The organism is Hwangdonia sp., from assembly GCF_048381975.1.
GTDB lineage: Bacteria > Bacteroidota > Bacteroidia > Flavobacteriales > Flavobacteriaceae > Hwangdonia > Hwangdonia seohaensis.
Genome location: NZ_JBLWYT010000001.1, coordinates 288358 through 346028, shown reverse-complemented (window position 1 = coordinate 346028; position 57671 = coordinate 288358). Strand labels below are relative to the sequence as shown.

Sequence of the window (57671 nt, the reverse complement as noted above, 5' to 3'; positions counted from 1 at the left end):
GGGATGCGTTTTAATATATTTTTAAAGTTGAAAGCTCGAAGTGCGCCTGTTTTAAAATCTTTAACCATACCAATTGTTCCGCCGGTATATATTAGCAATATGTTTGGTTTAGTGGTGCCCATAATTCTAAATTTTAAAAATAGCTTTTGAGTTTTCGGTGGTGATTTTAGCAATGTCTGCTTCACTCCTATTATATATATAGGACAACTTTTCCAACACCTTTAATATATATACACTTTCGTTTCGTTTGCCACGGTACGGTGTAGGGGCCAAATATGGCGCATCGGTTTCCAGCACAATATGCTTTAAATCGATTTGATTTAAGAATTGGTCAATCTTTCCGTTTTTAAAGGTTGCCACCCCGCCAATGCCCAATTTCATATTATAGGATAAGGCTTGATGCGCCTGCTCCAAAGTTCCTGTAAAACAATGAAAAATGCCGAACAAATCGTCGCTCTTTTCTGTTTCCAAAACTTCAAATATCTCGTTAAAAGCGTCGCGACAATGAATAACTATAGGTAACTTGTAGCGTTTTGCAAGTTGTATTTGATGTTTAAAGGCTTTTTTTTGGATGTCTAAAGTCGATTTGTCCCAATACAAATCTATTCCTGTTTCGCCAATGGCATAAAAATGACGCTTTTCGAGCAAGGCTTCAACATGTTTCAACTCGTCTTTATAGTTGTCTTTTACGTGCGTTGGGTGCAAACCCGTCATTAAAAACACATGGTTTGGATAATCTTTCTCAAGTTGCAACATGGATGCCGTATAGGTTGAATCTATGGCTGGAATAAAAAATCGGGTAACCCCTTGCTCAATGGCACGATTAATCATCTCGTTTCTGTCATCATTAAAAGCTTCGCTGTATAAATGGGTGTGGGTATCTGTAATTATCAAGTTTTAATATTTTAAATGGTATCCTTAACACTTTTTTGTAAAAATAATTGTTTTATAGGATTATCTTTGTTTAAAACTAAATTAGATGCAAACACTGCAACAATTCCTACTTAAAAAAGAGTATACCAAAGTAAAATTGAAGCTTACCAAAACCAATCATTTTGAAGTAAAAGCCACTATTAATGGTGTAAAAGGGCTTTTTATTTTAGATACCGGAGCTTCAAGTTCGTGTGTTGGTTTTGAAGCGGTTGAAAACTTTAACCTATTAGCCGAAGATTCCTTAATTAAAGCCGCTGGTGCCGGTGCCATAGATATGGACACGCAAATGTCGAAAAAAAACAAGGTGAAGATTGGTAAATGGAAACACGATAAAGTGATTTTGGTTTTATTTAACCTCACGCATGTTAACACCGCCCTTATCAATCATAACGCGCAACCGGTTGATGGTATAATTGGTGCGGATATTTTAAAAAAGGCAAAAGCAGTAATTGATTACGAAAAAAAATATTTATACCTAAAGTTATAACATGACACAATTATAATCCTTACTTTTAATATTTAATAGCAACAATAATCCCTCACGAATTAATTAATGAACCACAGTATAGTAATTGCGGACGACCATCCGCTTATGTTAAGAGGTTTATCAGATTTTTTAACCTCAAAAGGCTTTAACATTGTTGGCAGCGCCCAAGATGGTAATGCGGCTTACAATCTTATTGTAAAGTTAAAACCGGATATTGCAATTTTAGATATTAGAATGCCCCATAAAACAGGGTTGGAAATTGCCGAAGCATGCCAAAAAAACAACCTTAACACTAAAGTTATTTTAATAACCTTTGATAAAGAAGAAGAAGTTTACGACCAAGCTATTGAGTTTGGCGTTTATGGCTACATTTTAAAAGAATTTGCTATTGAAGAAATTGAAACCTGTATTGCTCATGTTGTAAATAACAAATCTTATTTTAGCGAAGAAATCGCTGATTATTTAAACGTTAGTAGCGCACAGCAAAAACCTAAAGCTTTGGCCTCGTTAAGTAAATCTGAACTTAAAATAGTTAAACTTGTTGCCGAAAATAAAACAAGCCATGATATTGCCGAAGAGCTAAGTATTTCTATTAGAACCGTAGAAAAGCACCGGAGCAATATTTTAGCAAAACTGGGACTGGACAATAAACCCTCCTCACTCTCTATTTGGGCAGGCGTAAATAAAGACTTCCTTTAGTCCTGTTTTTATCAAATAAAAATAAAATCAAGAATTTTTAAAAATACGTAGAACTACGTATTGCTTTTATCGACTGATTGTCATATATTTACAGTGCTATTAATTAGTTCTTAGGGAGAATTATTGAAAGCTCTAAATTGTAATGATTTGGAGCTTTCTTTATTTATAGAAACCATCTTCTTGCAAAAAATACGTAGAACTACGTATTTTTTATATCATCGATATGCTATACTTTTACAGTGCTATTAATTAATTCTTAATTAGGGAGAATTTTTATGAGGGCTCTGCGTATTTAACGCAGAGTCTTCTTTAAAAAAAGAATTAATAAAAACCTCAAAACTACCTTTTATATAAACGCCATGGAAACAAATAACAGTCTCGACAAATACTTTGCAGTAGGCCTAATAGTTTTAGTTCTCATTATAATTTCAATTAATATACTTGTCACTTTTTTTTAGTTTTAGTTAGTCTTTTTTAAAGGTATTAGTTGAAAAAAAAAGCGAGTTACCCATAAAGTAACTCGCTTTTTTATTTATTGAAATTTGTCTTTTAAAGCTCCAATGCTCTTTTAACATCGTTATCCATCAACAATTCAATTGGGTTTTCCAAAGCTTCTTTAACAGCTACTAAAAATCCAACAGATTCTTTACCATCTATAATTCTATGGTCGTAGGATAGTGCCACAAACATAATTGGGCGAATTTCAACCTTGCCATCAACAGCAACAGGTCGTTCAACAATATTATGCATACCTAAAATAGCACTCTGTGGCGGATTGATAATTGGTGTAGACAACATGCTTCCAAACACACCCCCGTTTGAAATGGTAAATGTGCCTCCGGTCATCTCATCAACAGTAATCTGTCCGTCGCGAGCACGAATAGCCAATCGTTTTACTTCGGCTTCAACACCTCTAAAACTTAAGTTTTCAGCATTTCGTATTACAGGTACCATAAGCCCTTTTGGTCCCGAAACCGCAATACTAATATCGCAAAAATCAAAAGAAATCATCTCTTTATCATCAATCATAGAATTAACGTCCGGATACATTTTTAAGGCTCTAACAATTGCTAAAGTGAAAAAACTCATAAATCCTAAACCAACACCATGCTTGGTTTTAAAGGCCTCTTTGTAATCTGAACGCAATGCGAAAATTGGCGACATATCAACCTCATTAAACGTGGTTAACATGGCCGTTGTATTTTTGGCTTCAACCAAACGCTCTGCTACTTTACGTCGCAACATAGACATTCTACTGCGCGATGTCCCTCTGTTACCGCCCGTTGGCGTACCCATACTTGGCACGGCGTTTACAGCGTCTTCTTTAGTAACACGACCATCTTTTCCTGTACCGGAAATTGAAGCAGCATCCATACCTTTTTCAGCTAAAATCTTTTTAGCTGCAGGACTTGCTGTTCCTGTGGCGTATGTTTTAGCCTCGGTTACTTTAGCCTTTGGGGCTTCCGTTTTAGGTGCCTCTTCCTTTTTTTCTTCCTTTTTTTCTTCCTTTACAGCATCAGCACCATCTGGCTTTTCTGCGCTGGTATCAATTAAACACACCACGGCCCCAACAGCTACGGCATCGCCTTCTTCCGCTTTAAGCGTAATGGTTCCGCTAGCTTCTGCTGGTAATTCAAGGGTGGCTTTATCACTATCAACCTCGGCAATAGCTTGGTCTTTTTCTACATAATCGCCATCTTCAACTAACCATGTTGCTATTTCTACTTCGGTAATAGATTCCCCTGGTGATGGTACTTTCATTTCTAAAATCATGCTCTATAATTTTAATTGTATATGAGTTTTTAATTATCGTTTTTTAATTTTCAACATTGAAAACAGCGTTTATTACACGTTGTTGTCGTCGTTTATCGCGGGTACTTGACCCCGGTGCCGGCACCGAATTGTATGGTCTTGATATAACTTCTAATTTAACCAAATCTAGGCGTTGCATCATATGGCTCCAAGCGCCCATATTCATGGGTTCTTCTTGCGCCCAAACATAATTTTCAACGTTTGGATAACGGTTAATGATTTGCTGAATTTTGTCTAAATGTAATGGGAATAATTGCTCTATACGCACTAATGCCACATCCTCGTTATTTAATTCTTCTCTTTCAGCCAATAAATCGTAATAGAATTTACCCGTACAGAATACTAGTTTTTTTATGTTTTTCGGATTTACCGAATCATCGATAACTTCTTGAAAGGTATCGGTTGATAATTCTTTTATAGACGAAACCGCTTTGGGGTGACGCAATAAACTTTTTGGCGTAAAAACGATTAGTGGTTTTCTGAAATCGCGTTTCATTTGACGACGCAGTAAATGGAAGAAATTTGAAGGTGTTGTACAATTTGCTACAACCATATTATCATCGCCACATAATTGTAAATAACGCTCTATTCGTGCCGATGAATGTTCGGACCCTTGCCCTTCGTAACCATGTGGCAATAGCACGACAATTCCGTTTTGGGCTTTCCATTTGTCTTCGGCTGCAGATAAATACTGATCGAAAATAATTTGAGCGCCGTTGCTAAAATCCCCAAATTGTGCTTCCCAAATGGTTAATGTATTTGGGTTGGCCATGGCATATCCGTAGTCGAAACCTAACACAGCATATTCGGATAACAAGGAATTGTAAATATCCATTTTACCCTTGCTTTCAGGGTTTATATTTAAAAGATTGATACGTTCTTCAGAAATTTCATCCCTTAAAATAGCATGACGGTGACTAAATGTACCACGTTCAACATCCTGCCCGGAAATACGCACGTTAAAACCTTCTTCCATCAAACTACCATAAGCCAAGGTTTCTGCCATACCCCAATCGAGTGTATCGGTTTCAAAAACCATTTTTGCCCGACCATCTAAAATGCGTTCGGCTTTACGCAAAAACTTAACGCCTTCGGGAACAGTTGAAACGACTTTTGATATGTGTTCTAACTTTTCCTTTGGGTAACTTGTATTAACAGTTTTAAGCATTGCTTCCAACCCTTGACGCTTAAACGCCGTCCAGCGCTCTTGCATAAACTCACGAACTATTGAAGCATCTTCTTCTTTGGATTTCGTGTATTCCCTTTCCAAAGTATCCTTAAAATCAGATACGATTTTATCCAAATAGGCTTTGTCAATAGTGTTTTCAGCTATAAGTTTATCCGAATAAATTTTAAACGGATTTTGGTGCTTTGCTATATTTTTATAGAGTTTAGGCTGTGTAAAACGTGGCTCGTCACCTTCGTTATGACCATATTTACGATAGCCCAATAAATCGATATACACGTCTTTTTTATAACGCATTCTGTATTCCAAAGCCATTTCTACGGCATGTACCACCGCTTCGGCATCATCAGCATTTACGTGTAGAACGGGTGACAATGTTACTTTTGCAACATCGGTACAATACGTACTGGAACGTGCATCGAGATAATTGGTTGTAAAACCGATTTGATTGTTTACTACAATATGAACGGTACCACCGGTTTTATAGCCGTTTAGCTGGCTCATTTGTGCCACTTCGTAAACAATGCCCTGTCCTGCAATGGCGGCATCGCCATGTACAACTATTGGGATTATTTTAGAGTCGTCGCCATCATAATCCGTATCTATTTTTGCCCTGGTAATCCCTTCGGCAACCGATGCAACGGTTTCTAAGTGTGATGGATTTGGCACCAAGTTCATCTTAATGTTCTTACCGTTTTGGTAAGTTTTATCAAGCGTTAATCCCAAATGGTATTTTACATCGCCATCAATATTTTCGTCTTCAAAATCTTTTCCATCAAATTCGCTAAAAAGCTCCCTGAGTGGCTTTCTAAAGATATTTACCAGCGTGCTTAAACGCCCACGATGCGCCATACCCAAGACGCATTCTTTTACACCGTATCTTTCTACCGCATAAAAAAGCACGTTACTAAGTGCAGGTATTAAAGATTCGCCACCTTCTAAAGAAAAACGTTTTTGCCCCACATATTTGGTTTGCAAAAAGTTCTCGAAAGTAACGGCTTGATTTAATTTTGAAAGTATATATTTTTTCGTTTCAACTGAAAATTTCGGCTGATTTTCATTTTTATTCAATTGCTCTTGCCACCATTTTATCACCTCAGGATTGCGCAAATACATATATTCCACACCTATTGAGCTGCAATAAATGTTTTCTAAATGCGATATGATTTTGCGTAAAGGCTGAGCGCCAATTCCTAAGTTTTCGCCGGCGTTAAAAACCGTATCCAAATCACTTTCAGAGAGATTGAAATTCTCTAATGCTAAAGTTGGTGTGTAAGTTCGTCGCGCTCTTACGGGGTTTGTTTTGGTAAACAAATGCCCCCGCATTCGGTAGCCGTCAATAAGCCTAACCACTTGAAATTCTTTTTGAACATGCTCTGGAATTTGAGTGGAAACGCCTTCAACAATTTCGCCTTCCAATCCGTAATTCTCTGTGCCAAAATCGTAACCTTGAAAAAAGGCTCTCCAACTGGGTTCAACCGTATCAGGATTTTGTAAATACTGATCGTATAAATCAGCAAAATATGCTGTATGTGCTGCGTTTAAAAATGAAAATTTATCCATTATTATTTTTAATACCGTGTAGGTTCGTCAAAATATTTCTCAAAAATACAACTTTTACTAAAATTAGATGTTTCTTTTATTATATTTATAAGTAATTATTACCCATTTATAAATCAAGCTGTTGTTTAGTATTAAATTTTTGATGATTTCTAATTTTATTTCATTATGCATCCGTTTATAAACACAAAAACCTGCCTTCTATTTTTATACCTGTTTGTAGCTACAAATGTTATAATGGCACAGCAACAAAACCATGATTTTTGGCAACAAGTTAGGTTTGGAGGCGGTATTGGCTTAAGCTTTGGCGATGGCTATTTTAGCGGTACTATTGCCCCAAGTGCTGTTTACGAATTTGATAGGAATTTCGCTTTTGGTTTAGGGCTTAACGCAACATTTAACAATCAAAAAAATGTTTACAAATCCACCATTTTGGGCGGCAGCTTAATTGGATTGTTTAATGTTATAAACGAATTACAGATTTCGGGCGAACTTGAGCAACTTAACGTTAACCGAACCTACAATGTTAATTTGAATTTAGACAAAGATAATTATTGGGTTCCTGCTTTATTTATTGGTGCTGGTTACCGAAATGGCCAAGTCACTTTTGGTGTTCGATACGATGTATTGTACGATGCCGATAAAAGTATTTACGCCAATGCTTGGGCGCCTTTTGTTAGGTTTTATTTCTAAAATAAATCCTCGTAAAATCAATCTTTTTTATTTAAAAATTCTTTGTCTTTATTTTTATCTTCTTTTTTTGAAAATTTTATGTGAACAAAACTTCGTTTTCACACAAACCCTTGCTGAATAAAACCCTGTCTGTCATTAGGTTATCTGCATAAGCAAATTCAAGTCGTAAAACAAAAAAGACAAGTTTGTCCTAAATATGACAAATATCATATTTTACATCTTTGTTTGATTGTAATTTTGTGACTTAAATTAAGAAAATATGAAATCAACACTAAAATTAATGACCATTTTATTTGCTACGCTACTTTTTAGTTGTGGTGGCAAAGAAGAAAAAAAGAAGGAAGGATTCTCTTATCAAAAGAAAGCTCCAACAGAAAAAACTACTACAACAAAAAAGGCTGAAAAAGTTCCGGCATCCAAAACCGTCGATTTAACCAATAAAGGTGTTGGCCCTATTACGTCTATAACATTAGGTGCAGAAATAGACCAGAAAATGGCAGCTCATGGCGCTGATGTATTTAAAAATATGTGTACGGCTTGCCACAGACCCGACAAAAAGTTTATTGGTCCAGCTCCTAAAAATATTTTAGAACGCAGAACTCCAGAATGGGTTATGAACATGATTTTAGATCCAGAAGGCATGGTTAAAAACGATCCTTTAGCTAAAGACTTATTAATAGAGTTTAACGGTTCTCCAATGGCAAATCAAAACTTAACAGAAGAAGAAGCCCGAGCTGTATTGGAATATTTTAGAACCCTAAAGTAAGTAACACAACTAAAAACCATAACTAATGAAAACTATTAAACTACTGTTTTTGGTTTTTGCATCGGTAGCATTAATGTACTCTTGCAAAAACGAAACGAAACAAACCTCAACGAACTCTACGGCTACATCAACTGAAAGTGCATCTGAAGAACGTACAGGACAAGCTTTTATTGAAGATGATGGATCTACACCTAATGTCCTGCAAATAGCAATTGGCTCTGCAGACCACTCTACATTAGTGGCGGCCGTTCAAGCTGCGCAACTGGAAAATGCATTGGTAAATGCAGGTCCGTTAATGGTTTTTGCACCAACCAATGAAGCTTTTGCCGCTTTACCGGAAGGTACCGTTGAAAACCTGTTAAAACCAGAAAACAAAGATGCTTTGGCCAATATTTTAAAGTACCACGTAACTCCTGGAAATTACTCTAAAGACTTTTTGAAGAAATTTAAAAAGCTTGGACAAGCCAACAATGGCTATGTAAAAGTTGAAGTTGTAGATGGAGAACCCCTAATTGGAGGTGCAAAAATTATTGCCAGCGTACCAGCAGGAAACGGGATAGTACATGTAATTGACAAGGTATTATTACCTCCAACGGAAGAATAAAAAAACACTAATCAAATTCTATATAACAATGAAAAAATTATTTAAAATAAGCGTTGCAGCTTTATGTGTTCTCGTAGCATTTACAAGCTGTAATAACTCGGGTAAATCAGGTGGAAAATCTGGAGCCTTAGCAAGTAATATTGCTGAAAAAGTATATGTTGCTCCCGGTGAGCACGACTCGCATTACGCGTTTATATCTGGTGGATACAGTGGTAACCTTACAGTTTACGGTTTACCATCAGGACGATTGTTTAAGGAAATCCCTGTGTTTTCGCAATTCCCAACAAACGGTTACGGATATTCTGAAGAATCAAAACCTATGTTAGAAACCTCTTACGGTTTTATTCCTTGGGACGATTCGCATCACCCAGACATTTCCCAAACCAATGGCGTATTAGATGGCCGTTGGGTATTTATCAACGGAAACAACACACCTCGTATTGCCAGAGTTGGATTAAGATCGTTTGAAACGGAAGAAATTATTGAAATTCCAAACAGTGCAGGTAACCACAGTTCATCTTTTATCACAGAAAACACGGAATATGTGGTAGCAGGAACACGTTTCTCTGTTCCAGTGCCTCAAAGAGATATGCCTATTAAAGACTATAAAGGAAACTTTAAAGGGGCTTTAACTTTTATTTCTGTTGATCCAGAGCACGGACATATGGATATTAAATTCCAAGTGTTGATGCCAGGATTTAACTATGATTTATCACACCCTGGACGTGGAAAATCTCACGGATGGTTCTTCTTTACAACGTATAATACCGAAGAAGCAAGTACTTTATTAGAAGTTAACGCTTCTCAAAACGATAAGGATTTTATTGCAGCCATTAACTGGAAAAAAATTGAAGAATACGTGAACAATGGAGGTGGTACTATGATGCCAGCAAACTATGCACACAACATCCTTGATGAAAACACACACATTACCACGTCTACAATGAAAAAAGAAGTGCGTGTGATTAATCCTTCTGAAGTTCCTGGAGCTGTATATTTATTACCAACACCAAAATCACCTCATGGTTGTGATGTGGATCCTTCAGGAGAATACATTGTAGGTAACGGTAAATTATCTGCTAACTTAACAGTGCATTCATTTACAAAAATGCTAGATGCCATTGAAAATGAGAAATTCGCAGGTGATGCTTATGGCATTCCGGTATTAAATTTCGAAGATGTATTGGCCGGTTCGGTAGAGCAACCAGGATTAGGCCCATTACATACTGAATTTGATGGCAAAGGAAACGCTTATACAACCTTCTTTATCTCTTCTGAAGTTGTAAAATGGAAATTAGGCACTTGGGAAGTTATCGACAGAAAACCAACGTATTACTCTGTTGGTCACTTAACCATTCCAGGTGGAAACTCTAGAGAACCTTTTGGAAAATACATGTTCGCGATGAACAAAATTACAAAAGACCGTTATTTACCAGTTGGCCCAGAAATGGAGCACTCTGCACAATTGTATGATATTTCTGCTGAAAAAATGGAATTGCTTTTAGATTTCCCAACACATGGTGAGCCACATTATGCTGCCGCTATTCCAGCAGAAATAATTAAAGAAAACTCACTTAAATTCTATAAGCTTGCCGATAACAAACATCCGCGTAAAGCTACCAACGAAAGTGAAACCAAAGTGGTTAGAGACGGTAAAAACGTGCATGTTTACATGACATTAATCCGTAGCCACTTTACACCGGATAATATTGAAGGCATTAAAGTGGGCGACAAGGTGTTTTTCCATGTTACCAACTTAGAGCAGGATTTTGATGTACCTCACGGTTTCGCAATGATTGGCGCCAATAATGCCGAATTGTTAATCGCTCCTGGACAAACCAGAACCTTAACATGGGAACCAAAACAAGTTGGTGTATGGCCATTCTATTGTACAGATTTCTGTTCAGCGCTACACCAAGAAATGCAAGGTTATGTTCGCGTGTCTCCGGCAAATAGCAATGTACCTTTAAAATGGTCATTAGGAGAAGATATTGAATAAAAATTAGAGAAATTTTGTTTTAGTGTTTATTTCTCTAAATAAGGCGAGGGTTGATATTTCGCTCTCGCCTTTCTTTTTAAAACACTATTATCTGTTTACACAGAAACCTCACTCAACCCAATAACTATCAACATATAATATTATGAAAAAGGCTGGCATAATAATGATTATAGGATCATTACTGTTATTAGGACTTTTTAAATTTCCTTTATGGAATATCATGCTTGGTGCCCCACAATATCCAGACCCGCTTGGTATGAATATTTATATTGATGGCATACAAGGTGTCGAAGAATTCGATTTACAAAACATTGATGGGTTAAACCACTACATAGGTATGAAAACGATACCTAAAGCAGATGAAATGTGGGAGTTCGCCGTATTTCCAAAAGTTATTTTGGGCATGGTAATCCTGGGTGTTGTTATTGGTTTATTAGGTTTCCTTAAAAAAATAAGCTACAAATTTTTCTTGGGCTGGTTTGTACTCATGTCTGTATTAGGAATTTTAGGCATGTACGATTTTAACAACTGGCTAATCGATTACGGTAGCAATCTAGACCCACATGCTATTTTAAAATTAAATAATCCAGATGGTACGCCCATGACCTACAAACCACCATTATTCGGATTTCAAAAACTATTAAATTTTGATGTTACCTCATTGCCACATACGGGCGGTTACCTTATGTTTGTGGGAATGACATTAACACTTGTTGCGTTCTGGTTGGGCAGAAAAACAAGCTTAAAAAAAGCAACGCAATAACACCGCATTTTTAAAACACTAAAATCATGCAAACACTAAAACACTATTCAATTATTGCATTATTACTGATATGTTTCAGTTGTGATGTAAAACCAAAACCAATAAACTACGGAAGCGATGGTTGCCATTTTTGTAAAATGACCATTGTTGATAAAGTCCACGCCGCAGAAATTGTAACCAAAAAAGGCAAGGTCTATATGTTTGATGCCACAGAATGTATGATTCATTTTATGGACGAATTCGACACTTCTGAAATTAAACTTTACCTATCCAACAACTACACAGAACCCGAAGCTTTAATTGATGCTACAAAGGCCACTTTTTTAATTAGCGAAAACATCCCAAGTCCAATGGGCGCCTTTCTATCGGCTTTTAAAAATAAAGCTGACGCTGAAAAACCACAGGCTGAAAAAGGAGGCGACTTGTATACCTGGACCGAATTACTAGCAAAATTTAAAGACTAGTGCCATGAAACATATTATCTTTTTTTTATCCGCCATCTTAATGGCTAACCTAACTATGGCACAAACTATCGAGGTTTGCGGCAGTTGCAATATTTCTACTTTAAAAGAAGGCATTGCACAAGCTAAAGATTTCGACACCATTATTGTTAAAAAAGGGACTTACAAAGAGCACAACATTAAAGTAGACAAACCATTAACCATTATTGGAGAAAACTATCCAGTAATTGATGGCGAAGCAAAAGGTGAAATCATCACCGTTACCGCTGATAATGTTACGGTTGACGGCTTATTTATTATAAACGTTGGCACAAGTTATACTGAAGACTATGCCGCTATTCGCGTAAAAAACAGTAAAAACTTTACCATTAAAAACCTGGTTTTAGAAAAACTCTTCTTTGGTATTTATATTGAAAGATCAAGAGACGGTAAGGTGTTTCATAACAAAATAATTGGTGATGCCGTTGAAGAATACAACTCGGGCAATGGCATACAATTGTGGTACAGTAAAAATGTAGACATCGAACACAATTTTGTGCAACACGTTAGAGATGGCATCTATTTAGAATTTTCAGATTTTTGTACCATAAAAAACAACGTAAGCTCTTTAAATGTGCGTTATGGTCTGCACTTTATGTTTTCTAATGACGATATGTACCAAGACAATATATTTGAAAACAACGGTGCCGGAGTGGCCGTTATGTTTTCAAAAAGAATAAAAATGTACAATAACATTTTTAAGGAAAATTGGGGTACCGCATCTTATGGTTTACTTCTAAAGGAAATAAACGATGCCGAAATACAGGGCAACACATTTAAAGATAACACCATAGGCATTAATGTTGAAGGCTCTAACAGAATCAACTACATAAACAACAACTTTATAAGTAATGGTTGGGCATTAAAAGTTCGCGGCGCCTGTTATGCCAACCTCTTTAAAAGCAACAACTTTTTGTATAATTCCTTTGATGTTTCTTATAACAGCAAGATTAACGATAATGGTTTTGAATCTAATTTTTGGAGCAACTATACAGGTTACGATTTAGATAAAGACGGCATAGGCGATGTGCCCTACAGACCCGTAAAATTGTTTTCATATATTGTAAACAGAACACCGGAAACCATTATTTTACTGCGTAGTTTGTTTATAGATATTATTGATTTTTCCGAGAAAGTATCCCCTGTTTTTACGCCAGATAATTTACTGGACAATAAACCTAAAATGAAAAAAATAACATGGTAAGCATTCAAAATTTACATAAAAAATTCGGTAAAAACCAAGTTTTAAGCGCGCTGGATTTAGAAATTAGCGAGGGCGGTATTTTTGCTGTTCTGGGTCCTAACGGCTCTGGTAAAACCACATTGATAAAATCTATTTTAGGCATGGTTATACCCAATAAAGGCGCCATTTCCGTACTTGGAGAAAACGTAAGAAAGAATTCAGATTACAGACATAAAATTGATTATTTGCCGCAAATTGCCAACTTCCCGAGCAATTTAAAAGTAAAGGAATTAATTAAAATGATTAAGGACTTGCGCAAACACACTGATGAAGACGAACGTTTAATCAAACTTTTTAAATTAAAGCCGTTTTTAGACAAAAAACTAGGCACCCTTTCCGGAGGTACAAAACAAAAAGTAAACTTGGTATTAACCTTTATGTTTGATAGTCCGTTAATTATTCTAGACGAACCCACAACAGGCTTAGACCCTATTTCGCTAATTCGATTAAAGGATTTAATTCAAGTGGAAAAAGCCAAAGGAAAAACCATTTTAATAACCTCGCATATTATGAGTTTTGTTGAAGAGGTTTCCGATGAAATCGTATTTTTATTAGAAGGTAAAATTTACTTTAAGGGCACCATTTCAGAATTAAAAAACAAGACCGAACAACCCGATTTCGAACATGCAATCGCATCAATACTTTCAGAAAACCATGCTTAAAATATTAAAATACAGTTTTTACGACCTCATGCGCAGCCGTTGGAGTTACGTTTATTTTGCATTCTATTTAATGCTTGGCATTGTACTCTTGTTTTTAAACAACGACCTTTCAAAGGCTGTGATTACTTTAATGAATGTAATTATAGTTTTAGTACCATTAATCGGTACCATTTTTGGCGTGATGTACTACTACAACTCCAAAGAATTTACCGAACTTTTATTGGCGCAACCCTTAAAACGTTCAAGTATATTTTTGGGTCAATATTTAGGTGTCGCACTATCGCTTTCAATGAGTTTGATTTTAGGATTGGGCATCCCGTTTGTATTTTACGGGTTGTTTGAAAGTAGTGCCATTTGGGATTTTTCCCTGCTGCTCATCACGGGTACTTTTTTAACCCTAATATTCACGGCATTGGCTTTTAATATCGCTTTATCAAACGAAAATAAAATCAAAGGTTTTGGTTACGCCATTTTATTGTGGCTGTTTTTGGCGGTAATTTACGACGGGCTGTTTTTAATGACTTTAATTTTGTTTGAAGATTACCCGTTAGATAAGTTATCGTTGGTTGGCACCATGCTCAATCCCATCGATTTATCGAGAACGCTCATTCTTTTAAAACTAGATATTTCGGCACTGTTAGGATATACGGGTGCTGTTTTTAAGCAATTCTTTGGCACTAATTTCGGATTGATTGTATCCACGATTATGCTAACGGCTTGGGTAATTTTTCCGGTGTTGAGAATTATATTCAAATCAAAAAAGAAGGATTTTTAGATTCAATATGAATTTAGCAAAAAAATATCTTTTCTTTCATTGTCCTTAATGTGACATAATCGGTTCGTCACCCGAACTTGTTTCAGCGTCGTGTTCAACTAATGATTATGAGATGCTGAAACGGGTTCAACATGGCGTTACGTTATCTGTATTACGGATAGAGGATATGCAATTTTTTTTTTAATATTCCCTTAACATTATGACAAATATCATGTTTTCAGATTAAATCTAAATGTAAATTTGATTTCAATTAGGACAAAAACATCCTAATTACCAATCACAACTAACTAATAGAATATTTTATGAAAACTGACCAAGAATTATTTAAAAGGAGTCCATTCTGGATTTTTTTAAGTTTAGTTACTTCTAGTTTTATTTTTATTTCTTGCATTAATAGCGAGGAAAAGGTTTATGAAAATGCTGCAGATATTCCAACGGGATATGAAATGCAAGCAGAATTAACAGCTCCTCCTAATGTCCCAAGAGGCGTGGGAAGAAGAAAAGCCAAAAAGCTAATTGTTAATATGGAAATTCTTGAACAAGAAGGAACCATGACAGATGGAACAACCTACATGTACTGGACATTTGGAGGTTCGGTACCAGGAAGTTTTATTAGAACACGCGTTGGTGACGAGGTAGAATTTACACTATCAAACCATCCAGATAATAAATTGCCACATAATATAGATTTACATGCTGTTACTGGTCCAGGAGGTGGTGCCGAGTCTTCTTTTGTTGCTCCTGGCTACGAAAAAACATTCTCATTTAAAACATTAAACCCAGGCCTTTACGTATACCACTGTGCAACAGCACCAGTTGGAATGCACATTGCAAACGGTATGTATGGTCTTATCTTGGTAGAACCAGAGGGTGGTTTACCTCAAGTAGATAAGGAATATTATATAATGCAAGGAGATTTTTACACCAAAGGAAAAAATGGCGAAAGAGGATTACAACCGTTTGACATGCAAAAAGCAGTTGATGAAAAAGCAGACTACGTAGTGTTTAATGGACGTGTTGGCGCATTAACAGGTGATAACGCTATTACAGCTAAAGTTGGAGAAACTGTTAGACTTTATGTAGGTAACGGAGGACCAAACTTAGTATCATCTTTCCATGTTATTGGTGAAATATTTGACAAAGTATATGTTGAAGGAGGAGATTTAATTAATGAAAACATCCAAACAACACTAATCCCTGCTGGAGGAGCTGCCATAGTAGAATTTAGAGTTGATGTACCTGGTTCACTAGTATTGGTAGACCACTCTATTTTCAGAGCATTTAACAAAGGGGCTTTAGGAATACTTAAAGTAGAAGGTGAAGAGAATAAGAAAATTTATTCAGGTGAAATTCGCGAAGGGATTTATTTGCCTGAAGGTCCTGGCATTCAAGAAATGCCTACAACTGACGAAATTGTAGAATCTAAAACACATGCTAAATCATTTGAGGAGCAAATGAAATATGGCAAACAAGTGTATATGCAGACCTGTTTTGCTTGTCACCAATCGGAAGGCCAAGGTATTCCAAAGGCGTTTCCTCCATTGGCAAAATCAGATTACTTAAATGCTGATGTTAATCGTGCTATCGATATTGTTGTTAATGGTTTGTCTGGAGAGATTACTGTAAATGGTGAAAAATACAACAGTGTAATGACTAGGCAAATGATTTCATCTGAAGAGGTTGCAAATGTATTAACATACGTTTACAACAGTTGGGGCAACTCTAAAAAAGTGGTTACCAAAGAAATGGTTGATAAAGTTAAAAACCGATAATAATAAAAACATGAATTTTAGCCAAGTCTTTAGATTATTGTTTGTTTTAGTGGTCTTTCAAACAACATTGCAAGCTCAAACTAAAGACATGGCTTTCATTGAAGGAAGTAGATATATTCCCTTATACGGAAGAGACTCAACAGTAGTTGAAGTGAAAGATTTTGAAATGGATATTTATCCTGTTTCCAATTCCCAATATTTAGAATTTGTAAAAAAGTTTCCAAAATGGCAAAAATCAAAAGTCATCAGATTATTTGCTGACAAGAGTTATTTAGCCAATTGGGAAACCGACTTTAAGCTTAAAGATTCTGAAAAATCTAACAGTCCAATTACCTATGTGTCTTGGTTTGCAGCCAAAGCCTATTGCGAATGTCAAGGTAAACGCTTACCTACGGTTGATGAATGGGAATATGTAGCTATGGCAGACCAAACAACCAAAGATGCACGTGTTAAAGAAACCTATAACCAACAAATATTAGCTTGGTACGAAGCCACACGATCTAACGAAAACAATATTGGTCAAACTCCAAAAAATGTTTGGGGCGTTTATGATTTACATGGTTTGGTTTGGGAGTGGACATTGGATTTTAATTCTGTCTTAATTAGTGGAGAATCACGTAAAGACACAGATAAAGATAACAATTTATTCTGCGGAAGCGCTTCTGTAAACACTACAGATTTAATGAACTATGCTGCTTTTATGCGCTATGCCATTCGTGGTAGCTTGAAAGCGAAATATTCTATGAAAAATTTAGGATTCAGATGTGTTAAAGACATTAAAATAGAAAGCAAAGAAGAAAGCAAATGAAACATATTAAAATATTACTTTCTGTAGTCGTATTACTTTTAGTAACAACGTCTTGCAATTCAGAAAAATCAAATAAAACACAAGACACATTAGCCGTTTATCAATGTCCTATGCAATGCGAAGGGGATAAAACATATAGCGAAAACGTAAGTTGCCCAATTTGTAAAATGGATTTAAAACTTATTGATGAAAAATCTTCAAAAACATTAAATGATTTCGAAATTTCAGATGAATCTATTTTTAATTTAAACACAAAATGGAATACAGAAGAAGGTAAGGCCATTCAATTAAAAGATTTAAAGGGAAAAAATTTAGTAATGGTTATGATTTACACATCTTGTAAAGCTGCTTGTCCAAGACTAGTTGCAGATATGCGCAATATTGAAGCTAAAATCCCAAAGGAAAAACTAAAAGATTTAAATTTTGTTCTGGTTAGTATAGATCCGAAAATAGATAATCCAAAACGTTTAAAAGCTTTTGCCATTGAAAACAAAATGGATGATGAACATTGGACATTCTTGCAAGGTTCAGAAAGTGGTGTTCGTGAATTTGCCAATGTACTCGCCATGAAATACAAACAAATTTCACCTATAGATTTTTCACACTCCAACATTATAAGTGTATTTAATTCTGATGGCGAGCTTGTTCACCAACAAGAAGGTTTGGGTGTTGATAATAAAGAAACTGTGCAATACATTCTTCAGTTAACAAAATAAAATATAATTTCTATCGCCAAAATTCATCAACCAGATTATCCTCGAATTTTTCCGGTTGATGAATTTTTTCAATTTGAAGCATTTGTCCTTCAGTCGCTACTTTTTGAATTTCAGGAAAAAGCACGCGCTCTTCAAAACGGATATGTTTGTCCAGTTCCTCTTCTATTTTACTCAACGTTTTAGCATCATCATCCGTTTCAGCAAACAATCGTTTTATACGTCTGTGATCTGCCAATGCTTTTTTTATCAATTCGTTATTCTGCTCTAAAATGGGGAAAATGTGGGCTTCTTCCATATCAAAATGCGGAATTAAATGTTGTTTAAAAAACCAATCGGCATAAACCCTTATACGTTTTGGTTCAATATTTTTGCTAAATCCTGAGCGTATTTTCCAAGACAAAAGCAATCCGTGATGATGCTCTCTGCTTAGGGGTTGCAAAGCTTTATGTCGTTTTTGCGGTTTGTGTTGCATAATTTTTTTGAGTTATAATATTGTATAATAAAAAACCAATTCCTAAGGGTAATAATATGCTAAAAAGAAAAAGCAAAAGGTAATAATTTGGCACTATGTCGTTACCAAAGTAAAACATAACACCCTGAATTGCAAGCAATAATTCTGTTAAAACAAATCCTGAAATAAAAGCATAGATACCCACATAAAGGCTTTTGGTGTAAGTTACCAATGGGCTTTGTAAAATAAATAAAAACAAAAAGCCGGTAATAACACCAAGCATTAAAAGGTGAATAAACCCAACAACCAAGTTACGGTGTGTGTACACTATTTGCGAAAACTCGGGGAACAAGGCCAATAACTGCAAACCTATTTTTAAAACAAAGCAACATATTGAAAACCAATATAAATGGATAACCAGTTTTGGCTGTTGTTTTAATACCGTTGAAAATTTGGGTTGTATCAATTTTAAAAAATAGTAACCCATTAAAAGCTGCAATATGGTGCCCAAACCATTACAATAAAGCAACAAATTATGGGGTGCGAACCATTGGATTGGCAATGCTAAAGTAAGTACGGTTGATGCGACCAATAGTTTGAAAAACCGTCTAAACAGCTTTGAGTCTTCAACCTGAAAGACATGAAAAAATACGGCTATTACAGCTATTAAAAACCAACCGTTAAACTGAAAATGCAAAAAAAACTGTATCGCAATTTGATAAAAGGCCGATGCCTGCCCCAACATGGAAACCGCGGGCCCCAAACACCAAACCCCAATGGTGGATAATACCATAAACGCCAACGCTATTTTAAGCAAATACTGCGTTGCTACAGATGCTGTTTTATGATGCTTCCAAACCAAGTACACAAAATAATAACTGCACAAAATGTGTAAGGTTGAAAATGTAATGGAAACCGCGGCATAGCCTTGAAACGGAAAACTTAACAGCATACCAATAACCGCAATTTCAGTAAGCCAGAACAAACGTGTAAAAATGGGTTTTTTATCTGGAATAAAATAATGAACAATTAATGCAAACAACATTAAATACACCCAACCTAACATAGCAACGTGCGAATGTGCGTGGGTTAAAAAGCGATAATTTACACCAATATCCCCTACAAAAGCGTAGCGCAATGCCAATCCCATTAAGGCTGCGATTAAAAAATTAATCAAACAAACAACAGTAAATTTTTTAACCATTTTTGGCGTTTTGCTTTTCCGACTTTAAAATTACCAAAATAAAATGCTTTTTACTTCTAAACTAATTTTAAACAAAAATCCCGGAATGTTTTAGGGAAAACTTTCCAGGATTTTCTAATAGACCTAAGTCATTGTTAAAGCTTGCTATTAATCAAATTGTTGTTCTAGCTTTATAGCCTTAGGGAATAGAATATTGTTTTCTAAATGAATGTGCAGGTGTAAATCTTGTTCAAATTCCTCCAACATCGCATAGGTTACTCGGTATGTGTTGCACGCATCTGCTGGCGGGTTATAATCATTTGTAAGTGCTGCAATTTCTCTAAAACGCTCGCCTTCGTTATCGTGCTCTTGCATCATCATTGCAATGGGGTTTTCAACAGTTCCGAATTGTGGCGATTGTACAGCGCCTTGGCTTAATGTTGCCGAAACCATCTTTTTTACAAAAGGAAATAATATAAGTTCCTCTTTTTTCATGTGTGCGGCCAACTCGCCTGCCGATGCTGTAAATAGTTCGTTTACCTTAAATAATTCTGGGTGACGCTCGCCATGAACGCGACATAATTTATCTAAAAACTGACGTAATACAGGAATTTTTTCTTCTACATAACGGTGGTGTTTCTTCTCGATATAATCAATCAGTAAATCTAACGGCCACGATTTGTAGTCAATAGATTCGCCTCCTTTATTGTTTAAAACGCTATGTAACTCGTCCAATAAAACATTGCTATCTATCCCCTTTTTTTCGCAAGCTTCATTGATACTTCGGTTGCCGTTGCAGCAAAAATCTATTTTGTATTTCGAAAAAACAGCTGCTGTTCTATAATCTTCGGCTACAAATTGCCCTATTTGTTTTTCTGAATCTTTTTGTAATGTTACCATGATTAATTGTTTATTTCGGATAATTTTATCCTATTTATATTCAAATTTTTTTAAACCTTTAAAAACGAAGCACCCGATTTTATATTAAGTGCCAATTCCTCTAAACTTGTGTTTTCCAACATATGCTTTAAACCGTCTCGAATAGCTTTAAACTTATCGTGCACCGGACACGGATGCGCTTCGTCGCATTTATGCAAACCCAAACCACAGCCGTTGTAAATGGAATCGCCATCAATGGCTTTTACAATTTGGTTAAGTTTAATAGTTGCAATTTTATCCCTGCTAATCTCAAAACCGCCATAAGCTCCTTTTATAGAGTTTATTATATCATGTTTTACCAAGGCCTGTAAAATTTTGGCTGTAAATGCTTGTGGAGAATCTATTTCCATTGCAATTTCTTTGGGGCTTACACGTTTGCCTTCAAATGAATTTGTTGCAATAAAAATGGATGCTTTTATACCATATTCACAAGCTTTAGAAAACATATTATCGTTTTTATTTGGTGCAAATATATAGCATTATTTTAATTAGGACAAATTTATCTTAATTAAAATTTATTTTTATACCACACTTTTTGCCATTCGCGTTTTAAGATTAGAAACGATACGTCTTCAGATAGTTTAAGAATATCTTCCCCATCCAAGGCTTTTACTTGTTTTTCTGAAACATCAACAATATAAAGCAGGTTTAAATACGAGGTAAATTTTTCTTGAATGAGTTTATAAACGGTTTCGTGGAGTAATAATTTTAAGCTTGATGGTAAGATGTCTTCGTGAAAATCCAAATCGATATTGGCCAGTAAAAAATCCTTATTGAGCTGTTTTATCAATTTATGATACAAATCGGATTGACTCGCTTCTTCAATCAATGCTTCGAACGTTGTTGGTAATTGCATAAGTTAGATTTCCGTCTTCGCGGAAATAAAAAATTAATTATTTATACATCTCTGTTCATTAAGCTCGTTCCAAAGTTTTTTAAAAGCACCTTTTTATCATCAGAAATATGTAAAGCCTCCAAAACCAGAAAGGCTTTTTTCGTATACGCTTCAATAGCTTTTTTCGTGGCTTCGGCGGAACCTGTCGATTTAAAAATTTCCTTTACAAGTGCTACTTTATTTTCGGGTGCATCAAAATTATTGGAAAATAGTTTTTGTAATTCCGCCCTCTGGGTTTCGTTTGAAAATTCAAGCGCTTTTATGTATAAATAGGTTTTTTTGTTTTCAATAATATCGCCACCAACCTGTTTGCCAAAAGTTTCCGGATTGCCAAAAGCATCTAAATAGTCGTCTTGCAATTGAAATGCGATACCCAAATTTTTACCAAACTCGTAAATGTTATTCTGATCTTCCGCGGAAGCGTTTGAAACAATAGCGCCCATTTTCATGGCAGCACCAACCAAAACAGCGGTTTTATATTCAATCATTTTTAAATAGGCTGCAACGGTTACATCGTCCCTAGTTTCAAAATCGATATCGTACTGCTGGCCTTCGCAAACTTCTAAAGCCGTTTTACTGAACAATTTTGCCAAAGCTTGAAAAATATTGGCTTCATAGTTTTCAAAGAGTTGGTACGCCATAATTAACATGGCATCGCCCGAGAGGATGCCCGTATTTACATCCCACTTTTCGTGTACTGTTTTTTGTCCGCGGCGCAAGGGCGCATCGTCCATAATATCGTCGTGCACCAAAGAAAAATTATGGAACACCTCAATACTTAAAGCCGCGGGCAATGCTTTTTTATAATCGTTGCTAAAAATATCGGCAGTCATTAAGGTTAAAACCGGACGCAACCTTTTGCCTCCTAAATTGAGGATATACTTAATGGGATTGTATAATGTTTGAGGTTCTTTTACCGTTGAGTAATTATCTAAAAACCCAACAAACTCTGTTCTGTATTTTTCTATAAGATGCATCGCGCAAAAATAGCGTAATTCATCATAATTAAAAATTTGCGTGTAAAGGATATGTTAAAAAAATATTAAAACTTTGGAAACTTTTTTGGTTTTTAAAGTTTCCTATTGTAGTTTTGCCACCTATTATGAGAGAAAAAATATTACTAGGCGCAACGGATTTGTTTTTAAACTACGGGTTTAAAAGCGTGACCATGGACGATATCGCCAATGCTTTGGGCGTGTCTAAAAAAACCATTTATCAGCATTTTCAAAACAAAACAAAACTGGTTGAGGCCACTACCCTTGACTTATTTCATTCTATTTCTTGTGGCATTGACCATATTTGCTCGTTGGACAAAAACCCGATAGAAGAAATTTACAGTATTAAAAAGTTTGTTATGGAGCATTTAAAAGATGAAAAATCGTCTCCACAATACCAGTTGCAAAAATACTATCCAAAAATATTTAATGCGCTAAAAAACAAACAGTTTGAAATTATGCAAACCTGTGTTGTTAGCAATTTAAACAAAGGCATAAATCAAGGTTTATACAGAGACACCATTCATGTTGATTTTATAGCAAGATTGTATTTTAATACCATGGTAGCCATTAAAGACAAGGATTTGTTTCCGCTTAAAACATTTTCAATGGATATGCTCATGAACAACTATTTAGAATACCACTTACGGGGCATTTGCACACCAAAAGGACTCGAAATATTAAACCAATTAACAACAACAAATCAATCATCAAAATGAAAAGCAAACTTATAATTATTTTTAGTTTATGCTGTTCTATCACCCTGTTTTCGCAGGAGAATGCACTTAGTTTTTCTTTACAAGAAGCTATAGATTATGCCATAGAAAACAACAGAACCTCTAAAATCGCAGCCCTGGATATTGAAGCTGCAAAAAAACAAAAATGGGAAACCACCACCATTGGGTTGCCGCAAATAAGTGCCAATATAGATTATAACAGTTGGCTTAAACAGCAGGTATCTTTAATTCCTGCAGAGTTTTTTGGCGGTAACGTAGGCGAATTTGCCGAGGTTGCTTTTGGTACAAAACAAACCATGAATGGCACCGTGATTTTAGAACAATTAATTTTTGACGGTTCTTATTTAGTTGGACTGCAATCGGCTAAAGTGTTTTTGGAAATCTCGAAAAACGCTAAGAAAAAAACCGATTTGGAAGTTAGAAAAGCCGTTATTAATGCTTACGGAAACGTACTTCTTGCCGAAGAAAGTGTAAATATTTTAGAACGCAATATTTCCGTTTTAAAGAAAAACCTCAACGAAACCACAAAAATATACGAAAACGGATTGGGCGACGAAGAAAGTGTCGAACAACTGCAAATCACACTTTCCGGTATAGAAAGCCAGTTAAACAATACCTCTCGATTAAAAACCCTAGCTTATCAAATGCTGAATATAACGTTGGGAACCGAATTAAATGCCAACACCATACTCACCGATAATTTACAAACCCTAACAGCACAAAACATTGTTCTGGAATTGCTTAACGCTGAAGAAAATATTGAAAACACCATTGATTATAAAATTTCCAAAAACGATGAAAGAGCAAAAGAACTGCTTGTTAAATTAGAGCAAAGTAAAGCGCTGCCCACTTTAAGGGGATTTGTTAATGCGGGCTATTCGGGCAACAATCAGGATTTTGATTTTTTAAAGAGCGACCAAAAGTGGTTTGGCTCATCATTATTGGGCGTAAGCATGAACATTCCTATTTTTAGTTCGGGAGGAAGAAGTGCCGCAACACAACGCGCTAAAATAAACCTTGAAAAAGCCAAGGAAACGCTTACCGAAACCGAACAAAAAATAAAGCTTCAAATCGCATCGGCAAAAAGCGATTACCAATTTGCGATTGAAGATTACGATAATAAAAAACAAAATTTAAACCTCGCCGAACGTATCGAACAAAAAAACCAAACCAAGTTTTTTGAGGGTATTGCCTCCAGTTTCGAACTGAGACAAGCCCAAACCCAACTATACTCGGCACAACAGGAATTTTTACAAGCCATGCTCGATGTCATCAATAAAAAAGCAGCGCTTGAAACAGCATTAAATCAAATATAACAATCAATCAAAAAAAACACTAAACCATGAAATATATCTATTCATTACTCATCGTTACGCTTCTTATAACCTCTTGCGGAGAAGGTAAAAAGCAATCTGTTGAAAAAGCCATCGAATCGGGGAACTTAGAAACAATGCGTTTAAAACGTGCCGAAATTGTTGCCCAACAACAACAAATAGCCTCACAATTAAAACAATTGGACGATAAAATTGCGGTATTGGACACCACAAAAAAAGTGCCTTTAATTACAACCTTTAAAGCCAAACACGAGGTATTTACGCATTATTTGGAATTACAGGGCAGTGTTAACACCAAAAAGCTTTTAGTGTTATATCCCGAATACAGCGGCATCCTTACCAAAGTTTATGTAAAAGAAGGCCAATCGGTTAACAAAGGACAAACATTGGCTAAAATTGATGATGGCGGCTTGAACCAACAATTGGCCCAGGCCGAAATTCAAACCGCTTTATCCAAAACAACCTTTGAGCGTCAAGAGCGTTTATGGAATCAAAAAATTGGTAGCGAAATTCAATATCTACAAGCAAAATCCAATTACGAAGCTCAGGCTAAAGCCGTGAATCAAATCAAGCAACAATTGGCCAAAACCGTTGTGAGAGCACCATTTTCGGGAACTATTGACGATGTTATAACAGACCAAGGCAGCGTTGTTGGCGCCGGCCAAACACCACTTATGCGTATTGTAAATCTTGACGATATGTATATTGAAACCGATGTGCCAGAAAGCTATATTACCAATGTTACCGTAAACAAAAATGTAAAAGTAGAATTCCCCGTTTTAGGTAAATCCATTGATGCCAAAATAAGACAAGCGGGAAACTTTATTAATCCTGCAAACCGAACATTTAAAATAGAAGTGGCAGTGCCAAATAAAGACAAAAGCATAAAACCCAATTTAACAGCCAAACTTAAAATTAACGATTATACTAACGAGAACGCTTTATTAATTCCGCTAAGTATTATTTCAGAAAATGCCAATGGCGAGCAATACATTTACGTGGTAAATAATAAAAACGGTAATAACGAAGGTGTTGCCGAACGTGTTTTTATTGAAACCGGCAAAACCCAAGGCGATGTTATTGAAATTCTTTCGGGCATAAACGATGGCAGTGAAATTGTTAACGAAGGTGCACGAAGCGTTAAAGACGGGCAAGAAGTAAAAATTCTAACACTTCAATAAGTTAGTAGCTACTACTAATGTTTAAAAACGCTAAGTTGTTTAACGCATAATAACCTTCGACTGCGCTCAGGGTAAAAAACTATCAATCATGACTAAAAACACAAAAAACAATAAAACAGATAAGGAGTTCGGGTTGTCATCATGGGCAATTAACAACAAAACTACCATGTATGTTTTAATTTTGCTCATTTTAATTTTGGGTGCCGGTGCCTATTTTAAAATGCCTCGGGAAAGCTTTCCTGAAGTTAAAGAAACTAAAATCTACATCAGTTCCATTTACCCCGGAAACACTGCCGAAGATATTGAAAAACTTATCACCGACCCGATTGAAGACCGCCTAAAAACGGTAAGCAATGTGGTTGAAATAACCTCAACATCGCAAGAAGATTACTCTATTGTGATAGTTGAGTTTGATGAAAACATTTCGGTTGAAGCTGCAAAGCAAAAAGTAAAAGACGAGGTCGACTCTGAAAAATCAGGTGAAGATTGGCCAACATTCAATAATGCCAAGGTTGAACCCAATGTGTTCGATTTGAGCATGTCTGAAGAAATCCCCATTTTAAACATCAACATTTCGGGAGATTATCCTGTAGACAAATTAAAAGAATACGGCGAATATCTTGAAGATGAAATTGAAAGCCTGCAGGAAATAAAGCAGGTCGATATTCGTGGCGCTCAAGACAAAGAAGTTGAAGTAGCTGTTGATATTTATAAAATGATGGCTGCCCAAGTCAGTTTTGACGATATTATCAATACCATCAGCAGAGAAAACATGACCATGTCGGCTGGTAATTTAATATCCAGCGGACAGCGCCGTACCATTAGGATTATAGGCGAAATAAGCAACCCAAACCAATTGGAGGATTTTGTTGTTAAGTCGGAGAACAATAACCCCATCTATTTAAAAGATGTGGCAATCGTTACCTTCAAAGACGAAGATAAAACCACCTATGCCCGAGAATTTGGCAACCCTGTTGTGATGCTCGATGTAAAAAAACGCGCCGGAAAAAACATGGTGGCTGCTGCCGAACAAATAGACCTTATGGTAAAAGAGGCCATAGAAAATGTTTTTCCACCAGATTTAAAAGTGTCCATTTCAAACGATCAATCATCAAAAACCATTGGTCAAGTAGACGATTTGGTTAATAATATCATATTTGGTATCATTCTCGTTGTTACCGTTTTAATGTTCTTTTTAGGTTTTAAAAACGCATTGTTTGTCGGGTTTGCCATTCCCATGTCCATGTTTATGTCGCTCATGATTTTAAACATGTTAGGCTATACCATGAACACCATGATTCTTTTTGGGCTTATCATGGGACTCGGTATGTTGGTTGATAACGGTATTGTGGTTGTGGAAAACGTGTACCGATTAATGTCTGAAGGTATGCCGAGAATTGAGGCCGCTAAAAAAGGCATTGGCGAAATCGCTTTTCCTATAATTATTTCTACAGCTACTACCGTGGCGGCATTTATTCCTTTAGGCTTGTGGCCCGGGGTAATGGGTGAATTTATGATTTATTTCCCGGTTACACTGTCAGTGGTATTAGGCTCATCGCTATTTGTTGCCATTTTCTTTAACTCGGTAATGGTTTCGCAATTTATGACTACAGAAGACAAGAATATGCCCTTACAACAAATCGTTAAAATTTCAATAATATTTGGTGTTATCGGGCTTTTGGTTGTTTTGGTTGGCGGAAGTTATAGAGGCCTGGGCACATTAATGTTGATAACCGTTTTAATGCTTTGGATTTACAGGTTATTTTTAAGAAGATGGGCCAACAAATTTCAAAATAACACATTGCCAAAATGGGAGCGTATTTATGAGAAATCGCTGCGTTATGCTTTAAGCGATAAAAAGCCAATTTTAATAACCGTTGCAACTGTAGTATTGCTTTTTGTGGCGTTTATAGGCTTTGGTGCTTCTATTGGAAGTAAACGTACCAAAGTTGAGTTTTTTCCGGATAATACGCCCAATCAAATTATTGTTTATATTGAATATCCCGAAGGCACCGACATTAAAAAGACGAATGCCATAACCAAAGATATCGAAGAGCGCGTTTATAAGATTATAAATGACGAAGCTTATATGGATAACGGTTACAATTTCTTAACTGAAAGTGCCGTATCTCAAGTGGGCGAAGGCGCAGGAAACCCTATGACTGATGGCGGTTCTGCGGCCGAAATGCCCCATCGTGGTAAAATTACTGCCACTATGCGCGAATATAAATTTAGAAGAGGTGCAGATAGTAACGAGCTTCTTAAAAAAGTGCAAGAAGATTTAAAAGGCATTTATCCCGGTGTTGCCATTTCGGTAGAAAAGGATGTTGCTGGCCCTCCTGCCGGTTATCCTATAAATTTAGAACTTAAAGGTGACGATTATTCTAAACTGATCACAACCGCTGAAAAAATGCGCGATTTTATCAACACGAAAAACATTCAGGGAATCGACGAGTTAAAAATTGATGTCAATAAATCCAAACCCACCATGCAGGTTATTGTGGACAGAAAAAAAGCGGGTGAATTGGGCGTTAATGCCGGACAAGTTGGGCAGCAATTGCGTAACTCCATTTTTGGCTCTAAAGCGGGTATCTATAAAAAGGATGGTGAAGACTACGATATTTACGTGCGCTTTAATAAAGAAAACAGGTATAACACCAGCGCCATTTTTAATCAAAAAATAACCTTTAGGGATATGGCATCCGGCCAAATAAAGGAAATTCCCGTTTCTGCTATCGCTAATCACAGCAACAGCTCAGGCTACAGTGCCATAAAACATAGAGATATTAACCGTGTGGTAACACTTTACTCTGCGTTGGCACCGGGCTATGTAGATGCTGGGGCTATTGTAGCTCAAATTCAAAACGAGATGAAAAGTTTTACTGAAAAACCAGATGACGTAAAAATCGATTATACCGGACAAATTGAAGAACAAGAAAAACAACAAGACTTTTTAAACGGAGCGTTTCTTACTGGCTTAGGACTTATATTTTTCATTTTAATATTCCAATTTAATTCGATTTCAAAACCCGGAATTATAATGCTCGCCATATTTTTAAGCCTCATTGGTGTTTTTGGAGGCATCGTTATCACGGGCGCTTCATTTGTAATAATGATGACCATGATGGGTATCATTTCGCTCGCCGGTATTGTGGTAAACAATGGTGTTGTACTGCTCGATTACACCCAACTTTTAATAGACCGAAAGAAATTTGAACAGGGATTGGAAGACGATCAATATCTAGATAAAAACGAACTTATCGAAGTTATCGTAAAAGGTGGTAAAGCACGTTTACGCCCCGTTTTACTTACGGCCATCACAACCATTTTAGGATTGATTCCGTTGGCAACGGGCTTAAACATAAACTTCTTTACATTATTTAGCGACTTTGATGCTGACATTTATATTGGTGGTGATAATGTGATTTTCTGGGGACCATTGGCCAAAACCGTTATTTACGGCTTATTGATCGCTACGTTTTTAACATTAATTGTTGTTCCTATTTTATTCTATTTAGTTACAAAACTTAAAATGTGGTTGTATAAAGATAGGGTTTTTACGAATGAAGACCTTATACCACAAGAAGTGATTAATAATGAAAACCGAATAGAAGATTAATTTTAATTGACGACTAATTCAATTAATAACAGAACTCCAGAATTTCTTATCGGAAACTCTGGAGTTTTTTTATTTTTTAAAAGCAGTATCTTATCAATTGCATTGGATTAACGCCATTCAAAATCTCCGGTTTCAACCGACCAATCGTTTCCAAAGAAACCTGCACTCTTTACGGCCGGCATACCGTTTAGCAATACCTCATCATCAAAAAGCAAAACATCGGGAAATGTGGTACCGTTAACCAAATAGTGGTTCATATAGGCGGCTTTCATGCCTTTGCTGCCCGTTGCGGTAACCACACCAACACTGGCTATATCGCTGTCTTTCCTGGGCACAATAAAATACATGCCCCATTGGTTGCCAAATAATAACTTGCCATTAAAATTCACACCGTAATCTTTCACCTGAATTGGGCAATCTTTTAAAAGTTTGTTCCACGCCGTGTTATTATCGGCGTTTCCGTAAATCACAACATTTCTATCGGCATATTTCTTTAAAGAAAAATCGACATCCTTTACCATTTCAATATGTCCGTTGGCACGATACCAAAACGTTTCGGCATCAAAACGCGCCCTGTTGTAATACCATTCGTTTTCTGTGGGCGTGCCATTTGTAGCGTAAACAAACACCACGTTATTTCTAAAAGCATCTTTAAAACCGCCGTTTCTATGTGGGCCTTTTTCTTTTAAACTCGGTGCTTGGGTAATTTGCCACGCACCATTCACCATCTTAAAAAATACGCTTTTATCGTTTTGGATTTTTATTGAATTCCCATCAATTTCAATATTGGTTGCGGCATCGTTTAAAGCTGAAAAATCAACTTCAATAACCGCCACATTATCGGTATGTAATTTATAGCCATCTTCTTTTGAAAACTTAAAAGAGCTGGTTACAAAAGGTTGGTCTTGCTGATGAATGGTTATAAAATGAGAAGTGGCAGAAACCCCCGGCGAACCTGTGAAAAATTCATATTTTTTTATATCGGTGGCTTCTTTGATGCTGCGTTGTTTGAAAAAATCGAAAATAGGTTCCCAATCCACACTATGGTTACCATACCAATGTGTTCCATCTGGATATTCGTAATAGGTGAAATCCGGATGGAATTTACCCAAACGTTCGCGCATATCGCGCGCAATAGCGGTTGGCACCACATTATCAATTTCGCCGTGCAAAACATATACACCGTGATGCAAATAATTGCGAATAAGTTGTAAGGTTCTGCTAGGTGTTCCCGCTCTGTGAATTATGTTTTCCATAGCCGTTGGTACGTGTTCTGCAGTGAGACGCTCCAATATTTTTGGACTAATCCCAAACCGTTCCAATTGCGCTTCGGTCATATTTAACATTCTACTTGTAAATCCGCCTCTGTACAAAAGCAAATCCGGATATCCGGCACAAGGCGCGATGGCCGCAAAATGATCAGGGTAAGTGGCGCCCAAATACCAGGTGCCGTGACCGCCCATAGAGTGCCCCGTTAAATATATTTTTTTGCTGTTGGGTATGTAAATAGTTTTCGCATCTGCTAAAACCTCGAGCGCATCTAAACGCCCCCAATCTTCCCACGCAAAACCAAAAGGACGACGATTGGTTGGCGCAATTAAGTTGCCCCAATCTTTTTTCGCATAAGCATTGGCTTGGTTTACAGCCTCAACCGAAGCCCCGTGTACCGATAAAAACAAGGCGCCGTTTTCTAAATTTTTATTGCTAGACGGCGCGACGCTGTAATATTGAATGCTGCCATCCACATTGCTTTTAAGGGTGCGTTTATGGTGGGTATGCTTAGATTTTATTTCAATTTGAATGGTATTCGTGTTTACTAATGCGCCGTTTTTTGCATTCAAACTTAATTTTAAATCGGCTTTTCCCAATTGATTTCCATCTGAAACGGAAGCTATTTTAAAAGGTACTTTTTGAACGCTTAAAGGTGGCATGTTTGGGATTTGATGCGATAGCGATACACCGTTAATCTCAGAAGTAATCGTATGGTTTTCAACCCAATTATCAGAAGTATTTATTATTCTGATAGCGCCCAAATAGGTTTTGTCTTCTTCAACCAAAAGGTCGGGCAAGGTCACATCTCGGGTGGTAAATTGAACTGGCGTTTGAGGGTCAATCAATCGGGCTCTGATTCTTGGGAATCGCCCTACTTTCAACACGAATTTATTTAGTCCTTTTTTTAATTTTAACGGAATTAAATTCCATCCGAAATCATAATGATCGCCCTCGTGAGGCAATCCGTTAATTAAAACGAGCGAATGCCCCGAGGCTTCAAAAAGCACCGTTTTTTCGGTATCGGATTGATAGCTTAAATACACATAACTAGACCTTAAATTACTGTCGTTAAAACTATTTGTAGTGTCTGTTGCAATGGTTTTCCACATTAACTGCTTGCCTGTAAAATCAATATCAAAAACATCATCGTTTTCAGGCTCGTAATTGGGCTGCATTAAAAACCGACTAAAAACCTGATCTTTAGGAAATGAGGATGAGTTAAACCTAAAATTCTGAATTTTTAAAGCTAATCCCGTTTTAAAAACGTGCAAAAGCTTGCCTTCTTTTATGTCGTTTACTTTTTCTTTTCCAAAGTATTCAACAATATTTCCCGTACGTTGTTGGGCTATTAAAGTTGATGACCCAATCATCACAAATAATAGAATGATTCTAATTTTAATCTTGGTTAGCTGCATTACAAATCGATTTAAATTTTCAATAAAATTAGGCATTTAATTTCATCTAAAAACATTTTTCGACCAACAACAATCACGCGCCTTTGAATAGATTAATTTGCAGCACCATGCTTAATAAAAAAACCCAGAGTTCGCACTCTGGGTTTTTAAGGTATTTTAAATTTAGATTTTAATTAATATTAAAACCTGTAGTTTAATCCTACGCTATAGTTTGTTCCCAATTGTCCAAGTTGCTGCACTTCTGATGAGTAAACAAATCTACTTCCCGCCTGTGCCGTTCCTGTAGAGGCTAAAGTTACATCTGGGTACACGTCAAAAATATTATTAATAATGCCGGTAATACTCAGCTTATCGGTAAAATTATAGCTTACACTTAAGTCTGTTGCCAATTTAGACGATAAAGCTTGATCGTTTGCCGGCCCATTTGGAGAGGTTATGGTAACCTTTCCAAACAAAGTGTTGTAAAGCCCAATATCTACTTTTTCAGACTCGTAGTCCAAACCTAAAATAAATTTTGATTTTGGTCTTGCACTTGTAATTAAACCCTTTTCTATTCGGGCAAAAATATCGTATCCGTTTTGCGCTAAAGCATCTGGCGTATTAATGGCATCAATAGTTGTTTTATTGAAATTTGCCGCTAAATTAGCATGTAATTTACCCGATCCTAAATCCATGTTTCTGTAGTTGATAATAAAATCGGCACCCGTAGTTTTGGTGTCTCCGGCGTTTATAAAGAACTGAACGGCAACAACACCGTTATCTTCAAGAATTTGTTCAACTGGATTTGTTGTTGTATCGTCTGAATCTGAACCAATCTGAGAAGAAAACAACACCCGGTCATCTACTTTTATACTGTAAAAATCTAAAGATGCTGAAAAGTTTCTATCGAACTTATAAGTAATACCTGCAGCTAAATTTTTAGATGTTTCCGCAAATAAATTAGGAACGCCTAAAGCCTCAACAGCTGGATTATTATTTGCCAAAGTACCTTGTAATAGTGGTTCTGGTGAACTCGCAACAATAATATACTGGCTATTTGTTAAGTGACGTTGGTGCAATGTAGGCGCTCTGAACCCGGTACTATAGGATGCTCTTAAAGCCCCTTTGTCGCCCAGTTTTTGACGGCCAAATATTTTCCATGAGAAGTTATCCCCAAAATCGGAGAAATCTTCGTAACGACCTGCAATACCCAACAATAAAGCGTCAGACACATCAAAATCCAATCCTATATATGCTGCGAAGTTATTTCTATCCCATTCGCCAGCTTCTTCCGGTTTAACACCCGCAAAAGAATCGGAACCAGCCCCGTAATACGATAACGGATTGCCTTCTCTAGCTTCAAACTTTTCTTTCTTATATTCCAAACCAAAAGACCCACTAACCATATCGGAAAAAACTTTTGAGAAATCTAAATTCCCAATCACATTACTCAAGCTATAACCACCTGGTTTAAACGTCCTTGGCGATGTGCCATTATCGGCCAAATAATCTCTGTTTACCGAATTGTTAACCGTATAATCTACACTGTTCTTCCCAAAAGTTATACTGGCATCAGCACGCCAATCGTTCCCTAAATCCATATCTAAACCTGCTACGTTTAAATGGTCTTTTATTCTTGCTTCAAAGGAAGGTTGATATCCCTGAAAATCTTCGGGTGCGGTAATAAAGCCTGCATCTGCAACATCGCGTCTCCAATAAGGTGCTCTATAATACGCAAAACTGCGCCCTGTGCGTAAGGTATATCCATGGAATGAATAGAACTCGGAATGCTCTCCAACGGGATGTGACATATTTACAAAAACATCGCCTTTCTCCAAATCTGGTTGGCCTACGTGCATTCCTAAATCCGGAGTGTTTTGAGCCCATGCAATCTCGTTTGGCCTTGCATCACCGGGCAAATCGGCAACCCCCGGGGTTCCGGCTCTATTGGTTAATTCTTGATTGTAATAACCCAAAGTTAAGTTTATAAAACCGCCTTCTCCAAACCCAAGTGTTGTATTGAAGTCTGTCGCAAAGTTAAATCCGTCACCTTCTGAAGTCACCCCAGTTTTGGCCGTAAATGTAGAAAACTGTGCATCTTTTTTTAACACCATGTTAATTACGCCAGCAATAGCATCAGATCCATATTGGGCGGATGCACCATCGCGTAAGATTTCCACACGCTCAATGGCCGCCGTTGGAATACTTTTTAAATCTATGCCCACCTCTCCTTTTCCGGGTGTTCTATTTAAAAATACTTGGGCACTTTGGTTTTTTCGTTTGCCATTTATTAAAACTAAGGTTCTACTTGGACCCAACCCACGTAAATCCGCCGGATCATAATGTGCTGTTGCATCAGAAATAGCTTGATTTTGTGCATTAAACGATGGTACTTTAAACGTTAGCATCGCTTCAATGGTTGGCTGTCCACCACTTGTTAATTCTTCTACTCCAATGTTATCAATAGGAACAGGTGAATCTAAAATGGTTCTAGGTTTTGCTCTGTTACCTAAAAGAACAACCTCATCTAAGGCAACACCAGCGTGCATGGAAACATTTAACGTGCTTCCTGTTACTACAATCTCTTGGGTTTCAAAGCCAACATAAGAAAAAATAAGGGTGTCTCCATTATTAGCGCTAATGGAATAATTGCCATCAAAATCGGTTGTTGTACCTGTTGAAGACCCTTTTACAATTACGGAAACTCCTGGTAACGGCTGTGATGCATCATCAGTAACGGTACCAGAAACTTCTTGTGATTCAGAATAATTAAATGCCCCTGACAGCATTAAAATCAAAATCAATTTAAGATTTAATAATTTGCTCATAATTTCAGTTTTTAAATTAGTTCCGCTAAATATCCAAATAAAATGCGAAAATCCCATAAAAACATTAAAAAAAATATCATTAACTTATTATTTTAATAAATTTTTTAACAAAAACCTAAAATCAAACTGACTGAAATATTTACCAAAAACGCTATACTAAAAAGCAATATCTTCCTAAATTTGCACATCAATTTCACTACCATGTACAGAAGTCATAATTGTGGCGAATTAAACGCCTCGCATATAAATACAGAAGTCACCCTTGCAGGTTGGGTACAAAAATCTCGAGACAAAGGATTTATTGTTTGGGTCGATTTACGCGACCGCTACGGCATTACGCAATTGGTTTTTGATGAGGAACGTACATCGAGAGAACTTCTGGAACAAGCTCAAAATTTAGGTCGCGAGTTTGTTATTCAGGTTAAAGGAACCGTTATAGAACGCGCTTCGAAAAACCCTAAAATGCCTACGGGCGATATTGAGGTTTTAGTATCCGAATTGCATATTTTAAACGAATCCAAATTACCGCCGTTTACTATTGAAGACAAAACCGATGGCGGCGAAGATTTACGAATGAAATATCGTTATCTCGATATTCGCCGTAACCCTGTAAAAGACAATTTGATTTTTAGAGCCAAAGTAACGCAAGAGGTTCGTAATTATCTTTCAAAAGAAGGTTTTATAGAAGTTGAAACGCCTTATTTAATAAAGTCAACGCCAGAAGGTGCTCGTGATTTTGTGGTGCCAAGCCGAATGAACGAAGGTGAGTTTTACGCATTGCCACAATCGCCTCAAACTTTTAAGCAATTGCTAATGGTTGGCGGCATGGACAAATATTTTCAGATTGTAAAATGTTTTAGGGATGAAGATTTACGTGCCGATAGACAGCCTGAATTCACACAAATAGATTGTGAAATGGCGTTTATCGAGCAGGAAGATATTTTGAATGCTTTTGAAGGCTTAACACGTCATTTATTAAAAGAAATTAATGGTGTTGAAGTTGATAAATTCCCGCGACTGCTTTACGATGATGCGATGCGTTTATACGGAAACGATAAGCCTGATATCCGTTTCGGAATGGAATTTGGCGAGTTAAACGGCGTTGCACAACATAAAGATTTTAGTGTTTTTAATACGGCCGAATTGGTTGTTGGTATCGCCGTTCCCGGAGGAAACAGTTATACAAGAAAAGAAATAGATAAATTAATTGATTGGGTAAGGCGTCCGCAAGTTGGCGCTTTGGGTATGGTTTACTGCCGTTGTAACGACGATGGGACTTATAAATCTTCAGTCGATAAATTTTACTCCCAAGACGATTTAGCAATATGGGCAGAGGCGACTGGAGCAAAAGCGGGCGATTTAATTTGTGTGCTTTCCGGCGAAACAAACAAAGTACGCGCCCAATTAAGCGCGCTGCGCATGGAATTGGCCGAACGTTTGGATTTAAGAGACCCTAAAGTTTTCGCACCGCTTTGGGTGATTGATTTTCCCTTATTGGAATTAGACGAAGAAACAGGGCATTACCATGCGATGCACCATCCGTTTACATCGCCAAAACCCGGACAAATAGAATTATTGGATTCCAAACCAGGCGAAGTAAAAGCCAATGCTTACGATTTGGTTTTAAACGGAAATGAAATTGGTGGCGGCTCCATTCGTATTCACGATAAAACAACCCAAGCCATTATGTTGAAACATTTAGGGTTTTCCGAAGAAGAAGCCAAAGCACAATTTGGGTTTTTAATGGATGCTTTTGAATATGGTGCGCCACCACACGGCGGACTAGCTTTTGGTTTAGACCGATTGGTAGCTATTTTAGGCGGACAAGAAACCATTCGTGATTTTATTGCCTTCCCAAAAAACAACTCGGGACGCGATGTTATGATTGATGCGCCTGCACCAATCGACGATGAACAACTTGAAGAATTAAGCTTAAAACTTAATTTAAAATCATAAGAATTAAAATCCTGCTCATTGCAGGATTTTTTAGTAGTTTTATAAAATGCCAATACCCTCTTTATTAAAGCGTATACATGTTTGGAGATATAAATATATATCTCCAAAAAATTTCGTATTCATTCTAAGCATCATTGTGGGTTTATTGGCTGGTTTAGCAGCGGTAATACTAAAAAACATAACGTATGCCATTCAAGCGCTTTTAGAAAAAGGCATCATTTCCTCAGAGAATCAGCTCTATTTTATTTTGCCTATTGTCGGTCTGCTTTTAGTCTATATCATTAAACATTATTTTTTTAAAAAAGTAATGAAACCCGCGACACCTACTTTTGTTAAAAGAGCTATTCCCTCGTTGCTTTATTCGCTATTAAGACAAAAAGGATTACTGTCGTACAAACTAATATACCACCCTTTAATAATGGCGCCCCTAACCGTTGGTTTTGGTGGTTCGGTTGGGTTGTTGGGACCTGCCATAACATCTGGTTCTGCAATAAGTTCCAACCTAAGTAGACTGCTTCACATAGACCGAAAAACTCGCACATTGCTAATTGCTTGCGCCACGGCCGGAGCTATGGCCTCTATGTTTAAATCGCCTATTGCAGCCATCGTTTTTGCTGTTGAAGTGTTTAGTCTAAATTTAACCTTTACCTCGTTATTGCCATTATTAATTGCATCCATATCGTCTGTACTAACGTCTTATTTCTTTTTGGGTGATGAAGTACTTTTTAATTTCGACCTCACCGATAAATTCACCATTAATGATACTCTTTTCTATATTGCATTGGGTATCGGAACAGGAATAGCCTCTTTATATTTCACCAAAATTTACTTTGCCGTTTACAACTTTTTCGATCAGTTTAAATCGCGATTGGTAAGGTTGGTTATTGGCGGAATAATTATTGGTATCATGCTGTATTTTATTCCGCCTCTTTACGGTGAGGGTTTAAGTTTTACTAAAGATCTTTTTGACGGCAACCATCTGCACGCTTTGGGCTCAACTTTTTTCGATGAATATTTAGACAATATATGGGTCGTTATAGTATTGCTAATAGGCTTTACCCTATTTAAAGTTATTGCAATGACTACCACATTTGCAGCAGGTGGTGTTGGAGGTGTTATTGTACCAACCATGGTTATGGGAAGTGCTTTGGGCAACGTTGTGGCAAAAGTTATTAATAATATTGGCATGGGCTATCAAGTGTCCGAATCCAACTTTACTTTGGTAGGCATGGCAGGACTTATTGCCGGTGTAATTCACGCGCCCTTAACGGCCATTTTTTTAATAGCTGAAATCACGGATGGTTACGAGTTGTTTATTCCGTTAATGATTACGGTTGCCATTTCGTATATGATTACCAAAAACTACATGGAACACACCATTTACACCCGAGAATTGGCAGAACGAGGCGACTTGCTAACTCATGATAAGGATAAAAACGTTTTGACTTTAATGAAGTTAGACCATGTAATTGAACAAAACTTTGTGGAGCTAAACCCAAATATGACCTTGGGCGTTATGCTACACAAAGGCGTAGCAAAATCCAGCAGAAATCTGTTTCCGGTTGTAGATGAACACAAACGATTGGTGGGCATTATACTTTTAGACAATATTAGGGATATTATGTTCGACCAAAGTTTGTATACCACCACTACCGTTGAAACCTTTATGCACTACCCGCCCGATTACATCGTATATGAAAAAGATAATATGCAAACTGTAATGAAAAAATTTCAGGATTCAGGCGCATGGAATTTACCGGTAATTAAAAACGGATGCTACTATGGTTTTGTATCGAAATCTAAATTACTCACAGCATACAGGCGCGAACTAATTAACAGCACAACCTAATGAAGTATATCATCATTTTCTTTTTAGTCGTATCAATAGGATTAATAACGAGTGGCTTTCTTTTAGAAACCGCCTATTCGCAACAGCTAATTGGCTTTGGTGTAGTTACCCTGTTTTTAATCGTATTCCCCTTGTTTTCATATTACCGTTGGAAAGACAAAAAAATTCAAGATTACATGCTCACCAAAGAAAATCTTGATAAAATGCGCGAGCGCGAAGGCGATAAACGCAAATAATTTGGGCGTTACCCGAAAGGGGTCGGGCTTTCCGCTATATCTTTTTAAAGCGTCATTGCGAGGACGAAGATAGCCTGCACTGAGCGCAGTCGAAGTGTGGCAATCTGTTAAATTTCAGTGCTTATCCAAAATCAATTCTTTTGTGCCTTTAAAAAGGATGCCGCATCAATCCCTAACGCGGAGTCAGTCCGCGGTAGTCCTTCATCAGTTAGCAGTCGTTTATTGTCCGCAAAAACCAACAGAAAACAGAAAAGAATAGCTAAAGTAATTAGTTCAAATTCCGTTTTTCAATAAAAAAACGTTTCAAAAGCTCCGAAGCTTCATCCGCCAAAACCCCACCTTTAATCGTTGTTTTTGGATGCAATTTGGTTTTTAAATTAATACAACCGCGTTCCTTATCCCGAGCGCCGTAAACAATATTGGAAATCTGACTCCAATACAAAGCGCCTGCACACATTTGGCAAGGTTCCAAGGTAACATACAAGGTGCATTGCTGTAAATATTTCCCGCCTAAAAAATTAGCCGCAGCGGTAATGGCCTGCATTTCGGCATGCGCCGTTACATCGGTTAGGGTTTCGGTTAAATTATGTCCGCGGGCAATAATTTTATTGTCAATTACAATAATAGCACCCACAGGAATTTCACCTTTATCAAAAGCAGCCTCAGCTTCTTGGAGGGCTCTTTTCATAAAATAAGTATCGTCAAATGGTTGTAGCATAAAAGCAAAAATACGATTTCAAATGATAATGGTATCATTTTCATATACTACATTTGTAACGCAATGAACAGCTTTTTAAATTCCATAAACTCTCCCAAAGAACTCCGTCTTTTAAAACAAAAAGACTTAGAGCAACTTGCTCAAGAATTACGCGCGTTTATCATCAATATCGTCGCTACCAAACAAGGGCATTTGGGCGCAAGTTTAGGCGTTGTAGAGCTTACCATTGCTTTGCATTATGTTTTTAATACGCCCGAAGATCAACTTATTTGGGATGTGGGCCATCAAGCCTACGGCCATAAAATTTTAACCGGCAGAAAAGATGTATTTGATTCCAATCGCCAATTTGGAGGTATAAGCGGTTTTCCAAAACGCGATGAAAGTGCATACGACACCTTTGGTGTTGGGCATGCCTCAACATCCATTTCGGCGGCCTTGGGTATGGCCATTGCATCGCAGTTAAAAGGCGAAGACAAACACCATATTGCCGTTATTGGCGATGCCAGTATTGCTAGCGGAATGGCTTTTGAAGGCTTAAACCATGCCGGTGTTACCGATGCAAATCTATTGGTTATTTTAAATGATAACGCCATTGGTATCGACCCAAGTGTTGGCGCTTTAAAAATGTATTTAACCAATGTAAAAAAAGGCACCCAAAAACAAGACAATATTTTTGAAGCTTTAAATTTTGATTATTCCGGACCGATAAACGGCCATGATATCGATGCTGTTATCACAGAATTAAAACGGCTAAAAACGGTAAAAGGCCCCAAGTTTCTGCACGTTATTACTACTAAAGGGAAAGGCTTAAAACAGGCCGAAGAAGACCAGGTAAAATACCATGCCCCAGGAAAGTTTGATGCTATAACAGGCGAACTCATTGCGAAATCTGGTACTAGCCAGCAGCCACCAAAATACCAAGATGTTTTTGGGCATACCATTGTGGAACTTGCCGAAAAAAATAAAAATATTGTGGGCATAACACCGGCGATGCCCACGGGAAGTTCGTTGAAATATATGATGGATAAAATGCCCAATCGCGCTTTTGATGTCGGTATTGCCGAACAACACGCCGTTACCCTTGCCGCTGGTATGGCAACTCAAGGTTTAATCCCGTTTTGCAATATTTACTCCACGTTTTTACAGCGTGCTTACGACCAAATTATCCACGATGTGGCCTTACAAAAACTACCCGTAATTTTTTGTTTGGATCGCGCTGGTTTAGTGGGCGAAGACGGGGCAACGCATCACGGGGTTTTCGATTTATCGTATTTAAGATGCATACCAAACCTCATTATTTTTGCGCCGAGAAATGAAGTTGAATTACGCAACATCATGTACACCGCACAACTAGGTTTGGGGCAACCTATTGCCATTCGTTATCCGCGGGGTCGTGGGGTGACCATGGATTGGAAACAACCTTTTAAAAGCATTGAAATCGGGAAAGGTACGCAACTTAAAAAAGGCCATAAACTGGCTGTTTTAAGTATTGGAAACATGGCACAAAATGTAAGCGATGCCATAGCTTTATGCGATAACAAAGAGGCTGTTTCGCATTACGATATGCGTTTTGTAAAACCTTTGGACACGGATTTATTGCACGCCATTTTTAAATCGTATAAAACCATTTTAACCATTGAAGACGCTTCGGTTATAGGTGGGTTTGGCTCTGCTATATTAGAGTTCGCCGCTGCAAACCACTATAATAATTCGATTAAAACACTGGGAATTCCTGATGTATTTATTGAACACGGCAGTGTTGATGAATTGCAAAAATCGGTTGGTTTGGATGCCGAGAGTTTAAAAACCCAGTTTAATTTATTTTTATAATAAAAGCTATTTGAATTATAAGTCATTTTGATTTTGTAAAAAATTTCAAAAGCACATTTATATATAACAAATCCAACTAAATTTTTTGAGCATTGGGAATAAAACGTACTACAATAATGCATAACCGCTAAACAATCCTCTGCAAAAACAAAATAACTTCCAATTGAAACTCACAGGCTAGCAAACTAGCGCGTTAGGGATTGATGCGGCATCCTTTTTAAACTTGAACACAACAAAGATTGAGGAAACTAAAATTTGGCAGATTGCCATGTCCTTCGTCCTCGCAATGACGATTTAAAAAGATATAGCGGAAAGCCCGACCGAAGCGACCCTTCGAGGTTTCATGTGCGTCCGGATAGTTATCAGGTTTGTTTCAGCATCCAACCTTGAAGGTATAAGCGAAGGGAACGCCCAAAAACATTTAATTCGAGATTATTTATTCGAACAAGGCCTTGAGTTCGGTGGCTTTATTTGGTGTTATTTTACCCGCCAACAGGAGACTTAATTGCTTGCGGCGCAATGCGGCATCAAATCGTTCTTTTTCCAAATCGGTTTGAGGATGCACTTCCGGGACCGAAGTGGGCCTGCCCGTATCATCTACGGCAACAAAGGTATAAATGGCTTCGTTGGCTTTAGATTTTTCGCCCGATTCACGATCTTCAATCCAAACATCAATAAACACTTCCATGGAGGTTTTAAAGGCGCGGGACACTTTGGCTTCAACCGTAACCACACTGCCCAGAGGCACCGCTTTATTGAACGCTACGTGGTTAACCGACGCGGTAACCACAATGCGCCTACTGTGGCGACGGGCGGCAATACTTGCGGCACGATCCATGCGCGCGAGCAGTTCGCCACCAAATAAATTGTTTAGCGGATTGGTTTCACCAGGTAAAACCATGTCGGTCATGGTTGTTTTTGATTGCTCGGGTGTTTTTGCTTGCATCACTTTTGTTTTAACAATGCTGCAAAGGTACTGTGCTTTTAAATATTAAAGAAGTAAAAAAGCCTTGAATTGTTTTAGATATTAATCTAGTTTTTTAACTAGCAACCACGCATTTTTGTTGTGTGTTTTTCTAATGTCACGAATGGCTTTAAGAGCCTCTTTACCTGTTTCGTAACTCGCGTAAACCACTTCGTGCAATCCGTATTTGTTTACACCAATTTTTCTGGCGTTAAAGCCTTCTTTTTTAAGTTGGGCTATAATTTTATTGCAGTTTTCTTCAACTCTAAAAGCCCCGGCAACAATATGGTAATTGCCCGTTTGTTTGGTTACATTTAATGTAATGGCAGGCAACGGATTTAAACTAAAAGTCGCTTGTTGTATTTTGGTGTCCAATTGTTTTGTCGCTTCTTCTTGCGCCAATTGGTTGTGCGTTTCAATTTGATTTACGTAAAAATTTGAAGCGACAAACCCACCAAGCGTTAAGGCAACTAAGGCTACGGCTGCATATTTTAAATACGGTCTTTTTGCGGTTACTGAGCCTGTCGAAGCACGTTTTTCGGGTGTAACGGTAAGCGGAATTACCTTTTCAATTTGCTCCACTTCTTTTTTATAAACTTCGCGGGTTACCGAAGGTGAAACGAATTGAGACAATCCAAACGAATCGGTTAAATAATTGAGGTTGTATGTTGGTTCAAATAAAATTTTACCTTCATCATTAAACACCACTTCGCCAATATTACTAAACGTAAGCGTTTCGCCCTGTGTTAAATACGACTTGAGTATTTTAACACGTTTCGCAATTTTTTTTGTGGCGGTTTCAAATGGGATTTTTTCCACATCGGCAATATAGTGCGCCAACAAGCCATCGTTTTGTTGAATTTGCTCGTTAAAAGACACCGCTTTTTTTGGCGGATAAAACGTATTTGTTGAATCGTTAATTGTTGCCGATACGCGCTGCGTTAAAAAAGATCCGAATTCCGGAATGGTAACGCACTCATATCTATAAAGTAAATCGCTTATGTAGGTTTCTAGTTGCATAAAAACAAAGTTAAAAAAATATGCTTTTAGATAAAATTTAAGGTGAAGTATTTATTAACAGTCGAAAAATTCTTTTATTGTAGCTTTAAAACCAAATGTTTACCATGACAGAAAACGATTTACTTTACACTTTAGCCTTGCAACATGTGCCTAATATTGGTGATATAACGGCCAAAAGACTCATTGGACATTGTGGTTCTGCCGAAGCGGTTTTAAAAGAAAAAAAGCATAATCTGTTAAAAATTGATGGTATTGGTAGTGTTGTTCTAGGTGATTTGTTTAAAACACATCATTTAAAAGAAGCTGAAAAAGAAATACAATTTATAAAAGAAAACCAGCTCAAGGTTTTATATTTTAAAGGCGACAGCTATCCCGAAAAACTAAAACACTGTATTGATGGCCCTATTTTATTGTTTCAATCGGGGAGCATAAATTTAAAAGAACAACGAATTATTAGCATTGTTGGCGCACGAAAAATCACAACAAACGGCATCGCCTTTTGTGAACATTTGGTTGAAACGCTCCTGCCTTATAACCCTATTATTGTTTCGGGCTTTGCTTACGGCACCGATATTACCGCGCATAAATCGGCATTAAAACACAACTTGCAAACCATTGGTTGTTTGGCGCATGGGTTGCATACCATTTATCCTAAAATACATAAAAAATATATGGTTGAAGTTGAAAAAAACGGTGGGTTTTTTACCGATTTTTGGAGCAGCGACACCTTTAACAAAAACAATTTTTTAAAGCGCAACAGAATTATTGCCGGCATAAGCGAAGCTACCATTGTTATTGAGTCTGCCGAAAAAGGCGGAAGCTTGGTTACTGCCGATATTGCAAATTCGTATAACCGCGATGTATTTGCGGTTCCGGGGCGAACAACAGACTCGCAAAGTGTGGGTTGTAATAATTTAATTAAGCACCAAAAAGCGCACCTGCTTTCCAACCCATTGGATGTGCCTTATATGTTGAATTGGCAATTAGACGATATTTCGACAGGCTCAATAACCAAACCAACCGTACAAAAACAGTTATTTGTTGAGTTGGACGCAACCGAAAAAATCATTTATAATTATCTAAAAGCAAACGATAAACAACTACTTGATGTGATCGCCATTAATTGCGAGATGCCTATATTTAAAGTCGCGAGTATTTTGTTGACCATGGAGCTTAAAGGTGTAATAAGGCCGCTACCCGGGAAATTGTTTGAAGTGATATAACAGCCATTACTACCACCATACCAAAAAGAATTTATTTAATGTGCCGTTGGGGAATTTTATCCAACAAAGCGGCGAAAATTGACGCTCCAAAAAGGGTTTTACTGTTTTTGTGAATGATTCAAAAGGCAACCAATTTATAGACGTATGTGGTGTAATAGTCCAATCTATTTTTTTAGGTATATAAAATTTACAATCGGAAAATTGCTGCATTTGCGTTTTGTAAATATAAAAACCCGAAATACAATCTTGATTTAAGGTTTTTAACGAGATGTCTTTTTGAAAAGGAATAAATAATTGTGCCTTAAAATAAACCTGTTGTTCAATTTCAGTAACATCTAAATTTAAGGTTTTTAGATATTTTTTGCTGTGTTTGGAGTTTAGTAACGGTAATTGTTTCTGGCTTAGCTTAATTAATTTTTCAACTAAAGCATCTTTTTTATTGGGGCCAACAACATGTTCGATTTCAGAGCTTCCAATGGTATCATCATAAAGATAAAATTTATATATTATTTCTAAATGAATGGGTTTTTCATCCTTTAAAAGCAAACAATCCAATTCGCCCAAAGTTGTTTTTTGATCTTGAATTTGAATGTTTTCAGACAGAATGGAAATTGATTGGTTTTGCTGCAATTCGAAAGCCACCAAACGTTCTATATATTTTCCCAGACGTAATTTTTCGTCAATATCAATATCGATTTTTGTTGGTTGGGAATTGATTTCAAACTGCTGCAAATCGAAAACCTCATGTTTTTTCCACAAACACCGTGTTTCAAGGAAACCATCATATCGGTTTTGAATGTCTTTTGTTTTTTGGTGCATCTTTAAAAGAAGTAAATATTAAAGTATGCCGAATAGGTTTCAACATAGGTTTTTCAAAAAACGAAAAAATTAGTCAACAACTTCAAATTAAAAAAGCTTGTGTTGTTTTGCAAAGGTTAATACCCAACTTTTTCCCTAACTCGATTCAAAACTTCATCGGCAACTACTTTCGCTTTTTCAGCACCAATAGCCAAAGCCTTATCAACTTCTTCGAGGTTATTCATGTAATAGTTGTAGCGTTCGCGTTGTGTGGCAAATTTGTTAACAATCAATTCAAATAAGGCTTGTTTGGCATGCCCGTAACCATAATTACCGTTTTCGTAATTGGCTTTCATGGTTTCAATTTGAGCATCATTTGCTAATAAATTATAAAGCGCAAAGCAATTGCAGGTACTCCAATCTTTTGGATCTTCAAGTGGTGTGCTGTCGGTTTCAATAGACATGATTTGCTTGCGGAGCTTTTTATCATCTAAAAATATATTGATGATGTTGTTTCTACTCTTGCTCATTTTCTCACCATCTGTTCCCGGAATAAGCATCGTATTTTCTTGTATTTTACCTTCTGGCAATACAAAAGTCTCGCCCATTTTAGTATGAAAACGCGATGCTACATCGCGTGTCATTTCAATATGTTGTAATTGGTCTTTCCCAACGGGAACTATGTCTGCATCGTACAACAAAATATCGGCCGCCATGAGCATAGGGTAGTAAAATAGTCCAGAATTTACATCCTCTAACCTATCGGCTTTATCTTTAAAACTATGCGCTAAGGTTAAACGTTGGTACGGAAAAAAGCAGCTTAAATACCATGATAATTCGGTTACTTGCGGGATATCACTTTGTCTGTAAAACACCGTTTTTTCATAATCTAACCCAAAAGCCAGCCACGTAGCAGCAACCGAATACGTATTATAGCGTAAGGTTTCGGCCTCTTTAATCTGTGTTAAAGTATGCATGTTTGCTATAAACAAATACGAATCGTTTTCGGGCTTGTTTGCCATATTTATTGCAGGCATAATAGCGCCTAAAATGTTTCCTAAATGTGGTGTTCCGGTACTTTGTATGCCTGTAAGTATTCTTGCCATGTTTTCATTTCCACGAAAGTGGAAATCTTTTTAAATTAAAACTCAGATTTTATTCTTCGGACAAAGGTAATTTTTTTAATAGAATTGCTCAATACAATTACGTATTTTTGGGCTCCATGAGCATTTTTAAATATATTTTTTGGGTATTGTACCGCATTTGGTTTTATATACTTGTTGCCTTACCCATACTTATCATGTTTCCAATTCTTTTAATATCTATTTTAAAAGAATCTTGGTATCCGTTCTTTTTTAAATTAGCGCGTTTTTGGGCTCGATTTATTTTAATTGGCATGGGCTTTAGGCCGCAAATTGAGCGCGAACAAACACCGGAAAAAGGCAAAAGCTACATGTTTGTTGCCAACCACACATCGATGACCGATATTATGCTAATGTTGGTTTCGGTTAAAAACCCGTTTGTTTTTGTTGGAAAAAAGGAGCTGGCTAAAATTCCGCTTTTCGGATTTTTCTATAAACGCACCTGTATTTTAGTTGATAGAAACTCAGCTAAAAGCAGACAAGCCGTTTTTTTAAGAGCGCAACGCCGATTGAAAACCGGTGTGAGTATTTGTATTTTTCCTGAAGGTGGCGTACCCGAGGAACATATTGAATTAGATGATTTTAAAGATGGTGCTTTCCGGTTGGCCATTAACCATAAAATACCGGTTGTGCCATTAACATTTGCCGACAATAAAAAACGCTTTTCGTATATTTTCTTTAGCGGAGGTCCGGGAAAAATGCGTGTTAAAGTCCATAAATTTTTAGCGACTGAACACTTAACGGTTGAAGACACAAAGGCTTTAAATGAAAAAGCTAGGAGTATTATTTTAAGGCAATTGCAAACTTTTAATGAATAATTTTGTCATTCCTGCGAAGGCAGGAATCTCATAAATTGAATAACATTTTAATCTTAAAACTCATATAAAACACAACTTTTACGGGTTACCCACAGCAGTAATTTAAGATATTTCATAAAACAGTAATATTTTAACAAATACAAGTATTTTATTACAAATAAATGCTTTAGGTTTGTAGTATAGCAATTCTCTCTCATTATTACTTAGTAGTACTCTACTATTAACTTTAACTATTTTTTTATGAAATTTAAAAACTATTTAAAACTAGGAATACTGGCTTTTAGTATTTCCCTTTTTCTTTGGAATTGCGAAAAAGAAGAAGTAAATCAATTGCAATCACAGCTTACAGAAATGCAATACATAGAAAATGAGTTTTCTCTTAAAAATTTTAAGGACTCATTTATAAGTAAAAATTTAGTGGTGCATTGGGACGATTTTATTTCTAAAGAAAATATAAAAGAAAACAAAGCTGTTTATGAGTTTAATACATCATTAAAAGTTAAAAACACAATTGAAAATGAAAAACAGCGCTTTAACTTTAAGTATAAAGTATTAGGTTTTAAAGATGATTCAGACCGTTGGTATTTCGAGTTAATCAAATTTTTTGCTAATGATGATAAAAACGTAAATAATATCTCATACTTTTCTCCAAAAGAGTTTTCAGGGACCCTATATCATTATAATCTTAAAGGAGAATCTTTAGCCTTAAAAGCTTATAAAGATGGTAAGTTTTTAAATGAATTTTCTGGAAAAGGTAAAAATAATAATAACTTACAATCAAAATTCCCATCAGATGATGGGGGTTCTCAAGGTGGTGGGTTTTGGATGTTTTCAAGAACGAAACATTATACTGATTGGTACAGAGGGAATGGAACTGGTGGATGGACTTATACACATTCTGTTTACAATGGTTCAACTACAGAGTATGTTTGGGTAAATACAGGATATACGGGTAGTGGGAATTACCATAATCATGCTCCTCATGGTGGTAATCCTGCTACTGACAATCATGCTAATGAGAATATTATTATAGATGAAGATTTTACTGAAAACTACCCTTGTCAATCTGATATTGTTGTAGAAGTTTATGGAAATTGTTCTCCCCTTTCTCAGCTTTTTCAAGATATTTTTGATAGAAATGACAATGTAAGCGTTAATTTTACCGCAGAAAATCTCAATAATATTATGGAAGGAGGTAGAACAGTTGCTATTACTGGTCAACCATTAAAATATAATATTAAATTAAACTCTCAGAGGTTAAATAGTTCAACAGAGCTGGATATTATTAATACAGTAGCTCATGAAAATGTTCATGCTATGCTTTTTTATTTCTATCAAGCAGGAAGTTTTCAAATAGAAGGATCAGGAAATCCTACATACGCTAAGTTAGTTGAAGGATTTTCTAAGCACCGAGCAGGATTTGGTAATGATCACCATCCTTATATGGCTTCATTAGTCAATGATATGGCTGAGGTTACTTATACTTGGGCTATGGAAAACGGATATAATCCTAATGATTTTTCTGATTACGATACAAGCCCAACAGATTCTCTTAATGGTTTAAAAGAGTTTTTGCAAAAATTGGCTTGGGGAGGATTAGAGAGTACTACTGCGTTTAATGAACTGTATCCGAGTGGCACTTTAAAAAGACAACAAATACTAAAATTAATTCAAGATGAAATATTACCAAATGATGCGGGAGCTACATCAAAGGGGAATTTATCAGTTCCGTGCGATTAGATTAATTTGTTTTTTATGTTTAGTTGCTTTTTTTGTATCATGTAAAACTATTGATATAAATAAGTATCATTTGGTAAACTCATTACTAAATGACTATACTGAAAAAGACAGTGTTTATTTACACCCTAAAATTGTTAGGTTAGATGATAAAAAAATAAATGAGTTTTTATTATTAGGGATAGACAAAGATTCTTGTAATTCTAAAATGAAGGATATAATCTCAAATATAGATAGGCAAAAACAACTAAAAACTACCGATAAAACATGGAATTATGCTAAAATAGATGTATCTAAAGTATTTACTAATCTGGAATTAAAACGGCCACAATCTATTATTCGTTTTAAAAAATTAAAAGAAACAATAAAAGATGATTATGATTTACTTGATAGAAAATTTTTAATGTGGAAAATAGAACATGATGAAGGGATGATAAGGTTATCAAACCCCATTTTTAATAAACAAAAAACACATGCTATTATATATCTATCTAAGCATAATGATGGCCAATTTGTTTATACTTTAAAAAAGGTGGATAAAAAAAAGTGGAGTGTTATTTGCAAAAAAAGATTATCATTTTATTAAAAATAAATCACTTTTAACAAATAAAAAACTGCTCTTGGGAGAGCAGTTCCTTTTCGATATTGGTTTCCGAGCTTAAAGGAAACCGATATCTAGATCTAACCAAAAACCTAAAACTTTATAGCAAATCCGGTGTAAACCCCAATAAAATAAGGTTTAAAATTACCAGACGTGTTATTAAACGTATTGATTTGATATTTGAACATCGGCTCAAAATTCAAATCTATTTTTTGCGAAACTTTATAATTTAACCCCACACCAAAATTGGCACTGTAACTTACGTTGTTAATATTGCTCGCTTCGCCCAAAAGGGTTCGAGAGCCCGCAATTTCCGAGAATATTTCATTTTTATTTAAAAAGAACGAGCTAAAGCCACCAATAAGGTTAACCCCTAATTTTTTGTTTGTGAGTGCGTACTGAATTTCCAAAGGCACTTCAATGTAACCCATATCTTGATTAATGGACGTGTTTGAGGTTTTTGCAAAAGCTTCCGGACTTTTTGAAGTGTTTACATTTTCGCTGCTTATAATAGAAACAGCATCGGCCGTACCAGTATTTGTATTTACATTTTGCAATAAACTAGAGCTGGAACTTAAGGATTGGAACACCACAACATTATTGGTGTTGTAACCCAAATTAACTCTATTTATCCCGGTGCGAATACTTAGTTTTTTATTAACCGCATAACTGGCCTTAATACCGTAACTCATGTTGAGTTCGCCACTTTTCGAGTTGTTATTAAACTGCGGATCGATGGAAGAGCCTTCGCCCAAACTACTAAAATAAACAGGCGCAGCATTTGGGGCAATACTCCACCTATTTAATTTTTCGTCCTCTTCTTCAATAATATCTTTGTTTTTATCTAATACTTCCTCAATGGTAAGCGTGTTTTCTTTGATGTTGTTATCGGCAATAGCTTCGGTTTTGGCTATCGAATCTGTCGAAATATCATCCGGCTTTACATCCGCAATAGCGGTATTGTTTTTTGTGGAATTGTTAATTATTCCGTTTGCTTTATCGATGTCGATTTGAGGGCTTTCATTTTTATTTTGAATAGTCGCGTTGCTTTTTTCTGTTGAATTTTGAGCAACTGCCGTGGTGTTATCGCTTTTTACAATAGCATCGGAAACACTTGATTTTTTATTTGAAGGCTGCTGCGATTTTTGTGTGCCTTCATTTTTGTGTTTTGAAAACGTATTTTCGGCAACCGATGTTTCGTTTGAAGGCGTCATGTTTTTAAGAGCTTCATCGGTTTTTGAATCAGATACTTTTTCAGTCGATTCTTTTTCGGTATTCGATGTGGCGACAGCTTCTTTTTCGTCAATAATTTTTGGTTCTTTTTTATCGGAATCAATTAAAGTGTTATTGTCCTTTTTGTTCGAATCATTTAAAACCGCCTCTTTTGTATCAACAACTCTGGTTGGCTCAGTGGTATTGGAATCATTGAAAAACAAACCGCCAACAGTGAGCAAAAGCAACAGTAAAGCCGCAACGCCTGCGTAACGCCACCAAATAGGAATAAGGCGTCGTTTTTTCTTTTTCTTATAAAGTTCGGTTTCAATGTTTGCCCAAACAGCATCACTGGGCGTGGCTTCAAAATCTTTAAAACGCTCCTGAAATAATCTGTCTATATGTTTTTTATCACTCATTATAAGGATTGTAAACTTTGTCTTGTTTTATACTGTTCTATAGTGTCCTTCAACGTTTGTCTAGCTCGTGCTAAATTGGATTTTGAAGTCCCCGTGTTTATGTTTAGCATCTCCGCTATTTCTTTATGCGAATAGCCATCTAAAACATAAAGGTTAAACACTAAACGGTAACGATCTGGTAATTCTTGAATTATTTTTAAGAGATACTCTAAAGGTATTTGGTCTTCGTCAATCTCTATTTCAACCTCGTCGGCTACGTTTTCATTTATAATATCAAAAACCTTTTCGTTTCGGTAGCGTTGTAAAACCGTGTTTATGGTTATCCGCTTTAACCAGCCTTCAAAAGAGCCTTTGCCTTTATACTGTTCTATTTTATCGAAAATGGTTAAAAATGCGTCTTGCAAATTATCTTCTGCTTCGGCATAATTCCTCGAATACTTTAAGCATACGGAGAATAGTTTACTCGAAAAGAGTTTGTACAATTCTCCTTGGGCTTTAGTATCATTAATTCTACAATTTTCTATGAGTTGATTTAAACTCAAATTAAAACACGTATAGGTTAATACTTAAACTTACTCTGTTACGGGCACTTCAATAATTAAATATTGGTCTTCCCCACTAGCATCTTCTCCTTGCCAAAACTTAAATATATATGATCCGTTACTGGTAACAATGAAATTAAACGTGGCTTCTACCAGCTCGTCTGTTAATGTGTCGCAACTGTTGTTATTAAACACATAATTAATGGCGGCAACCGTACGTTCGTTATTTTCTCTCAAATAATAAAATTCCTTAAAAGAGTGACATGTTGATGGCTTAAAATAGGAAACCGTTATTGGGTAGGTTTCCCCTAGAGTAAACTCATCGGGAATATCAACGCTTTCAATAGGTAAAATTTCAAAGCTGTAATTTTGGCTATCATCATCAAGACTGCATGACGCAAATAAAAATAAAGCTAAACTTAGGGCGACTAACTTTTTCATTGCAAATAATTTTTTTAATTTTTCTTTTTAATACATGTTTTTGTATTTCATAGATGCAAAAAAAAACGAAAGGTTGCGTGCCGTATTGATATAATTGCATAAAAAATCCCGAAAAGTCGGGATTTTTTATTTATTCTGATGCTTTTAAAGCGGTTCTGATTTTATCTTCGAGCTCGTCCATGAGTTCGGGATTGTCTTTAATAATAGCTTTTACGGCATCGCGCCCTTGCCCGAGTTTGGTATCGTCGTAACTAAACCACGAACCACTTTTCTTAACTATTTCGTGCTCAACGGCCACATCTAAAATTTCGCCCACTTTACTTACGCCTTCGCCATACATTATATCAAACTCAGCCAATTTAAAAGGCGGAGCCACTTTGTTTTTAACCACCTTAACTCTGGTTTTGTTTCCTAAAACATTACCGTTGCTATCTTTAATTTGAGTAGAACGACGAATGTCCAATCTAACCGATGCATAAAACTTTAAGGCATTACCACCAGTTGTGGTCTCGGGATTGCCAAACATCACGCCTATTTTTTCGCGCAATTGGTTAATAAAAATCACGGTACAATTGGTTTTGCTTATCGAACCCGTTAGTTTTCTTAAGGCTTGGGACATTAAACGCGCATGTAAGCCCATTTTTGAGTCGCCCATTTCGCCTTCAATTTCACTTTTTGGCGTTAAGGCCGCAACCGAATCTATCACCACAATATCTATAGCGCCAGAGCGAATTAAATTGTCTGCAATCTCTAAAGCTTGCTCGCCATTATCGGGTTGCGAGATAATTAAATTATCAATATCAACCCCAAGTTTTTCAGCGTAAAATCTATCAAAGGCATGTTCGGCATCAATAAATGCAGCAATACCACCAGCTTTTTGGGCTTCGGCAATAGCGTGTAAAGTCAATGTGGTTTTACCCGAGGATTCCGGCCCATAAATTTCTATAACCCGACCACGCGGATAGCCACCAACGCCCAAGGCAATGTCCAATCCTAAAGAGCCGGACGGAATGGCATCGACATCAACTACGGCAGCATCGCTCATTTTCATTACGGTGCCTTTGCCATAGGCTTTATCTAATTTATCTAATGTAAGTTTTAACGCTTTTAATTTTGCTTCTTTTTCTTTTTCGTTACTCATTTTCTGTTTTTTCTGAAATTATATATGCTAAAATACTACATCTTTTTTCATGGTACAATAATAGTTTTCAACATTAAAATTTTAAGCAAAAAAATCGTTTTTTTGATAATTAATTCAAATGTACCACGCAACCTTTATTCAAATATTTCATCTTTAAAATATAGAAGCTATTTTCAAAATTTAATATCCAAAAATATGTTTAAAACTTCCGTCGTTTTTTTATGTGTTTGTGTTTTATTTATTGCTTGTGATTCTCAAAATGAAGATGAATCCATTCAAACCGGAACCGTAATAAATCAAACATCGTGTGGTGGTGGTCCCGAACCCGTTTTCATTATAAAATTAAGCGAAAACGACTCTATAATGACCGCTACACTTCCTAAAGCATATCAAAAACCCCTTTTAAAAATTCAATTTAAAACTAAAGAAAAAACGTCGTTGTTAATTTGTACTATGGACAAAATCTACCCCAAACAATTTGATGTTTTTGATGTTATTTCAATATAAATTAAAAATACCACGCAACCTTTTTACATATTTTGCATCTATAAAATAAACGCAGGAAAAATTTTGCTATGAAATTGATCTAATAATGGTTGGGAATTAGACTAACTCAAACTATTTTAGTAAAGCACTTTATATTATTTAAGGTGCTTTTTTATACGATTTATTGTGCTATCCTTTTAAAATTGTACTTTTGCATTTTAAAATATTTCTTTATTCCGCACCATGCGGTTTTAACCTTAAAACATTAGTATAGCATGCAACTGTACAATAAATTAAGCGCTAAAGAAAGAGCCGAATTAATCGAAAAAGCTGGTAAAGACCGGTTAACGCTTTCTTTTTATAAATACGCTAAAATTACCAATCCTCAAGAATTTAGAGACGAATTGTTTATTACTTGGAACGCCTTGGATGTTCTGGGTAGAATTTACGTAGCCCACGAAGGCATTAACGGGCAGTTATCGCTTCCGGCAGATCGTTTTAACGCCTTTAAAACGCATTTGGATACCATCGATTTTTTAAAAGGCATCCGTTTAAATATTGCTGTTGAGCAAGACAATATGTCTTTTTTAAAGCTTAAAGTAAAGGTGCGCCACAAAATTGTTGCCGATGGTTTAAACGATGACACTTTTGATGTTCGGGACAAAGGCATTCATGTGGGTGCCGAAAAATTCAATGAACTTATTGAGGACGACAAAACTGTTTTGGTTGATATGCGCAACCATTACGAAAGCGAAATCGGTCATTTTAAAAATGCCGTGACCCCAGATGTGGATACCTTTAGAGAATCGTTGGATATTATTGAAGACGATTTAAAAGACCATAAAGAAGATAAAAACCTGGTTATGTATTGTACTGGCGGTATCCGATGTGAAAAGGCCAGCGCGTATTTTAAGCATAAAGGATTTAAGAATGTGTACCAATTGGAAGGCGGTATTATTGAATACACCCGACAAGTAAACGAAAAGCATTTAGAAAATAAATTTATTGGTAAAAATTTTGTTTTTGATGAGCGCAGAGCCGAAAAAATTAGTGACGACGTTATTGCTCGCTGCCACCAATGCGGAAGCCCTTTTGATGTGCACACCAATTGCGCCAACGATGCATGTCACTTATTGTTTATTCAATGCGATTCCTGCAAAGCAGAAATGAACAATTGCTGCTCGACAAACTGTAAAGAGATACACGCCCTTCCTTACGAAGAGCAAAAAGAGCTGCGTAAAGGCCAAGGCAATAGCAACGACATCTTCAAAAAAGGGCGCGCAGACCATTTGCCCTATAAAAAAGATTTAAGGAATATTTTTGAAGTTTTAAAAAAGAAGGAGGGCTAAACCTCAATCAAAATCAACAACTATAAATTCTTTGTTTTAAGTCTTTAGAATAATCTTATATTTACGTCGTGAAGATTTCTTTTGAAACTTTGTTTCAAAAATCCACTCATTTTGTCATTCTCACGAAAGTGGGAATCTAAAAAGATTTATAAACCTTCATTCGTAATAATTTGATTATTAACGAATTCAATATATAGAAATTTATGGCTTGTAACAGTTGTTCAACTGGAAAAGACGGTCAACCTAAAGGATGTAAAAACAACGGCACTTGCGGCACAGACAGTTGCAACAAACTAACTGTTTTTGATTGGCTCGCAAATATGTCGCTTCCAAACGGCGAAAAACCCTTTAATTGGGTGGAAGTCCGGTTTAAAAACGGGCGTAAAAACTACTATCACAACACCGAAAACCTAACCTTAAGTATTGGCGATGTGGTTGCTACCCAAGCAAAATCGGGACACGACATTGGCATGGTTACCCTTACGGGGGAATTGGTGCGGGTTCAAATGAAACGCAAAAATGTTTCGACCAAAGGCGACGAGGTTTTAAAAATTTACCGAAAGGCAAGTCAGAAAGACATTGATATTTGGCAAAAAGCACGCGATAGAGAAGAACCAATGAAAGTGAAAGCGCGCCAATTTGCCATCGATTTGAAATTACAAATGAAAATTTCGGACATCGAGTTTCAGGGCGATGCCAGTAAAGCCACATTTTATTACACCGCCGAAGAGCGTGTAGATTTTAGGGAACTTATAAAAGTATTTGCCCGCGAGTTTAGAACACGCATAGAAATGAAACAAGTTGGGTTTCGTCAAGAAGCGGCAAGACTTGGTGGCATTGGCTCTTGCGGGCGCGAGTTGTGTTGCTCCACATGGTTAACTGATTTTAGATCGGTAAGTACCTCGGCAGCCCGATATCAGCAATTATCTTTAAACCCACAAAAGCTTGCCGGCCAATGTGGTAAATTAAAATGCTGCTTAAATTACGAACTCGATACGTATTTGGATGCTTTAAAAGCGTTCCCCAAAACCGATATAAAACTTAAAACCGAAAAAGGAACGGCAGTATGCCAGAAAACCGATATTTTTAAAGGACACATGTGGTATGCCTACGAAGGCGAATGGATGAATTGGCACAAAATAACCACTGCCCAAGCTAATGAAATTATTGAGGCCAATAAGAAAAACAAAAAAATTGCAAGCCTTGAAGAATACGCCTCAGACCTTATTGAAGATACTAAAACAGAGTTTGAGAACGTTGTAGGACAAGATAGTTTAACGCGGTTCGATAGTCCAAAAGGGCGTAACAAACGTAAAAACAATAAGGGCCGTAACAACAGAAACAAAAAAAACAACAGAAGAAAACCTCAAAAAAGTAAAAATGAAGCGAAGTAGTTCGGTATTGTTTTCTTTAATTTTTTCTTTTGTTTTGGTATCATGCGATTCTAACCGTGTTTTCGATACCTATAAACCGGTTCCAAACACATGGCATAAAGATTCTGTGGTTAGCTTTACGGTAAATCCACCAGATTCAATAAAGCCCTATAATTTGTTTGTTAATTTAAGAAATACCAACGATTATAAATTTAACAATTTGTATTTAATAGTCGAAATGGTTTTTCCTCATGGCAAAACCATAAAAGACACTTTAGAATACAGAATGGCAGACCCCAACGGAAAGCTTTTAGGAACAGGAATAACGGGTGTTAAAGAAAATAAATTGTGGTACAAAGAGCATGTTGTTTTTAAAGAAGCAGGCGAATATGTGGTTAGTATCCAACATGCTATGCGGGAAAACGGAAAAGTAAATGGTGTTGTGGAGCTTGAAGGTATCACAGATGTTGGCTTTAGAATAGAAAACCCATCAAGTAAATAAAAACGATCAATTGTCACACTGAGCCTTTCGTCTTCGCTCAAGACAGGCTAAAGTCGAAGTGTATTTAATATTCAAAATTAAATGGCAAAAACAAAAGCAAAAAAGGAAACAAAAGGCACACAGGATTTTTCAAAATATATCCGTTGGTTTTGGATTTTGTTCTCAGTAGGTATTCTGGCAGTGGCACTTATATTTTCAGCAGCATCGTGGGGTTGGCTTGGAGCCATGCCAGACCATACGCAATTGGAAAACCCTAAAACCCATTTGGCAACCGAAATTATTTCTGCCGATGGTGTAACCCTGGGGAAATATTACTTTAACGATAACCGAACTCCCGTAGCTTTTGAGGATTTGTCGCCCCATTTAGTCGATGCTTTAATCGCTACTGAAGATGCCCGTTTTCACGAGCATTCTGGTATCGATGCCCGAGGCACATTAAGAGCCTTTGCTTTTTTGGGAAAACGGGGTGGCGCCAGTACGATTTCGCAACAATTGGCAAGACAGTTGT

General features: G+C 36.6%; 52 protein-coding genes (2 of these 52 only partly in view). 31 read left to right on the top strand and 21 right to left on the bottom strand.

What is annotated here, in order from left to right:
* Positions 1-122 carry the beginning of an asparaginase gene (locus ACN5J7_RS01510; RefSeq protein ID WP_418602387.1) on the bottom strand. It extends 910 nt beyond the left edge of the window, so only the first 122 of its 1032 coding nucleotides appear in the window; its start codon is at positions 120-122; the stop codon falls past the left edge of the window.
* A 4-nt stretch (positions 123-126) separates the two neighbouring features.
* Complete coding sequence (locus ACN5J7_RS01505; protein WP_418602386.1) at positions 127-894, bottom strand: TatD family hydrolase; 768 nt, start codon at positions 892-894, stop codon at positions 127-129.
* A gap of 85 nt (positions 895-979) precedes the next feature.
* Here ACN5J7_RS01505 and ACN5J7_RS01500 point away from each other — a divergent pair, with 85 nt between their 5' ends.
* Entirely contained in the window at positions 980-1420 is a 441-nt protein-coding gene (locus ACN5J7_RS01500) for a retropepsin-like aspartic protease (protein WP_418602385.1), read from the top strand.
* 66 nt (positions 1421-1486) lie between these two features.
* On the top strand, positions 1487-2119 hold the full coding sequence (locus tag ACN5J7_RS01495; RefSeq protein WP_311937085.1) for a response regulator transcription factor: 633 nt from the start codon (positions 1487-1489) through the stop codon (positions 2117-2119).
* 549 nt (positions 2120-2668) lie between these two features.
* On the opposite strand, the gene odhB is transcribed toward ACN5J7_RS01495, so the two are convergent.
* Together odhB and ACN5J7_RS01485 are read right to left on the bottom strand one after the other, a co-directional pair.
* Entirely contained in the window at positions 2669-3892 is a 1224-nt protein-coding gene (gene odhB / locus ACN5J7_RS01490) for a 2-oxoglutarate dehydrogenase complex dihydrolipoyllysine-residue succinyltransferase (RefSeq protein ID WP_418602384.1), read from the bottom strand.
* Positions 3893-3935: 43 nt separating this feature from the next.
* Entirely contained in the window at positions 3936-6680 is a 2745-nt protein-coding gene (locus ACN5J7_RS01485) for a 2-oxoglutarate dehydrogenase E1 component (RefSeq protein ID WP_418602383.1), read from the bottom strand.
* Between the two features lie 234 nt (positions 6681-6914).
* Here ACN5J7_RS01485 and ACN5J7_RS01480 point away from each other — a divergent pair, with 234 nt between their 5' ends.
* From ACN5J7_RS01480 to ACN5J7_RS01425, 12 genes are all read left to right on the top strand, one after another.
* Entirely contained in the window at positions 6915-7370 is a 456-nt protein-coding gene (locus tag ACN5J7_RS01480) for an alpha-ketoglutarate decarboxylase (protein ID WP_418602382.1), read from the top strand.
* A 259-nt stretch (positions 7371-7629) separates the two neighbouring features.
* The gene (locus tag ACN5J7_RS01475) at positions 7630-8136 is read left to right on the top strand and encodes a cytochrome c (protein ID WP_311937073.1); all 507 of its coding nucleotides are present in this window, start codon (positions 7630-7632) and stop codon (positions 8134-8136) included.
* A 25-nt stretch (positions 8137-8161) separates the two neighbouring features.
* The gene (locus tag ACN5J7_RS01470) at positions 8162-8740 is read left to right on the top strand and encodes a fasciclin domain-containing protein (RefSeq protein ID WP_418602381.1); all 579 of its coding nucleotides are present in this window, start codon (positions 8162-8164) and stop codon (positions 8738-8740) included.
* A 28-nt stretch (positions 8741-8768) separates the two neighbouring features.
* Positions 8769-10739 carry a Sec-dependent nitrous-oxide reductase gene (gene nosZ, locus ACN5J7_RS01465; protein ID WP_418602380.1) on the top strand — a complete coding sequence of 657 codons (1971 nt, stop codon included), beginning with the start codon at positions 8769-8771 and terminating at the stop codon, positions 10737-10739.
* Positions 10740-10881: 142 nt separating this feature from the next.
* Positions 10882-11502, top strand: coding sequence for a hypothetical protein (locus ACN5J7_RS01460; RefSeq protein ID WP_311937063.1), 621 nt, complete (start codon positions 10882-10884; stop codon positions 11500-11502).
* Positions 11503-11528: 26 nt separating this feature from the next.
* Positions 11529-11966 carry a nitrous oxide reductase accessory protein NosL gene (locus ACN5J7_RS01455; RefSeq protein ID WP_418602379.1) on the top strand — a complete coding sequence of 146 codons (438 nt, stop codon included), beginning with the start codon at positions 11529-11531 and terminating at the stop codon, positions 11964-11966.
* Between the two features lie 4 nt (positions 11967-11970).
* Positions 11971-13206: a nitrous oxide reductase family maturation protein NosD gene (locus tag ACN5J7_RS01450; protein ID WP_418602378.1), complete on the top strand. Its 1236-nt coding sequence runs from the start codon at positions 11971-11973 to the stop codon at positions 13204-13206.
* Positions 13200-13907, top strand: coding sequence for an ABC transporter ATP-binding protein (locus tag ACN5J7_RS01445; protein ID WP_418602377.1), 708 nt, complete (start codon positions 13200-13202; stop codon positions 13905-13907). Before ACN5J7_RS01450 ends, ACN5J7_RS01445 begins: the two co-directional genes overlap by 7 nt.
* Positions 13900-14682, top strand: a complete 783-nt coding sequence (locus ACN5J7_RS01440) for an ABC transporter permease (protein WP_311937052.1) — start codon at positions 13900-13902, stop codon at positions 14680-14682. The genes ACN5J7_RS01445 and ACN5J7_RS01440 overlap by 8 nt, the downstream gene beginning before the upstream one ends.
* Positions 14683-14984: 302 nt before the next feature.
* Positions 14985-16454, top strand: coding sequence for a copper-containing nitrite reductase (gene nirK / locus ACN5J7_RS01435; protein ID WP_418602376.1), 1470 nt, complete (start codon positions 14985-14987; stop codon positions 16452-16454).
* An 88-nt stretch (positions 16455-16542) separates the two neighbouring features.
* Positions 16543-17262, top strand: a complete 720-nt coding sequence (locus tag ACN5J7_RS01430) for a formylglycine-generating enzyme family protein (protein ID WP_418602375.1) — start codon at positions 16543-16545, stop codon at positions 17260-17262.
* A complete protein-coding gene (locus tag ACN5J7_RS01425) occupies positions 17259-17978 on the top strand; it encodes an SCO family protein (RefSeq protein ID WP_418602374.1) in 720 nt (239 codons plus the stop codon). The genes ACN5J7_RS01430 and ACN5J7_RS01425 overlap by 4 nt, the downstream gene beginning before the upstream one ends.
* Positions 17979-17988: 10 nt before the next feature.
* Here the strand turns inward: ACN5J7_RS01425 and ACN5J7_RS01420 are convergent, their stop codons facing one another.
* The 6 genes from ACN5J7_RS01420 to ACN5J7_RS01395 all read right to left on the bottom strand — a co-directional run bounded on the left by ACN5J7_RS01420 (position 17989) and on the right by ACN5J7_RS01395 (position 22423).
* Positions 17989-18450, bottom strand: coding sequence for a hemerythrin domain-containing protein (locus tag ACN5J7_RS01420; protein ID WP_418602373.1), 462 nt, complete (start codon positions 18448-18450; stop codon positions 17989-17991).
* Entirely contained in the window at positions 18422-19633 is a 1212-nt protein-coding gene (locus ACN5J7_RS01415; protein ID WP_418602372.1) for a hypothetical protein, read from the bottom strand. The genes ACN5J7_RS01420 and ACN5J7_RS01415 overlap by 29 nt, the downstream gene beginning before the upstream one ends.
* A gap of 147 nt (positions 19634-19780) precedes the next feature.
* Positions 19781-20512 carry an iron-sulfur cluster repair di-iron protein gene (gene ric, locus ACN5J7_RS01410; RefSeq protein ID WP_418602371.1) on the bottom strand — a complete coding sequence of 244 codons (732 nt, stop codon included), beginning with the start codon at positions 20510-20512 and terminating at the stop codon, positions 19781-19783.
* 50 nt (positions 20513-20562) lie between these two features.
* Positions 20563-20997 (bottom strand): Rrf2 family transcriptional regulator, encoded by a 435-nt coding sequence (locus ACN5J7_RS01405; protein ID WP_311937033.1) that lies wholly within the window; start codon positions 20995-20997, stop codon positions 20563-20565.
* A 62-nt stretch (positions 20998-21059) separates the two neighbouring features.
* Positions 21060-21407: a hypothetical protein gene (locus tag ACN5J7_RS01400; protein ID WP_418602370.1), complete on the bottom strand. Its 348-nt coding sequence runs from the start codon at positions 21405-21407 to the stop codon at positions 21060-21062.
* A gap of 41 nt (positions 21408-21448) precedes the next feature.
* Positions 21449-22423, bottom strand: a complete 975-nt coding sequence (locus ACN5J7_RS01395) for a polyprenyl synthetase family protein (RefSeq protein ID WP_418602369.1) — start codon at positions 22421-22423, stop codon at positions 21449-21451.
* Between the two features lie 125 nt (positions 22424-22548).
* On the opposite strand from ACN5J7_RS01395, the gene ACN5J7_RS01390 reads away from it, so the two are divergent.
* The 4 genes from ACN5J7_RS01390 (at position 22549) to ACN5J7_RS01375 (ending at position 29312) form a co-directional block, all read left to right on the top strand.
* Positions 22549-23160: a TetR/AcrR family transcriptional regulator gene (locus ACN5J7_RS01390; protein ID WP_418602368.1), complete on the top strand. Its 612-nt coding sequence runs from the start codon at positions 22549-22551 to the stop codon at positions 23158-23160.
* Positions 23157-24494 (top strand): TolC family protein, encoded by a 1338-nt coding sequence (locus ACN5J7_RS01385; RefSeq protein WP_418602367.1) that lies wholly within the window; start codon positions 23157-23159, stop codon positions 24492-24494. The genes ACN5J7_RS01390 and ACN5J7_RS01385 overlap by 4 nt, the downstream gene beginning before the upstream one ends.
* Positions 24495-24520: 26 nt before the next feature.
* Positions 24521-25693, top strand: coding sequence for an efflux RND transporter periplasmic adaptor subunit (locus tag ACN5J7_RS01380; RefSeq protein WP_418602366.1), 1173 nt, complete (start codon positions 24521-24523; stop codon positions 25691-25693).
* A gap of 88 nt (positions 25694-25781) precedes the next feature.
* On the top strand, positions 25782-29312 hold the full coding sequence (locus tag ACN5J7_RS01375) for an efflux RND transporter permease subunit (protein ID WP_418602365.1): 3531 nt from the start codon (positions 25782-25784) through the stop codon (positions 29310-29312).
* A 107-nt stretch (positions 29313-29419) separates the two neighbouring features.
* Here ACN5J7_RS01375 and ACN5J7_RS01370 read toward each other — a convergent pair whose 3' ends face one another.
* Both ACN5J7_RS01370 and ACN5J7_RS01365 read right to left on the bottom strand, forming a co-directional pair.
* A complete protein-coding gene (locus tag ACN5J7_RS01370; protein ID WP_418602364.1) occupies positions 29420-31999 on the bottom strand; it encodes a prolyl oligopeptidase family serine peptidase in 2580 nt (859 codons plus the stop codon).
* A 179-nt stretch (positions 32000-32178) separates the two neighbouring features.
* A complete protein-coding gene (locus ACN5J7_RS01365; RefSeq protein WP_418602363.1) occupies positions 32179-34806 on the bottom strand; it encodes a TonB-dependent receptor in 2628 nt (875 codons plus the stop codon).
* A gap of 201 nt (positions 34807-35007) precedes the next feature.
* Between ACN5J7_RS01365 and aspS the strand changes: the two genes are divergently transcribed.
* Genes aspS through ACN5J7_RS01350 form a run of 3 tightly spaced genes read left to right on the top strand, consistent with a single transcriptional unit; the run spans position 35008 to position 38847 of the window.
* Entirely contained in the window at positions 35008-36762 is a 1755-nt protein-coding gene (gene aspS / locus ACN5J7_RS01360; protein ID WP_418602362.1) for an aspartate--tRNA ligase, read from the top strand.
* Positions 36763-36808: 46 nt separating this feature from the next.
* Positions 36809-38611 carry a chloride channel protein gene (locus ACN5J7_RS01355; RefSeq protein ID WP_311937009.1) on the top strand — a complete coding sequence of 601 codons (1803 nt, stop codon included), beginning with the start codon at positions 36809-36811 and terminating at the stop codon, positions 38609-38611.
* Positions 38611-38847 (top strand): hypothetical protein, encoded by a 237-nt coding sequence (locus tag ACN5J7_RS01350; protein WP_311937006.1) that lies wholly within the window; start codon positions 38611-38613, stop codon positions 38845-38847. Before ACN5J7_RS01355 ends, ACN5J7_RS01350 begins: the two co-directional genes overlap by 1 nt.
* A 268-nt stretch (positions 38848-39115) precedes the next feature.
* On the opposite strand, the gene ACN5J7_RS01345 is transcribed toward ACN5J7_RS01350, so the two are convergent.
* Positions 39116-39565, bottom strand: a complete 450-nt coding sequence (locus ACN5J7_RS01345) for a nucleoside deaminase (RefSeq protein WP_418602361.1) — start codon at positions 39563-39565, stop codon at positions 39116-39118.
* A 63-nt stretch (positions 39566-39628) separates the two neighbouring features.
* On the opposite strand from ACN5J7_RS01345, the gene dxs reads away from it, so the two are divergent.
* A complete protein-coding gene (dxs, locus tag ACN5J7_RS01340) occupies positions 39629-41395 on the top strand; it encodes a 1-deoxy-D-xylulose-5-phosphate synthase (protein WP_418602360.1) in 1767 nt (588 codons plus the stop codon).
* Between the two features lie 436 nt (positions 41396-41831).
* On the opposite strand, the gene ACN5J7_RS01335 is transcribed toward dxs, so the two are convergent.
* Positions 41832-42341 (bottom strand): acyl-CoA thioesterase, encoded by a 510-nt coding sequence (locus ACN5J7_RS01335; RefSeq protein ID WP_311936995.1) that lies wholly within the window; start codon positions 42339-42341, stop codon positions 41832-41834.
* Positions 42342-42422: 81 nt separating this feature from the next.
* Positions 42423-43379: an SPOR domain-containing protein gene (locus ACN5J7_RS01330; RefSeq protein ID WP_311936992.1), complete on the bottom strand. Its 957-nt coding sequence runs from the start codon at positions 43377-43379 to the stop codon at positions 42423-42425.
* Positions 43380-43483: 104 nt separating this feature from the next.
* Here ACN5J7_RS01330 and dprA point away from each other — a divergent pair, with 104 nt between their 5' ends.
* Positions 43484-44602, top strand: a complete 1119-nt coding sequence (dprA, locus tag ACN5J7_RS01325; protein ID WP_418602359.1) for a DNA-processing protein DprA — start codon at positions 43484-43486, stop codon at positions 44600-44602.
* A 9-nt stretch (positions 44603-44611) separates the two neighbouring features.
* Here the strand turns inward: dprA and ACN5J7_RS01320 are convergent, their stop codons facing one another.
* Complete coding sequence (locus ACN5J7_RS01320) at positions 44612-45421, bottom strand: DUF1853 family protein (protein ID WP_418602358.1); 810 nt, start codon at positions 45419-45421, stop codon at positions 44612-44614.
* Between the two features lie 116 nt (positions 45422-45537).
* Complete coding sequence (gene trpS, locus ACN5J7_RS01315; RefSeq protein WP_418602357.1) at positions 45538-46506, bottom strand: tryptophan--tRNA ligase; 969 nt, start codon at positions 46504-46506, stop codon at positions 45538-45540.
* A 116-nt stretch (positions 46507-46622) separates the two neighbouring features.
* On the opposite strand from trpS, the gene ACN5J7_RS01310 reads away from it, so the two are divergent.
* The 3 genes from ACN5J7_RS01310 to ACN5J7_RS01300 all read left to right on the top strand — a co-directional run bounded on the left by ACN5J7_RS01310 (position 46623) and on the right by ACN5J7_RS01300 (position 49683).
* Positions 46623-47360 carry a lysophospholipid acyltransferase family protein gene (locus ACN5J7_RS01310; RefSeq protein ID WP_418602356.1) on the top strand — a complete coding sequence of 246 codons (738 nt, stop codon included), beginning with the start codon at positions 46623-46625 and terminating at the stop codon, positions 47358-47360.
* 240 nt (positions 47361-47600) lie between these two features.
* On the top strand, positions 47601-49100 hold the full coding sequence (locus ACN5J7_RS01305) for a hypothetical protein (RefSeq protein ID WP_418602355.1): 1500 nt from the start codon (positions 47601-47603) through the stop codon (positions 49098-49100).
* Positions 49036-49683 (top strand): hypothetical protein, encoded by a 648-nt coding sequence (locus tag ACN5J7_RS01300; RefSeq protein ID WP_418602354.1) that lies wholly within the window; start codon positions 49036-49038, stop codon positions 49681-49683. Before ACN5J7_RS01305 ends, ACN5J7_RS01300 begins: the two co-directional genes overlap by 65 nt.
* Before the next feature lie 107 nt (positions 49684-49790).
* On the opposite strand, the gene ACN5J7_RS01295 is transcribed toward ACN5J7_RS01300, so the two are convergent.
* From ACN5J7_RS01295 to recA, 4 genes are all read right to left on the bottom strand, one after another.
* On the bottom strand, positions 49791-51329 hold the full coding sequence (locus ACN5J7_RS01295; RefSeq protein ID WP_418602353.1) for a hypothetical protein: 1539 nt from the start codon (positions 51327-51329) through the stop codon (positions 49791-49793).
* Positions 51329-51871 (bottom strand): RNA polymerase sigma factor, encoded by a 543-nt coding sequence (locus ACN5J7_RS01290; protein ID WP_418602352.1) that lies wholly within the window; start codon positions 51869-51871, stop codon positions 51329-51331. Before ACN5J7_RS01290 ends, ACN5J7_RS01295 begins: the two co-directional genes overlap by 1 nt.
* Before the next feature lie 30 nt (positions 51872-51901).
* Positions 51902-52312, bottom strand: coding sequence for a hypothetical protein (locus ACN5J7_RS01285; RefSeq protein WP_311936968.1), 411 nt, complete (start codon positions 52310-52312; stop codon positions 51902-51904).
* Positions 52313-52442: 130 nt separating this feature from the next.
* Positions 52443-53453 carry a recombinase RecA gene (gene recA, locus ACN5J7_RS01280; protein WP_418602351.1) on the bottom strand — a complete coding sequence of 337 codons (1011 nt, stop codon included), beginning with the start codon at positions 53451-53453 and terminating at the stop codon, positions 52443-52445.
* A 195-nt stretch (positions 53454-53648) separates the two neighbouring features.
* Here recA and ACN5J7_RS01275 point away from each other — a divergent pair, with 195 nt between their 5' ends.
* From ACN5J7_RS01275 to ACN5J7_RS01255, 5 genes are all read left to right on the top strand, one after another.
* Positions 53649-53960: a hypothetical protein gene (locus tag ACN5J7_RS01275; RefSeq protein ID WP_311936963.1), complete on the top strand. Its 312-nt coding sequence runs from the start codon at positions 53649-53651 to the stop codon at positions 53958-53960.
* Between the two features lie 254 nt (positions 53961-54214).
* A complete protein-coding gene (locus ACN5J7_RS01270) occupies positions 54215-55288 on the top strand; it encodes a rhodanese-related sulfurtransferase (protein WP_418602350.1) in 1074 nt (357 codons plus the stop codon).
* Between the two features lie 203 nt (positions 55289-55491).
* Positions 55492-56682, top strand: coding sequence for a regulatory iron-sulfur-containing complex subunit RicT (locus tag ACN5J7_RS01265; RefSeq protein WP_311936957.1), 1191 nt, complete (start codon positions 55492-55494; stop codon positions 56680-56682).
* On the top strand, positions 56669-57163 hold the full coding sequence (locus tag ACN5J7_RS01260; protein ID WP_311936955.1) for a gliding motility lipoprotein GldH: 495 nt from the start codon (positions 56669-56671) through the stop codon (positions 57161-57163). Before ACN5J7_RS01265 ends, ACN5J7_RS01260 begins: the two co-directional genes overlap by 14 nt.
* A gap of 81 nt (positions 57164-57244) precedes the next feature.
* Positions 57245-57671, top strand: the 5' portion of a protein-coding gene (locus tag ACN5J7_RS01255) for a penicillin-binding protein 1A (RefSeq protein WP_418602349.1). The gene runs 1928 nt beyond the window's last position; the window shows 427 of its 2355 coding nt (coding positions 1-427); its start codon is at positions 57245-57247; the stop codon falls past the right edge of the window.

Coding starts and splice junctions, on each gene's coding strand:
- ACN5J7_RS01370 (WP_418602364.1), bottom strand. CDS start 31,999: ATGCAGCTAACCAAGATTAAAATTAGAATCATTCTATTATTTGTGATG.
- ACN5J7_RS01420 (WP_418602373.1), bottom strand. CDS start 18,450: ATGCAACACAAACCGCAAAAACGACATAAAGCTTTGCAACCCCTAAGC.
- ACN5J7_RS01400 (WP_418602370.1), bottom strand. CDS start 21,407: ATGCAATTACCAACAACGTTCGAAGCATTGATTGAAGAAGCGAGTCAA.
- ACN5J7_RS01415 (WP_418602372.1), bottom strand. CDS start 19,633: ATGGTTAAAAAATTTACTGTTGTTTGTTTGATTAATTTTTTAATCGCA.
- dxs (WP_418602360.1), top strand. CDS start 39,629: ATGAACAGCTTTTTAAATTCCATAAACTCTCCCAAAGAACTCCGTCTT.
- ACN5J7_RS01460 (WP_311937063.1), top strand. CDS start 10,882: ATGAAAAAGGCTGGCATAATAATGATTATAGGATCATTACTGTTATTA.
- ACN5J7_RS01455 (WP_418602379.1), top strand. CDS start 11,529: ATGCAAACACTAAAACACTATTCAATTATTGCATTATTACTGATATGT.
- nirK (WP_418602376.1), top strand. CDS start 14,985: ATGAAAACTGACCAAGAATTATTTAAAAGGAGTCCATTCTGGATTTTT.
- ACN5J7_RS01495 (WP_311937085.1), top strand. CDS start 1,487: ATGAACCACAGTATAGTAATTGCGGACGACCATCCGCTTATGTTAAGA.
- ACN5J7_RS01440 (WP_311937052.1), top strand. CDS start 13,900: ATGCTTAAAATATTAAAATACAGTTTTTACGACCTCATGCGCAGCCGT.
- ric (WP_418602371.1), bottom strand. CDS start 20,512: ATGGTAACATTACAAAAAGATTCAGAAAAACAAATAGGGCAATTTGTA.
- nosZ (WP_418602380.1), top strand. CDS start 8,769: ATGAAAAAATTATTTAAAATAAGCGTTGCAGCTTTATGTGTTCTCGTA.
- ACN5J7_RS01285 (WP_311936968.1), bottom strand. CDS start 52,312: ATGAAAAAGTTAGTCGCCCTAAGTTTAGCTTTATTTTTATTTGCGTCA.
- ACN5J7_RS01305 (WP_418602355.1), top strand. CDS start 47,601: ATGAAATTTAAAAACTATTTAAAACTAGGAATACTGGCTTTTAGTATT.
- ACN5J7_RS01375 (WP_418602365.1), top strand. CDS start 25,782: ATGACTAAAAACACAAAAAACAATAAAACAGATAAGGAGTTCGGGTTG.
- ACN5J7_RS01445 (WP_418602377.1), top strand. CDS start 13,200: ATGGTAAGCATTCAAAATTTACATAAAAAATTCGGTAAAAACCAAGTT.
- ACN5J7_RS01425 (WP_418602374.1), top strand. CDS start 17,259: ATGAAACATATTAAAATATTACTTTCTGTAGTCGTATTACTTTTAGTA.
- ACN5J7_RS01335 (WP_311936995.1), bottom strand. CDS start 42,341: ATGCAAGCAAAAACACCCGAGCAATCAAAAACAACCATGACCGACATG.
- ACN5J7_RS01395 (WP_418602369.1), bottom strand. CDS start 22,423: ATGCATCTTATAGAAAAATACAGAACAGAGTTTGTTGGGTTTTTAGAT.
- ACN5J7_RS01365 (WP_418602363.1), bottom strand. CDS start 34,806: ATGAGCAAATTATTAAATCTTAAATTGATTTTGATTTTAATGCTGTCA.
- ACN5J7_RS01265 (WP_311936957.1), top strand. CDS start 55,492: ATGGCTTGTAACAGTTGTTCAACTGGAAAAGACGGTCAACCTAAAGGA.
- ACN5J7_RS01470 (WP_418602381.1), top strand. CDS start 8,162: ATGAAAACTATTAAACTACTGTTTTTGGTTTTTGCATCGGTAGCATTA.
- ACN5J7_RS01320 (WP_418602358.1), bottom strand. CDS start 45,421: ATGCACCAAAAAACAAAAGACATTCAAAACCGATATGATGGTTTCCTT.
- ACN5J7_RS01475 (WP_311937073.1), top strand. CDS start 7,630: ATGAAATCAACACTAAAATTAATGACCATTTTATTTGCTACGCTACTT.
- ACN5J7_RS01300 (WP_418602354.1), top strand. CDS start 49,036: ATGAAATATTACCAAATGATGCGGGAGCTACATCAAAGGGGAATTTAT.
- ACN5J7_RS01260 (WP_311936955.1), top strand. CDS start 56,669: ATGAAGCGAAGTAGTTCGGTATTGTTTTCTTTAATTTTTTCTTTTGTT.
- ACN5J7_RS01480 (WP_418602382.1), top strand. CDS start 6,915: ATGGCACAGCAACAAAACCATGATTTTTGGCAACAAGTTAGGTTTGGA.
- ACN5J7_RS01450 (WP_418602378.1), top strand. CDS start 11,971: ATGAAACATATTATCTTTTTTTTATCCGCCATCTTAATGGCTAACCTA.
- ACN5J7_RS01500 (WP_418602385.1), top strand. CDS start 980: ATGCAAACACTGCAACAATTCCTACTTAAAAAAGAGTATACCAAAGTA.
- ACN5J7_RS01355 (WP_311937009.1), top strand. CDS start 36,809: ATGCCAATACCCTCTTTATTAAAGCGTATACATGTTTGGAGATATAAA.
- ACN5J7_RS01350 (WP_311937006.1), top strand. CDS start 38,611: ATGAAGTATATCATCATTTTCTTTTTAGTCGTATCAATAGGATTAATA.
- ACN5J7_RS01270 (WP_418602350.1), top strand. CDS start 54,215: ATGCAACTGTACAATAAATTAAGCGCTAAAGAAAGAGCCGAATTAATC.
- ACN5J7_RS01385 (WP_418602367.1), top strand. CDS start 23,157: ATGAAAAGCAAACTTATAATTATTTTTAGTTTATGCTGTTCTATCACC.
- odhB (WP_418602384.1), bottom strand. CDS start 3,892: ATGATTTTAGAAATGAAAGTACCATCACCAGGGGAATCTATTACCGAA.
- ACN5J7_RS01405 (WP_311937033.1), bottom strand. CDS start 20,997: ATGTTTTCTAAAGCTTGTGAATATGGTATAAAAGCATCCATTTTTATT.
- ACN5J7_RS01485 (WP_418602383.1), bottom strand. CDS start 6,680: ATGGATAAATTTTCATTTTTAAACGCAGCACATACAGCATATTTTGCT.
- ACN5J7_RS01380 (WP_418602366.1), top strand. CDS start 24,521: ATGAAATATATCTATTCATTACTCATCGTTACGCTTCTTATAACCTCT.
- ACN5J7_RS01390 (WP_418602368.1), top strand. CDS start 22,549: ATGAGAGAAAAAATATTACTAGGCGCAACGGATTTGTTTTTAAACTAC.
- ACN5J7_RS01330 (WP_311936992.1), bottom strand. CDS start 43,379: ATGCAACTAGAAACCTACATAAGCGATTTACTTTATAGATATGAGTGC.
- ACN5J7_RS01430 (WP_418602375.1), top strand. CDS start 16,543: ATGGCTTTCATTGAAGGAAGTAGATATATTCCCTTATACGGAAGAGAC.
- aspS (WP_418602362.1), top strand. CDS start 35,008: ATGTACAGAAGTCATAATTGTGGCGAATTAAACGCCTCGCATATAAAT.
- ACN5J7_RS01345 (WP_418602361.1), bottom strand. CDS start 39,565: ATGCTACAACCATTTGACGATACTTATTTTATGAAAAGAGCCCTCCAA.
- recA (WP_418602351.1), bottom strand. CDS start 53,453: ATGAGTAACGAAAAAGAAAAAGAAGCAAAATTAAAAGCGTTAAAACTT.
- ACN5J7_RS01275 (WP_311936963.1), top strand. CDS start 53,649: ATGTTTAAAACTTCCGTCGTTTTTTTATGTGTTTGTGTTTTATTTATT.
- trpS (WP_418602357.1), bottom strand. CDS start 46,506: ATGGCAAGAATACTTACAGGCATACAAAGTACCGGAACACCACATTTA.
- ACN5J7_RS01295 (WP_418602353.1), bottom strand. CDS start 51,329: ATGAGTGATAAAAAACATATAGACAGATTATTTCAGGAGCGTTTTAAA.
- ACN5J7_RS01310 (WP_418602356.1), top strand. CDS start 46,623: ATGAGCATTTTTAAATATATTTTTTGGGTATTGTACCGCATTTGGTTT.
- dprA (WP_418602359.1), top strand. CDS start 43,484: ATGACAGAAAACGATTTACTTTACACTTTAGCCTTGCAACATGTGCCT.